Origin of the sequence: Blautia sp. Marseille-P3201T (genome assembly GCF_900120295.1) — a bacterium.
GTDB lineage: Bacteria > Bacillota > Clostridia > Lachnospirales > Lachnospiraceae > Blautia.
The window spans coordinates 288,357-346,027 of sequence record NZ_LT635468.1 but is presented as its reverse complement, the minus strand read 5'-3'; the positions used below and the strand labels follow the sequence as shown (position 1 = coordinate 346,027).

The window sequence follows — 57,671 nt, the reverse complement described above, 5'->3', positions numbered from 1 at the left end:
GATGAACTGACGGAAAAAATAGAAATGATGCTGGAACAGAAACAAGAGAAATTACTTGCGGCAGTAGAAGCTGCCGGATACCGTTTTGTAAAAGAAGAAAGCAATTCCCAACATCTGCAGTTTATTCCGGACGGCACGCATAGGATGCAGGGACATTTATTTGCAAAATCCTGGAATGAAGTGGAACGATGGGTAGAAGCAATCATAGAAAAAGGAGATCCGATCCAGAAAGAACGTGTAGAACGAGTAATATATCCGGAACGGTTTGAACAAAGTTTTGAAGAAATGATGTTTACAAGAAAAGAATGCAGGCTCTCTATCTATCATTTGGATGAAAATGGACCTGGAAGAGATCAATTATTTGTGGGAATGGAAGACTTGCAGAAAAAAGGGATCATGGTAACTGCTGATCAGTATCGATGTGTTTATTCCAGCCAGTATCTGCCAAATGAAGATATGAATGCGATTTACAGTATTTTTAATGATGATCCACCGGCGGATTATAAGGCACACTCTCTGTCTGTCAGTGATGTTGTGATCATGAATCAGAATGGGGATATGAAAGCATTTTTTGTGGATCGCTTTGGATTTCAGGAACTTTCGGATTTTGTAGAAGAGAGAAAAAAGATACTTGGAATGGAAAGTGACATTCAGAAAAAGGATATCTTAGAGCAAACGAGCTGTATCAGCTTCTATGCGGCAGAATGTTCAGAGTTTCCGGTATTAGGAGAAGTTCATCATGATCTTACTTTGCCGGAAGCTTTAGAAGCGTATGAGAAGATACCTGCAGAACGGATGAATGGGATCAAGTCTGTTGGATTTAACCTGCAGGAAGGAAGCGATTATGACGGAATGATGGATCTGATGGTCGGCGGAAGATCACAAAGAGAGATCTTAGATTCCATCCCATTTTATAAGGAAAATAAATTGGTACAGACTGCACTCAAATGTGTGGAACAATATATCGAAGAGAAGTCTCTGAATGCAGAGAAAACCGAACCAAAAGAAGAAAAAAGTCAGGTACAGAAAACCAAATCTCAAAAGAGAAGGGAGGAGATGAGCTTATGAGTAAAGTGAAATTTGAAGAAGATGAATTAGCGGTTGTGGCACTTTTTCGGGCGAATACAAGAAAAGATACAATCGATATTTTGAAAGATACCTTAGAAGTGTTGGAAGAAATGAAAGAAGATCCATTGGAAGACGATCTGATGGAAACCATTGCATCCGCGATCAGTAAGTTACAGATGATCGAAGATAAATATTATTATTCCCTGGATCTGAATGCTTATCTGAATAATTTGGAGGAGGATTCTTATGAAGGATAATCAATTTGCAGTTTACCGGGTAAACCGTAATTCGGAGGGGAGAGAACTCTGGCATCTTTCTTATCAAGAAGCGGTAAGCAGAAAATTACCAATACGGATTGAGTATTATCGGCAGATGGATATCAGACCGTTATTGCCGGGAGAAACCGCGATTGCGTTATGGAAACGTATGAAAGAGTCCTGTGAAGTCAGCGATGTGCTTGTCCTGAACCAGAATGGGGAAGTCTACTGCTATTATGTTAATGAAGACTATCTACAGCTTTTATCCGGATTTATCCGATTAAATCCATCGGGTACATTGGTCACGTTGGATACGGAAAATTACCGCATTAGTGGAAAATCGGGAAACTGGATGGCTACGGATGATATCATCATTGATGGAAAGCAGTTTTATCTCATGGAACATCAGGAATATCACAGGCAGGTTGCCTATATCATCTTAGACAGTTATGGAAAGATGATCATGGAGGAGTGTCAGAATGGATTCGATGAAAAAACCAGGCAGCAACTTCATGAAGTTGTAAAGGGAACGGAACAGGCGAAAGAAGAGACGAAAAAAAGTAGTGTTCGATTGGAGCATTACCAGAAGTTTTTTGAAAATGGGACTTATGAGAGATGCTGGGAATCCGGAACAGAAGGAAATTATAATATGGTGGATGGACAGGTAAACAATCTGAAAAGTGCAGAAGAGAAAAGTGAGGAAAGAAAGCCTGCACAGAAGCCATACCAATCCTCAAAAAAGAAACCAAAGAAAAGAGAGTCGGTAATCAAGAGATTACGGGAAAAACAGATTGCAATCGCTGTGAAATCAGGAAAACCGGTACCGAGATATTTGGAGCAGGATATGGAAAGGAGGAGAGGATAAATGCTATGAAAATGTCAAAGTATGAAAACGAAACGATTATCCTGACAAATGAAGAAGATTCGTATGATTGTGTTTATGCATTTAATCTTTCTCCTAGAGGAGTATATACCTTGAGTGGGTAAACAACATATCTGATTTATATGAAGGAGAATATTGGAATATCAATTTTGTTCACTAGCTAGAATGGGTATGATGAATATGGTAACCTTAATAAAATAAGAAGTAGTGTTATGAAAAAATTGATAGTATTTGCTAGTGACTTGTTATTAGCTACACCGTTTTTATAGAAAAACCAACATATCAAGCGTAGGTGCCTGATTTTAGAGTGGATTGTGTCTACCGGATGTTCATTCTATAAAGATTGGTAGGAAATGCTGGATTGCTATCATTTTACTTTATTTTAAAAAGGAAATTTATCTATGACTCTGACTAGATGACAGATAAAATATTATTGGTTACTGAAGATAGTTGGCTGAGATTTTGATTTATGGAATGAAATATTTGCTTAATCTGTGAAAAAATTTTTATAAATAAATCTTGATAATATAATTAGTGTCTGCTGAGCAAACTGAAAACACTTGATTTTACTGACTTTTGCCACATTTTCTGGTATAATGATTGCAAGGATTTTGACAAAAACAAATCGTTTTTCTTGCAGTTTTCTTACAGATTTTAAGTATAAAGGGGCTAAAACAATGTACAAACCGATCGACAAGTTACAACATTCATTCCTCGATTTCAACCAACCTATGGGACTCCACATGAATCCGGATAACCGCTGGGTCAGACTGGCTGACCGAATCCCATGGGATGAATTCGAAGTAAAATATGCCAAGCTGTTTCCAAGTGATACGGGTAATGTTGCCAAGCCTCTTCGCATGGCATTAGGAGCCCTGATCATCCAGACCAAGTTCCAATTTTCCGACCGTGAGCTTGTGGAACAGATCGCTGAGAATCCGTATCTGCAATACTTTATCGGGCTTCCCGGTTTTCGGGAAGAAGCTCCGTTTGATGCAAGTACACTGGTTCTTTTCCGTAAACGCATTTCAGCAGATATGCTGATGGAAGTAAATGAGTATCTTCTTGCTCACAAGGAGGATGACAAAGATGACCATACTCCTCCATCCGTAGGAAAATCCGGTGATGATGGTACTGCAAAAGAAGATACAAACAAAGGGACTCTGACACTTGATGCAACCTGCGCACCTGCAAACATACGTTATCCGCAGGACATCTCGCTTTTGAACGAAGCAAGAGAAAAGCTGGAAAACATGATTTACTGTTTTTGTAAATGTTATGGTCTTAAGTTGCCAAGAAGATACCGCAAACGTGCCAGAAAAGAGTATCTTGCATTTGCCAAGAGCAGAAAGCACACGGCAAAGAAAATCCGCAGCGCACTCCGCAGACAGCTAGGCTACGTGAAAAGAGATCTTGGCTATCTGGAACAGTTCATGAGTGATGGATACGCCATGACAGGTAAGGATATCGGCCTATATCTTACCATCATCAGGCTGTATGAACAGCAACAGTATATGTATGATAACAGAATCCATTCTGTAGAGCATCGCATTGTAAGCATTTCGCAGCCATGGCTTCGGCCGATTGTCAGAGGGAAGGTCAAAGCACCTGTTGAATTTGGCGCAAAATTTGATCTCAGTCTTGACAGCGAAGGTTATGGGCGCCTCGAAAAAATATCTTTCGAGGCATACAACGAGAGCACCTGCCTGATTGAAGCAATAGAACGCTTCAAAGAGCGTACCGGTTATTATCCAGAACGTGTCCTGGCAGATCAGATATACCGGACCAGGGAAAACAGGAGTTATTGCAAAGAGCATGGGATCCGGTTATCAGGTCCAAAGCTGGGCAGACCAAGCGCCACAGCAAAAGTTGATAAAAAACAAGAGTATCAGGATAATACCGATAGAATCGAAGTGGAGCGCACCTTCAGCCTGAGCAAACGCTGTTATGGTATGAGCTGCATTACCACAAAACTGGAAGAAACGCAGTTGACATCTATCGCATTATCTGTATTCGTGACGAATCTGTTCAGGATTCAGAGGCGAATACTTTGTGCTCTTTTGCATCTGTTCCGATTCTGGCATGACCGGAACAGATGTAAGAGTTGGAAGTTACAGATAGCTGCTTAATCAGCAGACACTAATTAAAGAGACTATACTTAATTTGTGGAAAAAGTGGAGTTGGTAAATCGACTATAATTAATCTAATTTTGGGATTTTGGGATCCTAATTACGGAAAGGTATTACTCAATGGAATAGATATAAAAGAGTATAATATTGAACAAGTACGCGATAGTTTTTCTATTGTGTCACAAAAAACATTTTTTTCACATGATACAATATATAATAATCTTACAAATGGAAATCAGAATTTTGAGGAAGAATTAATCTATAAAATACTTAAAGAAGTTGAGATGTATGATGAAATAAATAAATTACCAGAAAAAATGAATACTATAATCGGTGATGACGGAATGACATTATCAGGCGGACAAAGACAGAGATTGGCTATAGGAAGAGCATTGTTAAAAGAATCAAATGTGTTTATTTTTGATGAACCAACATCGGCATTAGATTTAAAAACAGAACGAGTTATTGCCAAGACGATTGAAAATATTAAAAATAAAATTGTGATTATAGTTTCGCACAGTAATGTTTTTGATAGTATTGTTGATACTATATATGAAGTAAAAAAGAATGAGATTATAATAAAAAGAGGTAAATAATATGGCGATTAAGACAGTGGATTTGTGTAAGATTTACGAATCAGGCGAAAAGGAGATAAAAGCATTAAATAATGTTAACGTTGAAATAAAAAAGGGTGAACTTGTCGCAATAATTGGAAAATCAGGAAGTGGAAAGACTACATTATTAAATATGATTGGGGGGTTGGATACACCAACATCTGGGGAAATTTATATTGGAGAAAAAGAAATCTCTAGATTATCAGACGACGAGTTAACGGAAAGTAGAAGAAATAGAATAGGCTTTATTTTTCAAAATTATAATTTAATCCCGGTTCTTAACGTATATGAAAATATTACTTTTCCAGTTCAATTAGATGGAAGAAAACCAGATGATAATTATATTGAGGATATGTTAAAAGTTTTAGAAATATCTTCAAAAAAGACTGCATTACCGTCTAGTCTTTCAGGAGGACAACAACAAAGAGTTGCTATTGCACGTGCTTTAGTTAATCATCCAGAAATTGTATTAGCGGATGAACCAACAGGAAATTTAGATATGGCAATGGGAAATGAAGTGATAAAATTTCTGAAAAAGATGAATGAATTATACAATCAGACTATAGTTATTGTCACGCATGATCAAGATATTGCGGCACAAATGGATAGAATAATTACGATTGCAGATGGGAGCGTTATAAATGATAAGGAAGTTTGCATTAAAAACAGTAGTAAAAAATAAAACAAAAAGTATTTGTGCGGTAATAGCTATGCTCCTTACAACAATTATGTTTTGTACGTTGTACACAACGGTTATGGGAATACATAATGCCCAGGAATACAGCAATATAAAATCAATAGGTACTACAGGACAAGTTGTACTCAAAGATTGTAATGAAGAAACAGAAAATGCTTTTAAGAAAATTAAAGAAAATGACATGGTTGAATCGGTAGGATATAGGCAATATCTTGCTGATGTTATTAATGAAGAATTAAAATATGAAGTTGAATTTTCTTATGAGGATGCTAGCTATGCGGAACATTGTTTTCAACAATTGACAGGTGGACATATGCCTTCTGCAATGAATGAAGTTGCAATGGATAGAGAAACCATGAAAGCATTGGATATAAAAGCTAAAGTGGGGGAACCTGTTCTATTAGACTTAAAAATTGGAACGGAGCATTTCAAAAAAAAGTTTATATTGTCAGGATGGTTTAATGAAAATAGCGCAACAGAAATTAAAACAGGTCAAATTATTGTGTCGAAAGCTTATGATAAATATTGGAATGAAAATTATCAAAAAGAAGATTTTTATGGTCAGACAACGATAGATATTCTTTTAAAGGATAACAAAAATATTGAAAAACAGATAAGTATGTTGCTGTCAGATGTTGGAATCAATGATAAGGTGGATTACTCTATTAACCCGGGATATACGGACCAGAGTATTTTAATGGAAACGGATAATTTGATCATTTCTATTGCAGGTATAGCGATTATTATAATAATCGGATTTTTAATAATACATAATATTTTTTATATTGCCGCACTGAAGGAAGAAAAGGAATATGGTCGTTTGAAAGCGTTAGGAATGAATAAAAAACAGATTGGTAAATTTGTAAAATGGCAAGCGGCATATTTACTTATGATAGCAGTTCCAAGCGGTGTGGTTTCAGGATATTTTATTGGTAAAAAACTGATACCAATACTTTTATCACAGACTAATTTACGGGGAGTTGAAGGAGTAAACTTAATTCAGATAAAAGATTTTTTAATAGTTCTAATATTAACGATAATTTTTGTAGTGTTTACTACAATTATTAGCATATACGGACCGTTAAGAAAAGTAAAATCTTTATCTCCGGTAGAATCAGAAAAAATAGAATTAAAGTTAAAAAAAAATACCAGAACTGCATCAGATGGAAATAAATTATACAAATTTGCTTATCAAAATATAAAAAGGAATAAAAAGAATGTAGTGCTTGTAGTCATGAGTATTACATTTACAATTATTTTCATCGGTATTTCATATTCTTTAATTGGCAGTTTTGATATTAATAAATATTTATCAAAAATGTTATATTCTGATTATAGAGTGGGTACCGAAAATTTCTTTACGAGTAACTATCTGTTGTCTGATGGAACAGTAGCAAACATTCCTAAGAAGGTTATAAATGAAATAAAAAAAGAAAATATTGTAAAAAAAGATGGAATTGTTTATGGAAGTTGTGATGATGCTTCGTTTTCCATTAATGGCTTCGATATGAAAAGAGAGGATTATGTTCTCAATATTTATGGTATTGACAAGTTTAATATCCGTAAAAATATGTTTGTTGAAGACAATGTGGAGCTTGCTTCATTTTATAAAGGAGAGGGGATTTTCGAGGGCGTATGGTTGAATGAAGATGGAAGTATTATGCAGACTAATGAGGTACACAAAGTAGGAGAGTCTATAACAATACAAACTTCTGATGGAAAACAAAGGAAATATACTGTTTTGGGGCATGTGAAATTAGGGGAAGGTGTTATAAATTCTGGCATATATGGAGATGATACATTTGAATTATATTTATCTTCCGATTCATATAAGGATCTTATAGAAGATCCCAAAATCATGGTATATTCTTTTAATGTAAAAAAAGGAGAAGAAAGTCATGCAAAGGATATAATGAATGCACTTTCAGAAAACTATTCAGAAATTGATTATCGTTCAAAAGAGAGTTATACCGCAGAATTTCAAACGCTGAAAACAATCGTTGAAATGGTGAGTGTCATATTATGTATTGTTTTTTCAATCATTGCTGTTGTAAATCTAATAAATATATTTTTAACAAGTGTTGTAATGAGGAAAAATGAGTTTGCAACGTTAAGAAGTATTGGTATGACACGAAGGCAAATGCGAAAGGTACTTTTGTATGAAATTTTATATTATACAAGTGTTTCCGTGATTTTTGCAGTCTGCTTATCGTTTACGGTATCAATGACTATAATTAAAAATATATGCAACAGTATGGACTTTTTGTCATATTCTTATAAAAGTGATATTTTTGTAGGAATATATGTCATTATATTTATTATAGATTTATGTATGGTTTGTATTATAGAAAAATATATGAATAGGGATGCGATAGCGGTTCAATTAAAGAATTAGACTTCATAGTTTTTGCATTTACTGAGAATCGTTTGCATCATGAATAAATAATGATGAATCGTTCGAGGAAATCATCATTATTATCTTACCCCATATAATCACAGTTGTTTTCTTAATTATTAGGCAGTATGGATTACGAGGATAAATACTATGAAATTATCAAAATATGAAAAAGAAACCAACCGATTATTCTGACAAATGAAGAAGAGAGACAAATATAAATGTAATGTAAAACAGTCCATAGTGAAAGTTTTTTGAAGAACCTAATTTTTTAGAAAGATTTTTTTCGATTTTTTGTATATTATTAGATGAAGCTACCCTATCTCTACAACGTCAATTAAGTGTTCTTTCACAAAAAGGAACATAGTTTATTATTGCCTAACACTCCTATTCAAACTCCTTTATGTATGATAGATTTGGACGCTAATCATTGTAGTGTTTCCTTTCTGTTCATTATTCTGAGTGTGTGAGGTGTCGAATCATAAATTATTCGGCACCTCTGATTTTGAAGGGAAGATTATTCACCGGTACTTCCAAATGCACCGGTATCTCTTGCCTCTCCAAGACCAAGAACAAAGTCAGCGATTAGAACAGGCGTGATAACCAGTTGTCCTACACGGGTATCTTTGAGGAGTGTCTGGGATTCTGAACTAACATTGCTGATGATGGCATGAATTTCTCCACGATATCCAGAATCAATCGGTGGAAGTTCGCAGACCAGTCCTTTTGCAGCCATACTGCTTCTTGGAAAGACATACCCGGCGTATCCATCCGGAATCACAAGACCAAATCCTAAAGGGATTCTTGCAATTTCTCCAGGCTTTAATATACAGTTATAAGGCATATATACATCAGCCCCTGCATCGTTTTCATGAGGTCGGAAGGGATAATGATCTTTTTCTAACCCAAAGTCGATCAATTTAATCTTCATAAACAGCTTTCCTCCCTTCTACGAGCAGAGGATAATCTGCTCTCATTATTTCTAATGGAGACCAGTCTTTTGGGATGGGGATTCCACAGGACATAGCACCTTCTTCACAACATCCCCTCTGGCAGAAAGGACCGGTCAGCTTCGGTGAAAATAACACCGGATCAAATTCATATAGTTTCTGCCAGATGTCCAACATTACAATTCTTGTTTCGTCGGTATTTCTTCTGCAGATCCGCTGACTGATCATATGTTTCCACTCATAAGGTGTAGCACAGATGATCAGAATATTTCTCAAAGCATGAGGGAGGGCATATCCGGCAGAATCATGATGAAATCCCACAGAACATAATTCCCGATAACATCTGAGATCCGATAAACAGCTTTGCAGATAGAGATCAATGTATCTCTGCTCGGAAAAAAGGATTTCATATGGGATTGCAAATGCAGCTTTTTCTGAATAGTTGCTATATTGCAGAGATGCACTCATGAATTTTACTTCGTTTTGATGACGAGTGATCTGTGCAAGAAAACGTCTGCTTGCACCTACAATCGCAACGGTGATCACCGTAAATTTCTGTACGGTTGGATGGGGAAGACTGGCAATCCGGTCTACGGTTTTATCCGTAAAAGATTTTTGATAAAGAGCCATAAGATCATCCATGTTTTGAATGGAATGCCCCTGTTGGGTAAGCCTTGCTGCGAATACCATGTTTTGAGCTGCTTCCTGAATGGTATAACTATTTAAAATCTTTGTCTCAATGTGATCCATAGGCTTGTTCCTCCTTTATCAATGCTTTCAGCAGAATGAGATAGTTGATGCAGTCTGTGATCTTCTCATCCCATTGTTCTAACTCAAACTGGAGCAGAGAAGAGTAACACATGTCATAGAGAGATACGACATGCTTCGACATCATTCCGGCCAGAGCAGCCTTAGGTGTACATCCCTGTAATGAGGCGGCGATTTTAAATGCACTCAGGCGGTCAATGCGGTCTCCTGTGTATTCTTTTTTCTTGTGTGCCAGCACATCGGCACATTTTCGATATTGTTGTTCCAGGACAACATTAAATTCATTTTGTGTCATATTGTAATTCCTCCTTCGTAAAATGATTTATAATTCGGGTTCCTGTGTCTTTTGTTTTTTTGGAACCTGGTTGTGTAGAATTGCTTCCACATTCTTGTCTACGGTTCTTAAATCTTGTGTCAGATCCTTTAGAGATCGGATGGATGATTTTTGCTGGTCGATCTGTTCCTGTAAGCTGGCTTTTTGCTCCTTCAATGTTTTGATAGGAAGTATCTTTCCGTTTGGATAAAAAGATTTCAGCCAGTCACGGGCTTCTTCATATGCCTGAATTTCAGCGGTGTGTTCCTTTCGGAATCTGCCTTTGTTTTTTGCTTTTAAAAAATCGGTATAGATTGCTTTATGCGCAAAATATTGTCCGGTGTAATGGATCTGACGGTTGATGCTTTTCAAATCTGTATTCATTTCCATAAGCCGATCTGTTGCCTGATCTAACTGTTTTTGAGATTTGGAAAAGGCATCTTTTAATTCGGTTTGGGTATTGTATCCATGTTCTTGCACGTAGATAATGGTATTTGCCATTTCCTGAAGATTGGATATTTTTACCCGATGCGCATATGCAGGACTTTGCATTGCTTTCACATTTTTCTGAAGATCTAGCACCAACCGTAAATGCGATCTGACATAAAGAATGGTTATTGGATCTTTTTGTGAGAAGAGCTGTTCTAAATGTTCTTTGCCGTATTGAGTTCCCAAAGCCTTCTCAGTAATTCGTTTGTCCCGATCCGGATGGAGATAACGATATCTTCCTCTTTCTTCAATGACGGAAATCTGATATTTTTCAAAAAGCAGAGATTGGAATTCCTGAAAGCTTTTAGAATGCGAGCTGCATTCTTCGATGGCATTCCTAAGTTCTTGCTTCTGTGTCTGAAATGTAGTGGCAGTTGGTTTCAACCCATCTGCAATGATTTTTTTGTTTGTCTCTTCTAATTTTTTCTGTCCGGATTTTTGCGCCATATATTCAGCCTGTGTGATTTTTGTTTCAGCCGGAGAGAGAAGATCAACCTGATGAAGTCCCTCCTGGATGCACATATCCATAATTTCCTTTTTGAAATAATTCAGGAATTTATTTGTGGATCGGTGCTTGTATCCGGCAATTTCTTCATGGGGCTTATCCATGTAAGGTAGCCTTTTGACAGCTTCCTTACGGACGCTGTTGATTACAATGTGCGTATGGATATTGCCAGAACCATTGTGACCATCGGTATGTGTCACGATAAGAGCCTGATATCCCGGAAAAATTTTCTTTGCAAGTTCTAAAGACAGAGCCTGTGCTTTTTCTCCCGTCAGATCACATTCAATAGCATCGGCAGGATCATAACTGATGATATAGTGATGACTTTTGATTTCAGATCTGTTTCGGTTCTTTTTAAAATGTTCATTACATTCGTAGCATTCAACATCAAAAGTATCGGGATTACAGTTTAGACCATCCACATATAATTCATCTCTTCGCAGTGGCCGATTAAATTCATCGAGAATCATTTTTCCGGTTGATTCATCATGCTGGAAGATGAGATAATTCAGAGCATCTGAATAGTTTGCATTCCGACTTTTAATATGTTTCACTATTGCCACGATAATCACCTATCATTTTTAGCAGTTCCTTTTTTAACCTATATAGGTCGTAAAGGCATTGCTGGATTTCGTTTGTTACAGATTTAGAGTACGCTCCTCCTGTATTGAAATATTTTGCGATCTGATTGAGATTAGAGCCGATTTTTCCATACTCTGCTAAAAGCATTTTTATTGTCTTACTTTCAATTACAACCTCATAGCGTATTGCTATTTTGTGATCTAAAATCAAGTTCCTCAGATAATCAGAACGGGATAATTTCGCCTGAGAAGCGGCATGATTGACTAACTCTAATTCAATGTCACTTAGTCTTAAACAAATGATATTAGAGTGTTTCATTTCATTTCTTTTTTTCTTCGGTGCCATGTTCCTCCTCCCTTAATTGAGTGCTTCCAACTTCATGGCTCTCCACTAGAAATATCAGCTGTCCCTTCTGATACTTCTAGTGTTGCGCACACATTTTATGTGGAAGCCAATCTGACATTTTGCAAATGTCAGTATCGAGGGTATGGGGAGCGAAATCCACATCAAGATAAAACTCAAAGTAATGGGAAAGCCAAAATGGCGATACCGTATTACTGGGTGGATCTTGCTCTTGAAAGATTAACCCTCTCATATAACGAAAGGCTCAGGGCAGAAAATACAGGGTGAGATAGAAAAAAAGTAAAAAAACTGCTATACTACAATTCAGAACAAAGCAAAAAAAACGATTTTGAGAATAGAGGTATGAAGAAAATGGTAAAACCAATTATGAAAGATATATTTTTTCTGGGACAAAAATCTGAACCGGCAACAAAAGCCGATCTTCAAGTTGGAAAAGATTTAATGGATACGTTAGCTGCGAACCGTGAGGGATGTGTTGGAATGGCAGCGAATATGATCGGTGTGAAAAAAAGTGTCATTATTGTAAATATGGGATTCGTAGATGTGGTAATGTTTAATCCTGTATTGGTAAGAAAAGAATCACCTTATGAAACTGAAGAAGGATGCTTATCTCTTACAGGAGTGCGTAAGACAACGAGATATCAGATGATAGAAGTTGAATATCTGGATATGAATTGGAAGAAACAGAAATTGAAACTTGACGGTTGGACCGCACAGATTTGTCAGCATGAGCTGGATCATTTGGAGGGCATACTGATTTAAGCCGAGAGAAATTTACAGGAGTGATACTTTATGGGAACGGAAAGAACAGATGAATTATATAAGGTTTTACTTACCAAAGGATATCCGAAAGAACTTTGTGCAGAAATAGCCTATAAGAATCTGAATACAGATTATACAGCGACCAGGATGTTGGGATACTTGTATCGTTACACAGAGCCTAGACTGGAAGATGTGATAGATGAAATGATTGCAATCCTAAGTGACCGGGAAGAAATCATAAAGAAAAAAGAAATGGAGCAGGCGCAGGCTGTTATAAATGAGATTTATAGAAATGGATTATAAATTTTTTTATTAGTACCCTGTAAAAATCCTCTTTTTCCTTTCGTTATATAGAAGGATCTTTTCCTTCCTATATGAAAGAAGAAAGAGGGTTTTTTATATGTCAGAAAAAAGATGTTATACCGTAAAAGAGATTCAGGAGATTTTAGATGTAAGCCGCCCGACGGTCTATGCATTATTAAAGAAAAAAGAATTCCGATGGATCCAGTTGGATGGAGGAAAGTATAGAATTTCAAAAAAGAGTTTTGATGACTGGCTTGATAAACAGCCGGAGTAAAAAATCTGGGATGTTGGTTGAGAGAAAAAGTCGCAATCGACATCCTAATTTTTTATTTGAAAATGATGTATGATGCAGAAAAGAAAGGAGAGTCGATCAGATGAATCAAATTGTTATAGAAGAAACCGCGTTTGAAGAAGTGCTTTCTGAAATAGAGGAAAACAGTAAATACAAGAGGCTTCCTCCGAAGGAAAAAACGTGGATGACAGTTCCGGAGATGGGAAATCTTTTGGGACTAAAGAAGACAGGCAGATACTGGCTGGTTCAGAAAAATTATTTTGAATGCAGAGAAATCGCAGGACAAATGAGAGTGAATATTGCCAGCTTTGAAAAGTGGTACGCAAACCAGGTGAAGTATCAGAAAGTGAATGGGGAAGAACCGGGAAAAAATCTGAAAAAATGGTCTTATTCCATATCAGAAGTTGCCAAAATGTTGGGGATTAGTGAAACTACGGTTTATGATCTGATTAAACGTGACGGTATAAAAACAGTTACTGTTGATTACTGGATCAGGATTCCGAAAAAATCTTTTCAGGAATGGTATGAGAAGCAATCAAAATATCGCACACAGAAAGATAGGGAAAAGGACAAGGAGCTGGAGGGAGCAACAATTACCATGCCGGAAATGGCAAGGCTTTTGGGAATTCCAAGACGTCAGGTATATGAGATTTTGAAAAATTCCAAGTACAGTCATTTTTTTGAAACGGTTGTAATCGCAGAAAAGAAAAGAATTACAAAAGAGAGTTTTCAAAAATTTTTAGAAGGACAGGATCATTATAAATTGGATCCAGCCAACGATTATGAAGAGCTGTCAATGGAACAAAATTTTAGTCTGGCAAATTACAGGCGAAAGAAATTAGCCAAAACCGGAGATCGTAGTAAGAATGGAAATCTGAGTTATCTGACATTTGATGAGGCAGCGTTTCTTGCAAAGGTCAGTAGAGGGATGATTTACAAATGGATGGATGATGGGAAATTTTCAGCAGTGAAGATTGGAAACATATCCAGAGTAAAAAGAGATGAATTTGAAGCTTGGTTGGAAGAAAGGAAAGGGAATTAGCATGGCATCGATCAGAGAACGAAACGGAAAATTTAATGTGATCTATAACTATAAGGATGATTCCGGTAAACGGAGACAGAAGTGGGAAACATATGATACAAAAGCAGAAGCAAAGAAGCGAAAAAGAGAAATCGAATATAAACAGGAAATGGGCGCACTTGTTGTGAGAAAGTGCAATACATTGTCGGATCTGCTCACGGAATACGTTTCTTTGTATGGAAAAGAAAAATGGGCATTATCCACTTATGAAGGGAATGTAGGGCTGATCAGAAATTATATTGAGCCTATGATTGGCTCTGTAAAACTTTCGGAGATCAACACCCGCTTTATGGAAAGATATTATCAGGGGTTGCTGCAGACAAAAGCAGTCGGAAATCCGGTGAAAGGGAATAAGAAAAATGAATTTGTTTCTGCGAGTACCGTCAGAGAAATCCACAAGCTGCTTCGCAATTGTTTTGAGCAGGCAATCAAATGGGAGATGATAGAAAAAAATCCTTGTACCTATGCAACGGTGCCGAAACATAAATCGCAGAAACGGGAAATCTGGACAGCAGAAACTTTAATGTATGCAATGGATGTCTGTGAAGATGAACGGTTGAAGCTGGCAATTAATCTGTCATTTTCCTGTTCCCTACGATTAGGGGAATTGCTTGGTTTGACCTGGGACTGTGTAGATATTTCTCCGGAAGCAATCGAAGAGAATCGAGCTTATGTTTATATCAATAAGGAAACACAACGGGTAACAAAGGAAACTCTGAAAAATCTGGAAGGGAAAGATGTGTTGCTGGTTTTTCCTTCGCAGCATAAAACCAACAAAACTGTTCAGATTTTGAAAACACCAAAGACAGAGAGCAGTATCCGTAAGGTATTTCTTCCAAAGAGTGTTGCAAATATGTTGGTTGAATGGAAAGCGGAGCAGGACGAAGTAAAAGAAGTCTTAGGCGAGGAATATATAGATTATAATCTGGTGATGGCAACAACCTTTGGAAATCCCATTGGTACTGGGGCAATCAGGGGGCAATTAAATAAACTGATTGAAGAGTATAATCTTCCACCGGTTGTCTTTCACAGTTTGAGACACAGTAGCGTGACATATAAATTAAAACTGAATGGCGGAGATATCAAAGCGGTTCAAGGGGATTCCGGGCATTCACAGGTAGATATGGTAACAGATGTATATTCCCATATTATTGATGAGGATCGAAGACGAAATGCAGAATTATTCGAGGAAGCGTTCTATGAGAAGAAAAATCTGGATCCAAAGATGCGAGAGGAAACCACAACTCAGACAGTAGATGTGCCGGATGATGTGGATGCAGAGCTGCTTGCAAAAGTATTGGCAAATCCGGAAATGAAAGCACTATTGGCTTCGTTAGCGAAGACGATGAAGTAATACCGGCGTTTATTTTTCTATTTCTATCATGTATAATGGTAGAAGAGAAAATTGATTTTGGGCTCTCTCATGAAAAATTTAAAGTAAATCAGCGGAATATTGATGGATATGAGAACAAAGAATATAATATGATAATACATATAAAAAGGAAGGGATTTTTATGCTGAATATTTATTATGGTGATATGAAAGAAGCTGTATATAATACATCGGCTTATTTTAAATATGATTATGAAGACAGTTGGATTGTAGATCCTTTTGTGAAAGAAATGATTCAGGATGTAGATAAGTCAACAGTTTTGGATAGTGGAGTAATAGACAGTCCGGTGTTGGGAAAGATTCCTCCAACCGGGTTATCCGGAGGAGTGAAAACGTTAATCCTTTTTAAATTTAATAAAGATAAAATTTTCAATGCATCAACCTGTGGAGATAACTGTGCGAAATGGCTACTTAAAATTGCAGAGTCGGAAGACAGGACTGTAAATCTGCGGCATTTGATGGATTTTGGTAAGGAACCTTTTACGATCCGTATTTTGAATACCAACGAAATTGTTCACTCTATGAAAGAACTGGTACCGATTGCGGGAGAATTTGTCTAATGGAGGGGTGGTACGATGAGAGGGAAACATAGAGTTATTGTATCAACAAAACGCTTAAAATATGATTTTGAAATTCGGAGAAATTTGACGATCATTCGCGGGGACAGCGCTACAGGAAAAACTACTCTTGTAGACATGATTCAGGAATATGTGAACAATCCGACAGGAAGTCCGGTAGATCTGATATGCGATAAAAAATGTTATGTGCTGGAAGGTGCTTTGTGGAAAGGACAGCTGGCGGAGATTACTGACAGTATCGTATTTATTGATGAGGGAAATGATTTTATTAAGACCGAGGAGTTTGCCGGAGAAATTCAGAAAACAGATAATTATTATGTGATTGTAACGAGGGAATCACTGCCGACTTTACCTTATAGTGTGGAAGAGATTTATGGAATCAGAACATCTGGAAAGTATGGAACATTGAAGCAGAGCTACCATGAATTTTATCGGATATATGGGACGTTTACTCATGAGAAAGACGTAACACCTGAATTGGTAATAACAGAAGACAGTAATTCTGGATACCAGTTTTTCGATTATGTGTGTCGGGAAAATCATTTGCGATGTGAAGCTATGAATGGGAAATCCAATGTATTTCATTATTTGAGAGAGCATAAAAGTGAGAGAATGCTTGTCATTGCGGATGGCGCTGCTTTTGGATCAGAAATTGACCGGGTATTAAGGTTAATAGAAGGATGCGAAAATGTGGCATTGTATTTACCGGAGTCTTTTGAGTGGCTGATTTTATCTGCCGGAATTCTGAAAAACAATTATGTGCTGGAAATATTGGACGCTCCATATGATTATGTGGATAGTGAAGAGTTTTTCAGTTGGGAAAGATTTTTCACATCAGTTTTAATTGATGAAACGAAAGATACATATCTTGCGTATATGAAAAAGAGACTGAATCCGGCATACCTACAGGATGTGATTAAGGAGATAATCCTTAATAAAATGGAAAAGATCAGACTGACATGGAAAAAATAAAAATGGCTGCAATTATAATTTAGTAGTCAAAACACCGTAGACAACCAGTCTAAAGTACGGTATTATATTTATAGAAATCAATTCAATTTCATATTGTTTATCATTCTCGAATGCTTGAATGATGGTAGCCATATTTTTCATAATGGTGGTGACACGAAGGTATCCCCCAGGTGTTAGCTGATGCAAAGAATCTGCTAATAAACAGGTCTTATCTAAGACATATATGTGGGGTACAGGAATTGACTTGATTTGACTCGGAAGTAGAAAAAAGCCTTGACTTTCAAGGGCTTATAATGATAGTTCTTGTCCGGAATTGACAGCACCTGTTCGCTCTCCTAAGACTCAATTATAGGTTCGATTCCTATACGGGACGGTTAGCAAAAAGCGTTTGATTATTAGCAGAAATGCAAATAATGGGGCGCTTTTTTGCTTGAAAGAAAAAAGATGACAGAAGAGATGTATTTGTTAAAAGCTTTACTCTCTCGTACAACAAAAGGTATCAGAAATGGAATGTAGGGTATAATAAGAAAAGTACAGGCAAATATATTGAAAATTACAGAGCTCAGTGTTACGATGAAAGAAATAAAAGAAAAGAGGGGATAAATTATGAAAAGAGTAAATTATGGGCCGGACTATTTTTCTATAAACCCTATATTACCGTGTTGTGAATTTGTACCAGATGGAGAACCGCATATTTTCGGAGAAAAAATATATGTGTATGGCTCACATGATTTATATGATAGTGGAGAAATGTGTCAGGGAGATTATGTATGTTATTCTGCAGATGTACATCGTCCTGTCAAGTGGAAGTATGAGGGTGTTATTTATAAACGTATACAAGATCCATATATAAAAAAACAACTTGATACCGGGAAAGCAAATATGATGAATGCTAATTTATTTGCTCCTGATGTTGTAGAAATTGAAGAAAAATACTATTTATATTATGGTGTAGGATTGAGTAATTCAGGTTTTGGCGTAGCTGTTGCAGATTCTCCAACAGGGCCATTTACATATATAGGAAGAGTGAGATATCCCGAGTCAGAGAAACCGGCAGGCTGGAAAGATTGTCATGATGGAATTGATGATGGAGATATGGCATTTGGTTATGGAATTCCTGCATTTAGTCCGAAACTAGGGAATGGTAAATGCACCGTCTATCCGTAAGATTGATGGGAAGTTTTGTCTTACATATTATGCAATGGGACCACATCATGCCAATGCAATGTGTTATGCTTTAGCCGATAGTCCTTTCGGGCCATTTTCATATAGCGGTACACTGATTTCATTAGGAAATGCATTATATAAAGAACAAACAGAACCAACTGATTATGTAGGAAATACACATGGCGGCATGGTAAACGTAGCAGGTGTTTGGTATACTATTTATCACAGACAGACAGGAAACCGTTCTTGTGGAAGACAGATTTGTGCGACAGCATTGAAAAGAACGGGAAATGGTGGATTTGAACACGCAGAATATACGTCGTTGGGATTTAACGAACAACAATTACCAGCTTTCTATTGCTGGCCAGCTTATATGGCTTGTTATCTTACTGATGCAAAGGGAAAAACAAAGAAAAATTCAAAGTCCCCTTACATAGCATTAAAAGAATTTGAAGGTGGAGAATTAGATATACATAGCAACAAGGAAATGTTACAAGTGGTAACAAACTTAACACCAGAAAGTGTAGTCGGATTTAAGTATTTTGATTTTGGAGAAGAAACGAATGCAAATGCTACAATTACTCTTACAGTTTTGGCAAAATGCAAGGGAACTGTTGAAATATGCGTAGATACTCCAAATCCAGATAATCGTGTAGCTATGGTTGAAATTGATGGAAATAATCATTGGGAAGAATACAGTGCATCTATGAAGCATTTAACTGGGTGTCATGCGATTTATTTTATAATACACTGTGATGGAAAATGTTTAGGGGATATTGCATTCTTCGAGATGAACAAAGGAGAGTAACAGAATTTCTGCCTGAGAATTAGACATTATTTTGTTATTGTTGTAGTTAGGAAGTCGGCAGAATATTGATAAAGGGTATAATTTAATTAGGTATAGAAGAGAATTGTGCGAAATGAATTCTGTCTATAGCAAGGAAAAAGGACTTAACAATAAATCTGAGGCATATTATGGATTTTGGTAAGGATCCTTTTAGGATTCGTATTTTGAATACCAATGAAATTGTTCACTTTATGAAAGAACTGGTACCAATTGTGGGAGAATTTGTCTAATGGAGGAGTGGTACGATGAGAGGGAAACATAAAGTTATTGTATCTACAAAACGTTTATGACAAAAATTCGATGTGCGGAATTTTAGGTGAGGCACAAATACAAAAATAGAATTTAAAGAAACGAATAAAAAATTCGAAAATAGAGAAAAATATTGAAGAAATCAATGCTTTGTGGTATCGTTATAGTCATAGCATATAGTGTGGAATGATGGTTGTAAGGAGAAGAAGAAAGATGAAAAGACCGATTGTTCGTTTGTCATCATTACAATTGACAAATATTAAAAATGTAAAAAAGGGCACTATATATATGCCGAATACTGTAAACAAAATTTTATCGGCAGATAAAGCAGAAATACTTGGGATTTACGGCCAAAATGGTTCAGGAAAAACAGCGATTGTTGATGCATTGTATTTTTTACAAAAAGTAATGATAGGAGCTGATCTTGATCAGTCATTAGAAGATTATATGGACATGGATTCCGATACCGCAGAGATCTTTGCAGATTTCAATCTTTTTATGAATGGAATTGTGTTTGAAATAGGATACAGACTAAGTCTGAGCAGAGAAGAAAAAGTGGCCGTTATCAGTCGAGAAACATTGAGTGGTGCAAAGAATGAAAATGGAATCAGAACAAATAAGACTGTATTTATGGATTACCAAAGAGATCAGAGGAATACTATTTTTAAACCACAGAAAAGACTGGATGAAATCCTGGAAGAGAATAAAGACATAAAAACAGATTTGATTGTAGCGCGTAAAATGGCAGAAAAAAGCAACTGCTCCTATATTTTTGGTGAAAGCAGTCGGGATATATTCTGCAGAGAATACAAAAATGGATTTCAACAATTTTCAGTTATTATTTCTTCTTTGTTTGAATTTGCTTTGAAAGATTTATTTGTTATTCGGAATACTCATTCAGGAGTGATTTCCGCTAATTTTGTCTTGCCGATGGCATTTCGGATTGAAAATGATAACATGGGAGCAAAAGGGGATTTTACAGTATCTTTGACAGAACCGATCTTGGTGGACGAGGAAAGAAAAAATCTGTTAGAGACAATTGTTGAACAGATTAATATTGTTTTATACACAATCATCCCAGGATTGCAGGTAACGATTAAAAATTACGGAAAACAATCATTGGATGATGGAGAAGAAGGATGGAAACTGGAATTAATGTCAAAGCGAGAGGGTATGAAAGAGATTCCAATCAGAATGGAATCAGAGGGAATTATTAAAATCATTTCCATTCTGAATGCACTTATACAGGCATTTGGAAATCCTTCGATTTGTCTTGTAATTGACGAACTTGATTCTGGAATTTTTGAATACATGTTGGGAGAATTGCTTGATATTTTCAAAAAGAGCGCAAAAGGACAATTGATTTTCACATCACATAATCTTCGTGCACTTGAAATGATTGATAAGGAAAGCATTATGTTCTCTACTACGAATCCAGATAATCGTTATATCCATATGAAGAATGTAAGAGAAAGTAACAATCTTCGTAATATGTATATTAGAAGCATTACATTGGGTGGACAATCAGAAGAAATTTATGAAGAAACCGATAGTTTGAAAATTGCCAGAGCATTTAGAAAAGCAGGGCGGGGTGTTCGTGGTGAATGAGAAAAAAGTAATTGCGGTCATTGTAGAAGGACCGAGTGATGAAGCTGCATTGGGTTCCATTTTAAAAGAATATTTTTCAAGTGCGGAAATTCAGTTTGTAGTAGTTCATGGAGATATCACGACAAAGGATTATACATCAACAGATAATATACTATCCAAGATTAACAATTTAATTGAATCAGTAAAACAAAAATACGGGTACAAGGTAGAGGACTTTTTAAAAATTATACACATTGTTGATATGGATGGAGCTTTTTGCAATGATGTAATCGTGGAAAAAGATGTTGAGGGAGTCCGGTATTATTTGGAACGTATAGAGACGAAATATCCAGATTATTTAGTCCGAAAGCATACTCAAAAAGCAGAAATATTATCAAAATTATATTCTTCCGGAAAAATCAATGGTGTCAGTTATAGAATCTATTTTAATTCTTGTAATTTGGAGCATGTTCTTTTTAATGAATTGAAAGATTTTACAGATGATGAAAAGGCAGATATGGCTGATGATTTTGCAGAAGAGTATGAAGGTAAAGTAGAAGACTTTATTGAATTTATTTCTCAGGAAGATTTAATTGCTCCGGGTACTTTTAAACAAACCTGGCGATTTATTGAAAAGGGAAAACATTCATTAGAAAGATTCACAAATATGCATTTGATTTTTAAGTGATAAATTACTAATCTAGCACAACGAGTTAATTTAGGTTTATATATTTGAAACAACAGTTTTTATCCAACTATTGAAAGTTTCATCCAAAATAGGGGGTAATATGGACGAAAGAATAAAGGAATGGATGATAAACCTTTAAAAGAACTGGTATCGATTGCCGGAGAATTTGTCTAACGGAGGAGATTACTATGTTAAAAATATATTTAGGGAATATGGAGAATGCGATTTATCATCCTCCGACGTATTTCGATAATCGATATGAGGATGAATGGATTACAAATGAATTATCAATCAGAATGATTAAAGCTGTAGATAAGTCAGATGTGATAAGCTCTCATCTGATATAAAGTCCAGTATTAGAGCCAATTTCTACGAAAGAACTATCAGGTTCTGCAAAGACATTGATGCTGATGGCTTTTGGCCAATCTTGTAAAGTATTTAATGCTTCTGTATGTGGAAATGATTGTGCGAAATGGATTTTATCTATAGCAAAGACAAAAGATTTAACGATAAATTTGAGACATATTATGGATTTTGGAGAAGATGATTTTGAAATAGAAATTCTAAATACAGGTAATATTGTTCATAATATGTTGGAATATGTTGATATTGCAGGAGAGTATGTTTTAGATTAGGTAAATACCCGAAAAGTTTTAGTGAAAATCACAATATACGTAAAAAAGGAAGGGATTTTTATGCTGAATATCTATTATGGAGATATGAAAGAAGCGATATATAATACGTCGGCGTATTTTAAATATGATTATGAAGACAGTTGGATTGTAGATCCTTTTGTGAAAGAAATGATTCAGGATGTAGATAAGTCAACGGTTTTGGACAGTGGAGTGATAGACAGTCCGGTTTTGGGAAAGATTCCGCCAACCGGATTATCAGGAGGAGTGAAAACGTTAATCCTTTTTAAGTTTAATAAAGATAAAATTTTCAATGCATCGACCTGTGGAGATAACTGTGCGAAATGGTTGCTTAAAATTGCAGAATCGGAAGACAGAACAGTAAATCTGCGGCATTTGATGGATTTTGGTAAGGAGCCTTTTACGATTCGTATTTTGAATACCAACGAAATTGTTCACTCTATGAAAGAACTGGTACCAATTGCCGGAGAATTTGTCTAATGGAGGAGTGGTACGATGAAAGGGAAACATAGAGTTATTGTATCTACAAAACGTTTAAAATATGATTTTGAACTTCGGCGAAATTTGACGATCATTCGCGGGGACAGCGCTACAGGAAAAACCACTCTTGTAGACATGATTCAGGAATATGTGAATAATCCAACCGGAAGTCCGGTGGAACTGATATGTGATAAGAAATGTTATGTGTTGGAAGGCGCTTTGTGGAAAGGACAACTGGCAGAGATTATTGATAGTATCGTATTTATTGATGAGGGAAATGATTTTATTAAGACTGAAGAGTTTGCGGGAGAAATTCAGAAAACAGATAATTATTATGTGATTGTAACAAGAGAATCCTTGCCGACTTTACCATATAGTGTGGAAGAAATTTACGGAATTCGGACATCAGGAAAGTATGGAACATTGAAGCAGAGTTATCATGAATTTTATCGGATATATGGTACTGTCACCTATGAAAAAGAAGTAAATCCAGAATTAATAATTACCGAGGACAGTAATTCGGGATATCAGTTTTTCGACCATGTTTGCCGGGAAAGTCATTTACAATGCGAAACTATGAATGGGAAATCCAATGTATTCCATTACTTGAGAGAGCATAAGAATGAGAGAATACTTGTTATTGCAGATGGTGCAGCTTTTGGATCGGAAATTGACAGGGTATTGCGGTTAATAGAAGGATGCGAAAATGTGGCGTTGTATTTACCAGAATCTTTTGAGTGGTTGATTTTATCTGCCGGAATTCTAAAAAATAAATACGTGGATGAAATATTGGATGCTCCATATGATTATGTAGATAGTAAAAAATTTTTCAGTTGGGAAAGATTTTTTACAACAGTTTTAGTTGATGAAACAAAAGATACATATCTTGCATATATGAAAAAGAAATTGAATTCGGCATATTTACAAGATGTGATTAAGGAGGCAATTCTCGGGAAAATGGAAAAAATCAGTTTGACATGGAAAAAATAAAAATGACTGTAGTTATAATTTAGTAGCCAAAACACCGTAGACAACCAGTCTAAAATTCGGCATTCTATATGTAGAAATCAGTTCAATTTCATATTGTTTATTATTTTCGAATGCTTGAAGAATGGGAGCCATATTTTTCATAATGATAGTAACAACAAGGTATTGTCCTATTATTAGTTGGTGCTAATAATCCGCTAATAAACAGGTCTTATCTAAGGCATATATGTGGGGTACAGAAATTGAAATGGATTGTCTTTTCAGGGAGTTTCCCTATGATAAAGAAGTTCTGGAAACCATCTGTACGATCTCCGGTGTCAAAAGTTTTTCCGGTTCTTTTTTATAATCAAATAACCGCATGGTATCTACCTCATTTTATCCTAAAATGACGGAGATAAACTCTCTCCTGTTCTTTATTATGGGACAGTATCAGAGAAAATACTCCCATTATGTAAGACAGTCCGAAGGCTGTCCCACCGGTTCTGGTTATACCGGCTCGTTGTTATCCTGCAATGGTTACTTGATATAGATCAGGAAGGATAAACCTCGATATACAGTCATTTTTACGAAATATTTCAACGAGAATGTGGGGTTCTTTCCGGTATGATTAGAAAAGTGCATAAACATAATGTCTGGATTTGATAGAGAAGTATACAATGTGTCGTGTTTGCGGTAGTGTTTCTTCTCTCTTTTTATTGTATGGTAGTATACAGAAAGAGACGATACAAACAAAAAAGAGGAGGAAATTATGAAAGCAATTGGAAAAAATGCCGATATTATTCCTCTTGGAATGTCTTCTGTAGTATCTGCAACAATGCTTACAAATACGATTGAGTATGCAGAATGGAAGTTTGGAAACCGTCAGGAAGGTTTAATCAGTTCTACACAGACTCTGACTGCGAAAATTGGTATGGCATTGAGCGCCGGTGTAACAGGCGCTGTTTTGGAAATTGCTGATTACGTTCCAAACCACGTAACAGATGAAACACAGATGATGATCCATGGTGCGTTTACTCTGTTCTGTGCAGTAATTGGTGTGCTTGCAATTATTCCAATGTTATTTAATAAATTTACAGATAAAGAACACGAAAGAATTGTAGAAGAATTAAGAATTCGTAAACAACAGGAAGCAAATAAATAAAAGGAGAGGCAGTACATGAGAACAAAACAAAATTTTGATAAAAACTGGATGTATATCATTGACGAAGTAGGACCACTCCCAAAAACCTATGCAAAAAGTGGTATTGTAGCTGGTATTACAAATGCAGTAGACGGAGAATTATTTGAACCTTTTGCAGGGGCAGGAAATATGCTCAGAGCTCTGCAGGATATTCTTCCGGCAGGAGATGATGCAAAGGGAGATGTAGATGCTGCCAATATGCTGATGGGAAATCTTCCGGAAAAAGCAAAATCCGCAAAAGACTGGAAGAGAGTAGATTTACCTCATGATTTCCGTGTGGAAATTGGTGTGACAGAAGAGGCGGAAAACTGAGCTCAGGGATATATTCCGGATGGGATTGCCTATTACCGAAAAGCTTTTAAAGTACCGAAAAGTACTTTGGGAAAACGCGTAGTTTTAGAGTTTGACGGTGTTATGCGAAATGCTTCTTTCTGGTATAACGGATGCTTTATCGGAGATCATTATTCTGGATATACAGGATTTCAGTTTGATGTAACAGAGCTTACAAAATACGGTGATGATGAAGGTGATAACGTAATTCTGGTACGCTGTGATACAACAAACGGAAGTGAAGGCTGGTGGTATGAAGGCGGTGGTATTTATCGCCATACATGGCTGACAACTTATGGAAACACACATGTAGACCGCTGGGGTGTTTTCGTAAAACCTACAGTAAAAGGCAAAGAAGCTGTTTTAGACATTGAAACAACAGTGTGTAATGAAACATTTGAAGAAAAAGCATACAGAGCGTGTACAACGATTGTAGACCCTATGGGTGAGGAAATCGGTCAGGTTGAGGTTCAGGGAAATCTTCCGATATATGGAAAAGATACAAAAAAGACAAGCAATTAAAGCAAACTAGTACAACAGAAACTTAGTTTTCGTTGTACTGGAGAAAAAAAGAGGTTATCACTTTAAATATTCAGGATATATATTTAAAGCGACGACCTCGTCAGAGACAGAGATGCTGGAAAAGCTTGAAAAATCCAGAAAATCTGCAGAACAGGGAAATTACAGATCTGCTGACGCTGTTATTATGGATATGAGGGAAAAGTATGGATTATAGCATTAATGATATAATATAGAAAGGAGCTATCGCATTAAGTATATGTTTAATGCGATAGCTCCTTTCTCATTTCATTGATACATTATGACATAGAGTTATCTATTTGTTTTTTTATTTTTATTTTATCCTGATACATTTTTTTGTCAGCGCGTTTTTGTGTGTCTGTCAGATTTTTATCCAGTTTTCGGTCAAACTGTGCATAGCCAATAGCCAGGGCTACCGGAACTTTTAATTCAGAGCCGTATTTCTGGAATTCTGTACTGGCTTTTTCAAGAAGCGTTTGAGGATTTGTCTGGTCTTCCATAAGTATGATAAATTCATCTCCGCCATATCGGTATGCAGTAATCTTGTTGTTTTCCATTTTATGCAGTATTTTTCCTGCATTTATAATACAGGCATCACCGATGTCATGTCCCAGACGGTCATTTGCCAATTTTAAGTTATTCAAGTCTATAACCGCGACAGTTAAATGGTCCAAAGCATTTCGTGCGTTCCAGTTATCCCGGTCTGTTTCATAAGCATTTCGATTTTTCAGCTTTGTCATAAAATCTGTATTTGCCATATCCCGATATAAGGGATTAGAAATTCTTCTGAAAATAAAAAGGGAAGATAAAAATGCAACTCCACAGAAAAACAAACAGGAAATACAAATAGCCTTTGACAGATTTTTTGCTGCTGCGGCTTCTGTATCTGCGCCAATTTCAAGGCCAAGAGCCCCTACTACAACGCCATTTTCATCATGCAGGGGATAATAGGCGATAAAAATATTTCCCCAGTCCGTATTCAAAATTTTATCCGGTAATACAATTTCCCCTTTCAATGCACGGGATAACTCGTTTTGTATTTCCGGTTCAATTAAATCTCCGGGATAACGAAAATCCTCTGCATTATCGGGAAGCCCGTCTACGACATATACAAGCTCGCCATCTTCGTTGCGCTTGGCAGTGTATAAATATCTCAAATCACCTAGATCCCTGATTTCCTCTAAAATCTGTTTTAAAGTCTGATAACTTTCTTTTGACATATCCTTTGCTGTATTGATTTCACGAAAATCTTCAGGGGTCAGCTGGTGCTCAATATAATTATGTATGTTTTCCACACGATGTATAAGACTTTTCAATATAGACTGATAATAAACCCTTGTACTTACAAAGTATAGAAATGTTCCGAACAGGATTAATATGATACTTAATAATATCGTAACCTGTCGGTCCACACGTGAAAATTTCTTTTGCTTCATTTGCAGTTCTCCTACTGATATCCTTAATTGCATATTTTTCGTTTGCAGAATACAACTATATACTATATCCGTAGGAAATATTTGGCAAGATAATTCTTTTTTAGATTAGATAAAAGGTTTGTTTTTTTACACGAAATAATGGTAGAATAGAATTAAACATTGAAATGAAGGGAGAAGTCCATGAAAAATAAAGAAAAGAAAAAGTATATTTTTATTTTGAGCTTTTTGGCAGTGACAGTAATTTTTATTAGTTGGACTTTGTTCAAGTTTTATTCTGTGACGCATAAGCGTATATACGATATGAAGATTGAGGAAATGAAAAACTTTTCTATGCAGGGAAGTGCAGTTGTAGAAAAGAGGTTGGAGGGGTTTGTAAATCTCTTATATGGTTTAGCGGAATATATAGAGGAAGAAGATATTACAGACAGCGCCAATATGGAAAAATTGCAGCATCTTCTGGAGAAAAGAGATGTAGGTTTTCAGAGAATGGGAATTGCAGATGCAAAAGGAAATGCACGAATTACAAATGGAAAAACTTTAAAAATTGATAACAGAAATTATTTTCGGACGTGCATGAAAGAGAAAAAAGCCACTACGGAAATTCGATATTCCGATATGGTGGATAAGCAGATTTGTATTATTGCAGTGCCTATTTTAGATGACAGTAAAGAAGCCGTGGGTGTGCTTTATGGATTAAGTGAACTGGATTTCTTCCGGATTTATGATAATACCATTCTGGAAGATAAGAATACTTACATACAGGTTGTAGACTTAACAGGAAATTATATCAGGAAAAAACAATCCAGCCTTATTGGAAAAAAAGAGAATATCTTTGACGGAATTGGAAGCATAGAAAGTACAGTGAGTGTGGAGGAAATCCGTAAGAAAATTCAGCAGGACGAGCAGGTATATACGGAAGTTACAAATGGAAAATCCAAAGAAATCGTATATTTTACTCCATTGCAGCTAAATGACTGGTGCGTAGTCAGTGTAATTGATTTTTCTGAAGTGACAGAGTCTGTAGATTATATGCTAAGCCGCAATGCATATGGCATGGTATCGAAGATAATTGTAGTTCTTTTATCCCTGTTTTTGGTGATTTTATATTATTCTCGGCAGGAGAGAAAGCAAATTAAGCAATTTAATGAAAGATTATTGTTTGACGAAGAAATTATGCTGACGGCGGCAGAAAAATCAGGTTTTGTAATTATGAGCTATATAATGGAGTCAAAAGAACTTCGATTTATTAACAGAACGCTGGGAGAGATGGAATTTCCTGAAGTGGCATATAACCTTCCTGTAGTATTTATGAAATATTTTCCTGAAAATCAGGAGCTTCACCAACAGCTAAAACAGATTTTTGAAAATATGCAGCGAGGGAAGGGAAAACGTGATTTCTTAGTATCTTTCAGCAATGAGGGCAAAATGACGTATCTGCGTATTCAGCTGATTACACCGGTAGATGAAAAAGGAAATACCAGACAATGTATCGGTATGATAGAAGATTATACAGAAAGACAGATAATTCGGGAAAACGCAGAAAAAGACCCGCTGACAAAGCTGTATAACAGAAACAGCAGCAGGGAAAAGATTGAAGCTTTTCAGAAGAATTCTCAGTTAAGTCCGGGAGTTGTCCATGCCTATGTGATTTTGGATATTGATAATTTTAAAGTTTTAAACGATACATTGGGACATCAGATAGGAGATCAGGCGCTTCAGGATGTGGCGGAGATTTTACTTCGACATTTTAGAAGTTACGACATTGTAGGACGATTAGGAGGAGATGAATTTATTGTATTCTTAAAAAATATTCCACAGGAGGCAGTTTGCCGGAATATTTCCAGCCTGTTGAGGAAATTAAGCAGAACTTATGAAAAGGGTGGAAAATCTGTACAGATTACTGCATCCGCAGGAATTGCATTAATTTCCAATCCGCAGACAGAATTTTCTGAAATGTATCGAATGGCGGATGAAGCGCTCTATCAGGTGAAAAAAGAGAGAAAAAATGGTTTTAGAATATACGAAGAGAAGTAAAAGAAGGGGATAGTCAGATGAATTTAGATAAAGAACTAAAGATATATATGCAGACAATTCGATTTTTGGACGATAGTACAGATGATTATTTCTATCTGTATGACATGGCAAATGACAGGCTTTATTTTACGGAAAAAATCTGTGAAAAATATCCCATTACTTTAGAAAAAGAAGGAATTCCGTTTTCTGAATGGATGAAAATTGTGTATGCAAAAGATAGAAACAGATTACAACAGGAAATCCAGTCTGTTGCTAATGGAAACCGTGAAACCCATTATATGGAATATCGTCTTATTGACAAAGGGGGAAACAGAGTCTGGGTATATTGCCGTGGAACTGTATTAAGAGAGAGTAACGAAGACTCCGGCTTTCTCATAGGAAGTGTGTCGGAAGTGATTATGAGAAGGGTGGTAGACAGCCTGACAGGTCTTTGGAACGGAGAAAAGTTTAAAGAGGATATGGACAGGTACCTGAAAGAAGATAAGGGATATCTTATGATTTTAGGCGTTGATAATTTTAAGAATATTAACGTAAAGAACGGAAGAGATTTCGGAAATAATCTTCTTAAAATGGTGTCTATGATTTTAGAGGAACAGACAGACAGTTATACAAGATTATACAGAATGGACGGAGACTGTTTTGCGGTAAATTTCCCGCATAAAACAAGAAAAAATGTGGAGGACTTTTATAATTCTGTGAAAAAAGAACTGGAGAATTATTGTACCGCATCAGCAGGAGCTGTGGCATATGCTGATGGAGAAGACACAGGCTTTTTATATCAGTATGCAGAGAATGCTTTAGACCGGGCAAAACGTGAGGGAAAGAATATGCTGGTTTTCTTTTCATCGGAAGATTACCAGAAGAGTCTGGATTGGATTGAGTTACAGGATGAGTTAAAGGAGTCTGTGCGAAATCATTTTGAGGGATTTTCTCTTCGTTATCAGCCGCAGATTGAAGGAAAAAATTTTCAGATTTATGGAGCAGAAGCTTTGTTGCGCTATCAGTCGCCTACAAAAGGTCTTATCAGTCCTATGAAATTTATCCCTATTCTGGAGCAGAATGGTTTGATTTGTGAAGTGGGGAACTGGGTATTGAAAACTGCGGTAGAACAGTGTGTGAAATGGCGAAAGGTTCTGAAAGATTTTCATATTAACGTGAATATTTCCTATGTACAGCTTTGCCAGAGTAATATTACAGAGAAGGTTCTTGATATTTTAAAAGAAGCGGGAATACCGGGAGATGCATTGACACTGGAAGTGACAGAGAGTATGGAGCTTCAGGATTATACATATTTTAATAAGATTTTTTATGAATGGAAACGGCATGGAATTCGGATTGCAATTGATGATTTCGGAACAGGATATTCCAGTTTAGGATATTTAAAGAGTATTGATGTAGATGAAACCAAGATTGATCGTTGCTTTGTAAGCAGAATTTACTGTAATAATTATAATTATCGTTTGTTGAGCAATATTATTAAACTGGCACATTCTGCACAGATACAGGTGTGTTGTGAGGGTGTGGAAACGGAAGAGGAATTGATTGCTCTTCAGAAGTTAAATCCGGATTTACTGCAGGGATTTCTCTTTGCAAAGCCATATACCAAAGAAGAATTTGAAAAAGTGTATATTTATAAGGAATGTGCAGAATATCAGGCAAGGGTGGAAAGAGAAAAGAATTTCCATCAGATGAAAGCCATAGAAAATCCGTATTTTACAGATGAGAATGAAAAAGATGAAATTGTAAATATTGTAGAATGCATGGATGAAGTCATCTATGTAAGTGATATAGATACATATGAGCTTTATTATATGAACCCTGCCGGAAGGAAGCTGACAGGTGTATATAACTACAAGGAGTGTAAATGTTATGAGGTGCTTCATGGCAAAAATAAGCCTTGTGAATACTGTAATAATGGAAAACTGAAGAGTGAAAAAATCCATACATGGGAACTGGATAATTTGTTTCTGAAAAGGCATTTTGTTATCAGAGATAAGCTGATACCGTGGCATGGAAAAATGGCCCGGCTGGAAATTGCTATGGATATCAGTTCTACAAAGGGGATATAAGTTTCATGAATGATAATTTTGATTTACAGTTTTTTTATAAAATTTTGAATAAAATCAGTTCCAACATTCGTGTGATGAATGTGGAGACAAATGAAATTTTGTATATGAATGACTGCTGTAAGGAAACATTTCATACTGAAAATCCGGAAGGCAAAAAGTGCTGGGAAGTGCTTCAAAAAGACCAAAAACAGCAGTGTGAATTTTGTAAAATCGCTCAGCTGAAGGAAAAGGGCGTGGGGAAATCCTATTTCTGGAAAGAGTGTAATACCATTACAGGAAGGACATACCTGACAGAAGACAGTCTGGAAAGTATGGGAGGAAATGTATACCATGTACAGAGCGCTGTGGATATCACGGAGTATATTAAGATTTGTGAGGAAGCTGCAACAGATGAATTAACAGGAATTTTAAATCGAAAGGCAGGAAAGGAAAAGCTGGCACAGGTTTTGAAGAACCTGAAAAAAGATGAAAAATTTACTGCGGTTCTCTATGATATTAACGGTTTGAAATGGGTCAATGACACGTATGGCCATCTGGAAGGGGACAGACTTCTTGCTTATGTGGCAAAAAAGATTGGAGAAGAGCTGTCAAAGCCTGACTTTGTCTTTCGTTTAAGCGGTGATGAGTTTATTATTATTTTCATGAATAAAGATGCAGAAGAGGCAGATGTCTGGATGAAGCGGATATTGAAAATACTGGAAGAGGGACGCAGGGAAGTTGGAATTAATTATGACGTTACGTTCAGCTATGGCCTTGCTACTATTCAGGAGAGGGAAAGGCTCAATGTCTCAGATGTGCTTTCTCTTGTAGATACGCAGATGTATATCCAGAAAAGGGATTATCATATTCTGAAAGCACAGAGGCAGCTTGAGGAAAGACATCAGGAAGTAAACGCAGGAACACCATTTCAATATAATAAGGAATATTTATTTGATACGTTAGATGAAAGTATTGATGATTATGTATTTGTAGGAAATCTGAAAACAGGAAAGTTTAAATATTCTTATAAGATGATGTTGGATTTTGGTCTTCCGTCTCAGATTTTAGATAATGCAGCGGCATTTTGGAGCAAGATTATACATCCGGAAGATGCTGAAATGTTTTTACGCAGTAATCAGGAAATTGCAGATGGAAGAATAGACAGACATGTAATTGTATATCGTGCCAGAAATGTGAAGGGAGAATGGGTACATCTCATGTGCAGAGGGCGTATGATGCGCGATGCAGAGGGAGTACCTGATTTATTCAGTGGAATTATTAAAAATCTGGATAAAAAAGAAGAGGATATTAATGAAGAAATACGTGTAATCAGTGACAGCAGCAGTGATGGTATTTTTAAAGCGGCTATGACAAAGGGATTTCCGATACTATATGCCAATGACGGCTATTATGAATTACACGGATATACCAAGAAGCAAATGGCAGAAGAATTAAATAACTGTGCAGAAACGCTTGTTTATGAAGAAGACCGGGAGAGGATTAATCAGGAGATTGCAGAGGGAATTGCCCAAAAGGAAAAGCGCATGGTGCTTGAATACAGAGTTACGAAGCGTGACGGAAGTATTGCCTGGGTGCATGTAAATGCAGGTATTCTCACAGACTCTGACGGAACGGCTTTAATGCTGGGAATGATTATGGATATTACAGAGCGCCGTGAACTGGAAGAAAAACTTACGCGTACTGAGCAGTTATTTAAAATTGCCAGAAAAAATACCCGTTTGAATATGTGGGAACTGGATATTCCCCAAAAGAGGATTATTCAGACAGAAGAGTCTCAGAGGGTGCATGGACATGGAGCAATTATAGAAAATATTCCGGAAACGTTAATTGAAGATGGCCATGTTCATCCTGATGATGTAGAGACTGTAAGGGAATTTTATAAGAAAGTAGAAAATGGTAATCCTGTGACCAGCCGCACGGTGCGGGTAAGGTCAGAGGAAAATCCGGATGAATACTGGTGGGAGAAAGTAACTTATACCATTGTGCAGAGGTCAGAAGGAAAACCTGTCTGGGCGATTGGAATTTCAGAAGATGTGACAGCGCAAAAAGAGGCTGAAATCCATGCTTTTGAGGAAGAACGATTAAGAAAGATGTTATCTGAAGATATGATTTGCAGTTTTCAGGTTAATTTAAGTCGAAATCATCTGGAAAATTTCTGGGATTGTTTAAATGGAAAAGAGGATATTGAAAATCCGGAACAGGGATATGAGGAAGTTTATCACAGAATTTATCGCACCATAGCAAATGAGGATGACAGAAAACGGTTTTCGCAGCTGTGTGCGCCGGAAAATATGCAGCCCGCAGAACAGAAAAGTTTTAATCTGGAGTTTCGCCAGAAGCAAAAGAGTGGTCTGATTTTATGGGTGGGACTGAATATCCGCATTATGCTTTCACCGGAGTCGAGAGAGTTCTTTTTATTTGGATATTTGAAAAACATTGACTCTCTGAAAAGAAGAGAATTATCCTTAAAACAGAAAGCGGAGATGGATGAATTAAGTGGATTTTATAACTTTAAGACAGCCAAGCTTTTGATTGATGAAAGTCTTGCGAAATCACAAAAGGATAAATGTGCATTAGTGCTTTTCGATGTGGATAACTTCAGAAAAATTAATCAGGATGGTGGATTTTTATCAGGAGATGAAATTTTAAAAGAACTTAGCAGCCAGATTGCCAAAAATATATTGTTTTCCTGTATTAAAGCCCGCGTGAGCGGAGATACTTTTTTATTGTTCTGCTATGATTTAAATGAACAAAGTCGTATACGTGAAACAATTGAAAATATTCGAAAAAATGTCAGCCAGAAATATACTGCTGAGGGACAGGAGTTTCAGGTTACAATTTCAGCGGGTATGTCTTTGAATTTTATTGAAGAGATGTCTTATGAGCAAATGTACCAATGTGCCAGTTATGCATTGCAGGTGGCAAAGCGGGAAGGAAAGAACAAGCTGAAAATGTTCCGCGAGGTGGAAACGATAGAGCAGGGAAAAGATGGAGAAAGAAAGTTTATAGAAGATGCAGAAACGGAAAGTATGTTTGTGCTGAATTTGTTAAGGGAAAGCTACAAACAGCTTGAGCGTGGAGAAAGCCGCTTTTCTGTAGTCCTTACTTTTATGAATTATATAGCAGCTGCTTTTCAGGCAGACCATGTAGCTTTGTATGAAAGGGAAAAGTCCAGGGGCAGGCTGCGATTGGAGCAGGACTGGAAAGAGAAGAATTATTCAGGTCAGGAACATTTGGAGTTGGATGTTCATAAAGTAGAAGCTGCTTTTCAGACGGTTTTTCCTAAAGAAACGATTTTTGTTGAAGATGAAAACAGTGTGGGATATTTGCAGGTGAAGGAAATTTACGGAGAGAGGGGAGTGCCTCTTCCACTAATTTTAAACGGAAATTATAAATCCGGAAGATTGATTTCTCTGGTTGTGCTGGAACATGTGAAGGAACAACAGACTTCTTTTAAAATATTGGAAGCAGTTGCAGAATTTATGCATCATACAGCTCGTGTTTTTGAATTGCGTAAAAAGTATAAAGATGCCATGCAGTATGACCAGAAGACAGGAATTTTGAATTATCAAAGTTATATGGAATATTTGGAGCAAATAAATGAGGATAACTATTCTACCTTTGGAATTTTCGGAATTCATATTGTTGCATTAAAAGATTATAATAGACGATATGGAACAAGTGCGGGAGATGACTTGCTGAAAACAGTGGCAGATGTTCTGGCAGAGTTTTTTGGCAGAGATAATTCTTTCCGTGTAAGCGGTGCGCGCTTTTTCGCAGTGTATCCTAATATTACTTATGAGAATTTTCAGCAGCGATGTGAGCGGGTAAAAGAATGTCTGGAAAATAAATATAACGGAATGTTTGCTGATGCCAGAGTATGGGGAGAACAGGTGATTTCTGTGGAAAAGCTCCAGCAGCAGGTAGAAGAAAAGCTTCAGATTGCCCTTGCAAAACAGCGTATGGTAAGGATGGAAAATAATCAGGATACAATTTCGGATAACCTGCGTAAATTAAAAGAAGTGATACAGCAGGGAAAATTCTGTACCTTTTTCCAGCCGAAGGCAAATGTCAGAACAGGAGAAATCTGTGGTGCGGAAGCTTTAATACGATATTATGATGAGGAAAACGGAGCGATATCTCCGGCACGTTTTCTTCCTCAGATTGAAAAAGCGGGTTTTATTCGCCTTATTGATTTATTTGTGCTAAAAGATGTGTGCAGAATTTTGAAAGGCTGGATAAAATCCGGCTGGACACCTTTCCCTATATCTTTGAATTTTTCAAGGGCAACCATTCTGGAACCGGGAATTTTAGAAGAAACCAATGAAATTGTAGAAGGCGCCGGAGTGCCGAAAGAACTGATACAGATTGAAGTAACAGAAACAATTGGCTGTATTGATACCAGCAGTCTGAAAGAAATTGTAGAGCAATTTACAGAAGCAGGATATAAAATTGCGTTGGACGATTTTGGAGCAGAATACAGCAATATTTATGTTTTATATTCTTTGAATTTAAGCGCTTTAAAATTAGACAGACGTATTGTCAGCGATATTTACCACGATAAGCGCGCACGATTTGTAGTAGAAAACATTATTCATATCTGCAAAGAACTGCAGATTGAGAGCGTGGCAGAAGGGGTGGAAACAGAAGAACATCTGGGTGTTTTAAAAGAAATGGACTGTGATGTGATACAGGGATACCTTTTAAATAAGCCGCTGACAGAAGAAGAATTTGAGAAACAGTATATAAAAGTTGAGTAAATATTCGTGCAAAACATTGTTTTCTTCGTGCAAATGGCATATACTATAATTGCCAGCAGAAAGGAGTTGATCGTATGGCTGGAAATACCACAAACATCAGTATCCGTATGGATGCAGATTTGAAAGCACAGGCGGACGCACTGTTTACTGAGCTTGGCATGAACCTGACTACGGCGTTTAACATCTTTGTACGCCAGTCGCTTCGCGAGGGTGGCATTCCCTTTGAAGTAAGGCTGGAACAGCCTAATAAAGCAACGGCTGCTGCCATGCTGGAAGCGGAAAGGATTGCATATAATAATCACGAAAGGAAGTGTATACCATGAGCAACAGAGATTTAGCCAAAAGTCTTATAGACCAAATTCCGGAAAGCCGTTTATTTTATGTAGTCTCCTACTTGCAAGGGGCGGCAGTTCCAGACGAAACACCGAATGCTGATACAATAGAAGCTTTTGAAGAGCTGGAAAACGGTGGCGGTCATAAATTTAATGGAACGACAGACCAGCTTTTTTCTGAACTTATGGAGGGATAAAATAGAACGGGGAGAATATCTCCTGAAATTGTTGTTTTCTCCCCGGAAATCCTCGAAAATATTAATTGGTTCACTTTAAAATCATAATTTTTTACTTAACATATCTACATTTGACGCATAAGTAAGCGCCGTTTCTTTTGTAATCTGTCCTGCCCGATAGAGATTTAAAAGGCTGGAGTCCATAGAAATCATAGTAGGGCTGTTAGAGGTATAGAGAATACCGTCAATTTGCGGTGTTTTATTGTCACGGATCATATTGCGGATGGCAGGTGTCACAGTCATAATTTCAAAGGCAGCTACCATTTTGCCATCGGCAGAAGGGATGAGCTGCTGGGAAACGACTGCCTGCAGCACCATAGAAAGCTGAATAGCAATCTGCTTTTGCTGGTTCGGAGGAAATACATCAATAATCCTGTCAATGGTATTTGCAGCTCCAATGGTATGCAGTGTGGAAAAGATGAGATGCCCTGTTTCAGCGGCAGTCATAGCCACGTTTGTTGTTTCATAATCGCGCATTTCTCCAAGGAGGATAACGTCAGGACTTTGGCGCAGAGCAGCTCTGAGGGCAACTACATAGCTTTCCGTATCCAGATTAACCTCACGCTGGCTTACAATACTTTTTTTATGTGGGTGGAGAAATTCCAGAGGGTCTTCCAGCGTAATAATATGTTTTTCCTGATTAGAATTAATCTGGTCCACAATACATGCCAGTGTTGTAGATTTTCCGTTTCCGGCAGGGCCGGTTACCAGAACAAGTCCTTTATTCAGATTGCCAAAACGGATAACGGAGTCGGGAATTCCTAAATCCTGTGGCTGTGGCAGAGTGAAGGTGATAACACGGATAACAGCGGCAATAGAACCTCGTTGTTTAAAGGCATTGACACGAAAACGGGAAACACCCCGCAGTGCAAAGGAAAAGTCATCATCTCCGGTAGTTAATAATCGCTCTGTACTTCTGTTATTGGCCAGTTCATAAATTTGATTAACAAGGTCCAGAGTGTCATTTGGAAGCAGTTTGTCTTCGTTTACCCGCTTAATACTGCCGTGTATACGGTAGGAAAGAGGAAGTCCGGCAACCAGAAAAATATCAGAAGCGCCGGATTGTGAAGCGGATTGAAGCATTTCTTTTACGTTCATATAGAATATCTCCTTTGTAAAGTATATGTGTTACATAAGATTTAAAGGCTTATCATTTTCCCAGGTGTCTGTAGAAATCTCTTTCCAGGAAGTAATTTTATAAAAACCATCTCCGGGGGCATTTGGGGTCTGAAGGGTGAGAGAAACAGCCAATGCCTGTGTATCGTTTATGGGGACTGTGAAAGATAAAACAGGAAAGTCGGAAACGTCTACAGGATAGGTAAGCTTTTTCATTGCTTCGCTATCTAAGGCTGTTATTCCCTGTTCTGAATAAGCTTTTGTAAGCAGTTCATCAATTTTTGCAAGCTGTTCTTCTGCCTTATTAGAGGCATCATAATAGTCAGAAGTTCGTTTGGCAATATTTTGGGCATAGGTTCTGTCATTGTTGGTACTTGCCACGGAGAGTACGGAAAAGGTTACAAGACATAAAATAATAAAGATGACAAGCATAGATGCAGAGCCGATATTAACGGCAGGATATTTTTTCTTTTCCATTTCTTTCTCCTTTCTTAGTATGTATATGGTACGTGTACCTGTACCGGAAGTTTATACACAGAAGAATTGTCCTCTGAAAGCAGAACCTCAATAACGGCAGAAACAAGCTCTGGTGTTTCTTTTTTAGTAAGTGTTACGGTGTATACAGCATCTGATTTTTGGCAGGATACCCCATTTTCATCATAAAATTCCGTATAAGAATTTATATCCCCATAACTTTGGCGGAAAATTTCTGCAGCAGAAGAGGCAAGATTGATGCCGGTATTCAGCTGGGTTGTTTCCTGACTGAGAAGATGGGATTTTACAAATAACTGCAAACAAATCGCGCTTGCCAGAGAAAAAAAGGCAATAGCCAAAATCAGTTCAATGAGGAACAGACTTGATTTATGTGTACGATAATTTTTCATAGTCACATTCTCCTTCTGCTAATTGCTTTTTACACCTACTACCACAGAGTGCGTCTTATTTTTCTCTGTGGTAATGGTAAAGCGGAATAAATTGTGGGAAAGAGCTTCTGCCTGAAAGCTGTCTGTTTCCAGAATGAATTCTCCGGCAGAAGGTGAGGGGGGTGTGCCCTCTTTTACAGAAAGCTCTTTCAATGCTCCATCATGTTCATAAATATAAGTCGTGTATGTTGTATCATTTATATTGGATGTCAGCATAAGACAGCTTGTCCCATCTAATTCCCCAATAGAAACGGAGCCGGACGCATCATTTTGCCGTACTTTTTCACTGATATAAGACAGCGCAGTGCGAGAAGTATAGTGTTCCTGAGACTCTTCTGTGGTTGATTTGTAAATACGGGTTGCCAGAAGTACAACAATGAGAGCAGATACCGCAAATACAAAGAACAATGCCATGGGAAAAATAAAATCAATCACATGACGTTTCTGTGTCTGTAATTTCATAAAAATCAATCCTTTCTGGAAATGATTGTAATATCCGGCATAATATTTTCGCCCAGCGCTTCATATCCGATAAAATATTTTTCTTTATCGTAGCGGAGCGGGTAATGCTTTTCCAGATATTCCAGACTTTCCGGATAACGCCCCTCTGCGGCATAGCACTGCACTACGTTTCTTCTGACTGCCTGTTCGAGAGTTTCCATTTCCGTTTTGTCTGCTGTACGGGATACAGCCTGAATTCCATAAAAAAAGCAGAATATCAATAAGAAAAATACGAAGACAGATAAAACAATGTTTCGTGAAACAGAAGGTTGTCTGTCCGTTTGAAATCGCTTCATACATATTCCTCCTTACAGACTGGACATAATTCCCATGAGGGGAAGCATGACAGAAAGCAAAATAATACCTACAATAACAGATAAAATAATGACAAGTGTCGGTTCCAGTATAGAAATCATGGAAGTAAGACGGTTATCGATTTCTTCTTCGTACTTATCGGCAATTTCTCTCATAACAGTATCCAGACCTCCGGTACGGGAAGCCAGATTTGTCATGCGTCCGTAGACACCGGAGAAGATGCCTGTGCGGGTAAGTGCGGCAGAAAGTTCGCTGCCTTCGCTTAACATTTGACGACAGGTATCAATCTTTTGACGGAACTGTTCGTCTTCAATGAGATTTTGTGCAAGTTCTGTACAGTAATCAGGATTGAGTCCGCTGCTCAGAGTCAGCGCCATACAATCTGCAAAGCGGCAGGAAGAAGTTTTATCATAGAGCCGGCGTACAGCAGGGATATGATTGGCAAAAGAAGCAAATGCTTTCCGTCCGCCGGTTGTCTTGGCAAAATAAATTCCAAGTATAAGAAAGACCATAAGTACTGCAATGAGAACGGCAGAATACCGGTTAACGGCAGTCCCGATGGATAAAAGAGCTTTGGAAAAGCCGGTCATTTCCTGTCCCAGCTGTGCAAATACCTGATTGAAAATAGGCATAACCTTTGTAATTAATATGAGAATGACAGTAGTCATCATGGAAATCATAATCAAAGGGTAGGTGACTGCGCTTCGGATGGAATAGGAAATATTGTCTTCTCTTTCATAGTGGAGGGCAAGAGATTTCATTACATCATCCAGACGTCCTGTCTGTTCTCCGATTTCCACCATATGAAGGAGATAAGAAGGAAATACCCCGGAGACCTCAAGCGCCTTAAATAAGTTTCCTGTTTCCAGTAAAGTATCATAAATGGTCTGCAAAATTACTTTTTCTGAGGTGTTTTCGGACTCTTCCAACATAATTGAAATGCCCTCAATGGAAGAAATACCGGATTTTAAGATAAGCGCCATCTGATTACAGAAAGAAGCAAGCTCTGTATTAGACAACTGCTTTTGTGAGGTACTGCGTTTCATAAAGTTCGCCTCCTGTGATAAATTTTTAATAGGAATACTGCAAGGTGTAATTGCTTCCATCCCCGATATATTTGCCGACAGATTTTCGGCTGTTGTTGGCTGCAAGCGTAGGGTCCATTAAAGTCCACGAAGAACCGTCAAATTCAATGATGTCATCAACCCAGCCTACTTCATCAATATATGCACTGATCCAGGCATGTTTGACATCCTTGGAATAACCGATTTCAAGCTTTGTAGGAATTCGCTGGGTACGCATCATTGCTGTCATCAGTGCGGCATAGTCAAAACAGATGCCTGTGCCTGAAGAAAGGGTGTCATCTACATTGGGGAGATATCCGTCTACAACTTCAGAAGCCTTTTTCTCATCGTAGGTAATGTTTTTAATAACATAAGTATAAATATTCTGAATTACGTCTAAATCTGAAGAAGTTCCTTTTGCAAGCTCTGCTCCCTTTTGTACAGCCTGGCTTTCTTCTGTAAAGTGTACATATTGGTTGGGATAGAGGAAGGGAGAAAATTCATCGGACAGAGTTACTTCAATGGTTTCTGAAAGAAGGACAGCATATTTATCGCCGGTTGTATTTTCTAAAATATTAATCTGATAGCTTCCGTTGCCCCCTGAAAAGGGGAATACCTGATAACCTCCGTCTATGGAAAGGAGAGGCTGATTTTTTGTGCCGTCCGGAGCAATGGTCTGTACCCGGACTTTGGGAATATCTCCGGTATATTTCACCATAAAGTAACCGGAAGAAGCATTGGAAACATCAACAACCACATTTTCAGCCTGCCAGACTGACGTACCCGCCGCCTGGGGAGTCAGAACTGTTGGAGTGTAATCTCTGGGCTCGTTTTCCTGCGTGTTTTTGGAAGATTTCGATTTACTGCAGGAAGTAAGGAGGGATACACATATCAAAAAGCAGAACAGAAGAAAAAATACAGATTGTTTTTTCATTATGTACACCTCCTGATTTGTCATGATATAGTTATTATCTAATGTTGTATTTGCTTTGTCAATCCAAAAGGAAAAATGTCGAAATATAAGCTTGTAGAGATGTTTCGTTCATGTTAAGCTACTAGTATTGAATGTTATGGAAAAAGGGGATGAAAGGGAAAACTATGAGAGTAGAACATACAGTATCAACACTTCGAATATGTATTGATGGAATGCAGACAGATGAAAAGGATATGAAAGGGAGAATTTGCGGAATTGCAGTGAAAAATGAGACTGCATTTTCAGGTGTTTCAGAACTTCTTGTTTTAGTAGACAGACTGTTGGATACCATCGGCAAACCACAGCCTTCCCGGAAGTCCAGAAGTTTCCGCAAAGAGGAAGAAAGTCAGGTGACTTCTTATTGCCATCAGCCGGAACTGTACCATGATCAGGAGGAAATTCAAAAGGAAAAGGGAAAGGTGGTTACAAGGGACGTGACCTTTATTTCCAGATTGAGAAGTTCCTGGCAGGGAATTGTAAAAGACGAAGAGGGAAGAACGCTGGGCACGTTTGAAAGTGATTTGGAATTTCTTCATATTTTGTATGACTGTGGTGTGACTGCTTAGACTTAAAATAGAAATAATAGACTGAGATATAAGGAGGGTATAAAATGTCACTGCCACATAAAAAGGGACTGAATACGGGAGAAACATTTATCATAAACATGAAATGCAGACAAAATCATACATGGCAGGGGACTGTGAAATGGATAGAAGGACAGAAGGAAATTCCTTTTCGCAGCGCTCTTGAGCTGATTAAACTGATGGACTCTGCAATGGAAATGGCAGATGAAGAAGAGAATATGGGATATGCAGATTGGAACAATAGATAGAAGTGCGTTATCCGTGGAACCATCCGAAAAGGGGATGGACTTTTGTAAGATGTGGGGCTTATCGGGGGAAAACATTTGAGTCAGGGGTGAGAATAGAGGGATTTCACAAAGATGCAACTGACCAGATGGAAAGAGAAGTTCGTGAAGATGATAAGCATGAAATTATCGACTTGAAAAAATTAAAAATATATTCTTCCTACCTTGTTGAAATGTGTGAAGAAGCTTTTGAGATTGATATTGACAGTTTGCAAGTGAAACCTATATTTTACAGAAAAGACAAATATTTGAGGCTGGAGGAAGGATTGGATATTTTTTCAGTTGCACACAGAATTGTGCATCCTGAAGATAGGAAGAAGTTCACAGCTGTTTTTTCTAAAGAAGAATGTCTGGGTAGAAGCAAAGATATTTTATGTAGATGCAGGAGAACGAAAAACACTGTTATTTGTTACTTATGATATTGACTCTAAGAAAAGAGTATCTTTGCTGGAAAAAGAGAGAGATGATATTTTAGATGCCTTTCTTAATTTATACAAAGCCATTGTAGAAGTGGACTTGCATACAAAACAGGTATATGTTTTAAAGACGCTGGAAGAAGATCAAGAAGAAATCTGCCGGATAGAGGATATGATTTCTGTGCTTTTTCACAGACTTACCGTAGAGTCGGAAAAGGAAGAAGTGAGAAAGCTCTTAGATATAAATTATTTAAAACAGCTGGCTCTGGAAAAAACAGAGAAATCTTTAGAATTGCGTTTTCAAAGAGCGAACAAACCTTTCCAGTGGATTGAAATGAAGTTATTATATCTTCCTAAAAAAGACGATAAAATATACATCGTGTTTGGAAATACAGACAGGGAACATATCTTAAATTCTATTGCTGAGAAATTCGTATATAAAAACAGCGATTACTTTTATTATCTGGATTTAAAGAATGATTATTATATCCGATATTCAGGAAAAGAAGATGATGATACACTGCCATCACAGGAAGGCTGGGGATATTGCGCTGAAATGATAGCCTATGCAAAGAAGTACGTGGTTTCGGAAGATCTGGAAAAAGTCATAAAGTGTATGAACCCACAATATGCAATGGAGCGTCTGGACAGAGAGGGAGAGTATTGTATTTCTTTTGGAATGTTAAATGGCGACAAAGAATATAGAAGAAAAGAAATCATATTCCGCTATTGCGATGAAGAAAATAAAATTGCATTAATTCAAAGAAACGATATTACAAAAGAATATACTTATAAGAAAAAACAGCAGGAACGATTTGCACTTGCGAAAAAGGAAGCAAATAATGACGGACTCACGGGAGTATATAACCGCACAGGTGGTATACGCCTGATAGAAAGACAGCTGCGTGAGCATCAGGACGGAGCATTGCTGCTAATTGATTTAGATAATTTTAAAATGATTAATGACCGCATGGGACATTTAAGAGGCGATGAAGTTCTGAAAAACTGCAGTCTTGTTTTAAAAGAAAACCTTCGTGCTTCGGATATTATTGTGCGAATTGGAGGGGATGAATTTGTAGTCTTTTTAAAGGATGCGAATAACAGAGGAAACGTACAGCAATGTGCGTCAAATCTGGCAAGAAAAATGCAGAAGACTTATATATATGAAGAAAAAGAGGTGGCAGTCAGTGCATCCATTGGGATTGCGCTTGCGCCTTATGAAGGAAATAGCTTTGAGGAACTTTACGAAAAGGCGGATAAAGCCCTGTATGCGGTAAAAATGGATGGAAAAAAAGGATATTCTTTCTACGAAGACAGGAAAGACTGGATAAATGTATAATTAGGTATTGCAAAATGGCAAAAACTATATAAAATAATAGGTATATTATGTGATTTATATAAAATAAGTCCAGATTTATGGGAAGAGTAGAGGATTATGAATAAAGTTAAAGGTGGAGAATATCCCAGACTGAACGTACAGACATTTGGTAAATTCCAGATGGCAAATGAAAATGGGATACTGACTGCAGAAAACATCCGTTCCGATATGTTAATCCGATTACTGACTTATATGGTATACCACAGAGATAAAAGTTTAACAGTGCAGGAACTGATTGAGATGTTATGGTCGGAGGATGGAAGTGATAATCCGGCAGGAGCTTTGAAAAATCTTATGTATCGTCTGCGTAATCTGCTGAAGAAAACATGGGGCGATTATGATTTTATTATAACGGGTCGGGGAACTTATCAATGGAACCCCAGAGTCGTACTGGAGGTAGATGCAGAGAAATTTCATCAGTATTGTAAAGAGATGACTTGCGAAAGCAGTATTGAGGCACAGATTGAAAAGGGAGAAAAGGCAATTGAATTGTATCAGGGTACGTTCTTGCCGGAGCTTTCAGGAGAATATTGGGTTATTTCAACAGCTACTTACCAGAATTCTGTTTACCTGGCAACGGTGAAAAAACTGGCAGAAATGCTGGAACAGGAACAGAGGTATCAGGAGCTGGAACAGCTTTGTACAAAAGCCTTGTGCTTTGAGTCTTTAGATGAAGAAATTCATTGTTATTTGATGCGCGCATTGGTTGCAGATAATAAGCAGCAAATGGCAGCAGAACATTATACAAGAACTGTGAAATATATGTATGATACTTTAGGTGTCAGGCCTTCTGAGGAAATGCAGGAAATTTATGAAGAGATGCAGAAACGTCAGCATGAGCATGAAAGCAACATTGATATTATACAGGAACAGCTCAAAGAGAAGGAGCTTCCCACAGGCGCATTTCTTTGTGAATATGGAGTTTTTCGGAAGATTTATGCGTTGGAGGCAAGGAGCAGCAGGCGAATGGGCATTTCCATTCATCTGGCTCTGGTAAGTATGTATCTTGATTTGCGTCCCTATGAGAAACAGAACAAATATCAGAGTGTCCTCAGGGAAGGCATGGATATTTTAGAAAAGACTTTGCTTCATGGATTGCGTAACAGCGATATTGTCTGCAGATACAGTGCAAATCAATTTCTGATTATGCTTCCTGCCTGTCAGTACGAAGATGCAAAAATGGTAGTTAATCGTCTGAAAGACAGGTTTTACCAGTCAGGAAAAACGAAAAAAGTAATTCTACAATATAATATTGATGAAATCAATGTGATGTAGTCTGAAAAAGGCGTAGCTTTGTAAAGTGAATTTACGGAGTTACGTCTTTTTTGATTTCATAGGAAATTGCGCTGTTACACAATCTTTTTTATCATAATTCCGAACAAGCTGCATATATTTTTTTAGATTGGTTAAATTTGAAAAAAATGTGAATAATTTTTATCTAAATAGTGTATTTGTGACTGATGTGTGACTGAGGGTAACTATACTAGGGGTAGAAATTGCGAAGACAGGCACTTTTACAAGTGATAAAATAAATCGACAATAGAGAAATGTGAATGGGAGGAGATAGACCATGAAAAGTAACCGAAAGAAAAGAATATTAGCAGCCATACTTTGCATGGTAATGGTGTTGACAAATAATTTTTCTATATTAGCAGAAACAACAGGGGCTGTAGATAATACAGCAGAAATAGAGACTCCTGAAACTGAAGTTTCGGAGGAAGTGATACCGGAAGAAGCAGAGCCGGAGGAGTCGGCCAAGACACCGGAAATACCGGAGGAAGTAGTGCAGGAAGAGCCGACCAAGACACCGGAAGTACCGGAGGAAGTAGTGCAGGAAGAGCCGGCTAAGACACCGGAAGTACCGGAGGAAGTGGTACCAGAAGAGCCGGCTAAGACACCGGAAGAACCGGAGGAAGTGGTACCGGAAGAGCCGGCTAAGACACCGGAAGAAGAAAAATTGCCTGTAAAATTTGAAAAAGAAATTGACGGACTGAAAGTAACTGTTACAGCAGAAAAAGATACAGTACTTCCGGAAGAGGCGATTTTGAGTGTTGAAAAGATTGAAGACGCAAAGGAAGTTGAAGAAATCAAAGAAGCTATTGCACCGGAACTTATAAAAGAAAAAAGTACAATTAAGGACATGATAGCTCTTGATATTAAATTCCTTGTACAGGACGGCAAAGAATTGAATGAAATTCAGCCAAATGGTGAAGTTCAGGTGGAAATTCAGAACATGAACCTGAAAGAGGAAAAAGGTCTTTCTGTATATCATGTTGATGAAAAGAAAAAAGAAGCGACAGATATGCAGGCAGTAGAAAATAAAACAGCAGAAGATGTTGTTTTTGATACGACACATTTTTCCAAATATGTGGTAATCAATAAAGGAGAAAAGGAAGTAGACCTTACTATTAAGCATTATCTTGAAGGAGAGTCTACCCCATTATATAGAGATGATGAAGTAACACTTCCAGTTTATGAAGACGTAGATGAAACAAAATTAAAGAACTTTACAGCGGAAGATGAACAGTTTGAGTTGGCAAAGATTGTAAAGTGGATTGGAACAGACGTTGAAGAATTTGTACCGGGTGACAAAAAAGAAGAAATTACAGTTGGAACAGTAGTAGATACAGAAGCGATTATTATCTGTTATTACAGACCGACAAAAGGAACAACTATAAATGAAACTACTTTCTTTGATTATGACAGAAGAGGTTATGCAGAAGACAATAAGACAGTAGAGGAAGAACTCATAGACGGAAAAGAGTATACCCTCAAAGATGGAAAAGTTAAAGTTCAATATGATGGTGAGAAAGAGGCTTTCAAGAATTTGGCTTCTGGTCAGATACAGAAGCAGCTTAAAGCGGATACACAATTTGAAATAATGGTGAATGACAAACATTCACACACTTGTACTTATAAAGGCGATGGAAAATATTCATATAAACAGGCAACCTGGGAAGCGGGAATTAATGCAGAGTCTAATTATCCGGCAAATTCATCAGCCTATGACAGGATTGAGGTAGGACAAGGTAATAACATAGGTTATGAATATAATGTGGAAGTGAAAGATAAAGATGGACAATATAGAAAAGGAGTGAATATTAATAAGAATAGTTGGCAACATGCCAGTGTACCGATTACACAAGGAATTGTAAAAGGATTGTCCGGTAATAACTATGAAGATGTTCAGTTTGCTCCAAAAGAACCTGGTTTATTTTCATCAGAAGAGAAAAAGGGAAAGAGGATTTTAGAAGGATATGATCTTGAGTTTTCTCGTGTTGGAAATACTTATAAGTTGAAGAGAGTGCTTGATCCGAATGGAAAGGAAACTACGAAAGCGGGTTCTGGCTTTTACCCACTTAAAGGTAATCTTGGTACAGATGGAGACAAGAATGGCGGTAACAATAACTGGTATTTTGGAATGCGCTATGACTTCAAATTTAAACTGGGAGATTACGTAGGACAGCTTCAGTATAAGTTTAATGGTGATGATGATCTCTGGGTATTTCTTGACGGAGAGTTGATTTTGGATTTGGGAGGTATGCACCCGGGGTATCCAAAGAATAATGATAGTGCTGATTTTACTGATTGGTTAAAGGTATATCCGAATACAGTGGATTTATGGGAGAAGCTGTTAGATAAGACGACATATACGTTGGAAGATAAGGTTTCATATCTGAATACACATGCTGATGATGAGCATACAGTTACCGTTCTTTATATGGAACGAGGTGGACATAATTCAAATTGTGATATGGAATTTGTAATGCCAAACGTCACACCGCGTGAGCCGGTTATTTCCATAACACCAAAGACAGACCTTATATTCACAAAAAGAGATACAGATACAAAGGAACTGCTTAAAGGTGTAGAGTTTACATTGTATAGTGATAAAGACTGTCAAGAGTCAATGAATAAAGTTGCAGTGTCAGATGAAAATGGTACAGTGACATTTAATAGTTTAAGAGCCGGAACTTACTATATGAAAGAAACAAAAGCTCTGGAAGGATATAAGCCAAATAAGACCATTTATAAAATCACTGTAACAGAAAATCCGGCAGGAACAAGTGCAAACGTTGTTTTGACGAAGGTAGATGATGCTCAGCCGATAAGAGAAATTTTCAATCAGAAAAAGAAACAAGTATCGCTTGAAATAACAAAGAAACTGAAAAGGCTTGATAAGGGCTCAAAAATCCCCTCTGATGCTGTATTTAAAATCTATGTGGAGATAAACGGACAGCCATATCAGGGTAAATATACTGTTGCAGATACTCCAAAAGAAACAACGACAGGAGTAATTGAATTAGAGCATAATGAGACAGCAAGAATTCCTGTGTTTGAGAGTGATAAGTTCCTGGTGAGAGAATATATAGAAGGAAATTATCATCCAACATATATAGTCACCGGTGCAGAAGATGTAAAAATTCCTGGCGAAGAAACAGATGTTTTAGGAGCTACAGGTACAGTTACAGGTGAGGAATGTAAAGTCAGAGTAGTAAATGAGGAACTTCAAGTTGGCCATGGAACAACAACTGTAACGGTAAACAAAAAATGGGTTGACCAAGATAAGTATAGTGAATATATACCGGAAAGCATTGAAGTGACTTTATATGAAGATGTAGATCATAGCGGAAAATATGAAGAAGGTATTGATAGAAAAGTAAAGTATGATAATGATGGAAGTGTTCTTGATTCCGTACATTTAACAGCAGATAATAAGTGGACATATACCTGGATAAACTTGCCGGGTGATGTGGACTATGTGGTAAAAGAAGAATGTCCGGAAGGGTTTAAATGGGACATTACGGAAACCACAAATGTCATAGAAAAGTTTACCGGTTGGAAGCGAGAAACACCTTGCTCTCAGATGGAATTTCCGTTAGGGAAAAATAATGCCATAGTAGTAAAAGCTGGTGGCCAGTATTATTTATGGACAAAATATAATCTTCAGATTGAAGTCGATGAGAATTCAAAAGTTCTTGATAAAACGCTTATAGGTGAAATTGATAAAATTGTTGAGGGAAATGTAAAAGACTTATGTTATCAATATGGTAAAGATGCAGAAGTACTTAAAAAAGCTGGAATTAGCATAACGGAAGCTGCTGATGGAGCCTGGAAATTAAAATTTGGTGCTACGAGTGCTCGGTCATGGTTTTATATGCTACAATATACCCGTTCAGAAAGTATTGCTCTGGAAAATAGGATTGACTTGGAAGACAGGACAGAAGTGGCAGTGAATAAACAATGGCTTGGCGGACAGGAAAAGTACGTTACTGTTCAGCTTTATATTAATGGGAAACCTTCCGGTAAACCAGAGCATACAGTAAGACTGGACGAGAGTAAGCAATGGACACATACTTTTACGGATCTTGAGTATTTCACAAAGGAAAACGGCATATATAAAAAAAATGAGTACACGGTTGTAGAAAAAACAATTATCAATCATGAGGTTATAAACGGATATGAACCTAATACAGGTTATCAGTCCAGTGTGTCAGGTAATCAGGAAGAAGGATTTACAATTACAAACACCAAAGGTTGGAAGATTGTTAAAGTAAGTGAAAATGGTAATAATCAAGTTCAGCTGTCAGGGGCGATTTTCAAGCTGGAAAAGAATGAAGATAATGGTAAAGGAAGTACACCAAATATTCTTTATGGTTGGTCCGGAAATACAAAAGGAGAAGGTGCGGTTAAGTGGTATACAGAGTATGAGGAAACCACAGGCACTGTTTCCAATGAATATCAAGGTGCAATCACAGACGGTGTTTATAGATTATCTGAAATTAAAGCACCTTCCGGATACTCACTAAGTAAAGAAAACTGGATTATTTCTGTTAAACAAGGAGTTCCGACAGTAACATCGTCAGATTTTAATGGTAAAGTTGATCAAGATATAGAGAAAGATGGAAGTATTGTTTTCTATTACAAAAATACTCCCGTTTATAACCTTCCGTCAGCTGGTGGTCCTGGAATTTTTGTATATACGATTGGCGGTACACTGCTTTTAATGGCAGCAGCGCTTCTCTTATATAAAATGAAACGTGAGGAGGTGCTGAAAAGTTAAATGATAAAACTTTTCGGCGGCCTCTGGTCGCAGAAACAATGCAAATTAAATATATGGGGAGAACCTCAAAGAAAAGGAGAAAAATTATGAAAAAAATTAAAAAAGTATTAGCATTGTTAGTCGCAATGGTAATGGTTATGGGAATGACAGTAACAACAATGGCAGCTCCAACAGGAACTATTAAAGTAACAGTACCGGAAGGAACTAACGTAAAATATGCGCAGATTGTTGAAGAAGACAGAGGGTCTGTATACGGATGGAAATTCGTTGACAGTGTAAAAGATGATTTTGTGAAGGCGTTTTTAAATAAAGATGTTATTGACGCAGGTGATGCAGACCAAGTAATTGCAGCGTTAATTAAAGCAGGTAAACTAGAAAAGATAACAAATAACAATATTGAAAATAGTTTAACTACTGATAATGTTGCTTACAGTAGAGCATTAGAAGCTGTTCGTGTTGCGGCAACAAATCTGGCTGGAAATGGAGAATTTACACCGGGAAAAATTGGTTTATACTTAATTACAGCAGAAAAAGAGGGTTATACATTTGTACCTATGGCTGCTTATGTTGGAACAGAATTTAATGGTTTAGAGGTTGAGGCCAAAGGCTCAGAAGACCAGATTAAGAAAGAAGTTGGTGAAGACGGACAGTCTGTATCAAAAGGAGATTTAGTATCCTATACGGTAACAGTTGAATATCCATATTACCCTGCAAATGCAACAAGTAGGAAATTTATAGTGAAAGATACTTTAACAAATGCTACATTTGAAAAAGCAACAATGGATTTACATGTTAAAGTGGATGGCCAAGACCTTGATGCTAACAAATATACAGCTACTGTAAGTGAGAATAAGACAGTTCTTACAATTGATTTTGGCAAAACTTATGATGCAAGTTTGGCAGGTAAAACTGTAACAATTACATATAAGGCTACAGTAGGCGATGTGATTTCTGAAAATCATTTAAAGAACACAGTAACATCTGAAACAGAAAAAGGTCTTACAACTGATGAAATTGAGTCTGATACAGTGAAGGTTAAAGTTATTAAAGAAGATGAAAAAGACACAAACATAAAACTTCCAGGAGCAGAGTTCACTCTTTATGTAGCAGATGTAAAGGGAACAGAGGAAATTACTTATAATGGTGAGAAGATTAAAGTTAATGTAGTGGGTACTAAAGTGACAAATGCTAAGGGAGGAGCAATATTCGATGGTTTAGATGCTCAGAAGACATATTATGTAAAAGAAACAAAAGCACCAGAAGGTTATTCATTGAATGAAACAGTTTATAAACTTGAAGGAGCAACATTAGTAGAGCAGACAGAATATGATTTTACAGATTTTACAGATATTCATGTGCCAGATACTAAACTTTCCTCCCTTCCATCTACAGGTGGTATTGGTACAACAATCTTCACAATCGGTGGTTGTGTAATCATGATTGTAGCAGCAGGTTTATTCTTTGCCAGCCGCAGAAAAGAAAATAAATAATTAGAACTTTTAACAAACCATAAGCTGGGGCGGTAACCCGCCCCGGCTCTTATAAAAAATACAACAATAAGGAGAACCCGGATGAAGAAAAAAGTAACTACTATAACAATTTGCATAATGTTTTTAGCCGGTTTGTCCTTGCTGCTGTATCCGTTTATTTCAAATCAGTGGAATACCTACAGACAGGAAAGACTGATTAGCAGCTATGATGAACAGGTCGCCAGGAAAGAAGAAGCAGGAGAGATTGACTATAAGAAAGAATGGACAGAAGCTGCAGCTTATAATGAAGCGCTTTTGCCCAGTATCTTGCCTGACTCTTTTGCTGTAGCGGAAGCTGCAGAAGAAGAGGATGAGGAATATATGTCCAGCCTGAATTTAAATGGTGACGGCATGATGGGATATGTGGAAATTCCTAAGATTGATGTGAAAGTTCCGGTTTACCATACCACGGAAAAAGAGGTACTGGAAAAGGCCGCAGGACATTTGGAGGGAAGTTCTCTTCCTATAGGTGGAGAGAGTACACATTCTGTAATTTCAGCTCATCGTGGACTTCCAAGTGCAAAACTGTTTACAGATTTGGATAAACTGGAAAAGGGAGACCATTTCTTGATTTCAGTGTTGGATGATACACTCTGCTATGAGGTGGATAGAATTGAGGTTGTAGAGCCTACAGAAACAGAGGGACTTGCGGTGGAGGAAGGACAGGATCTTGTAACCTTGCTTACCTGTACTCCTTATGGAGTGAACAGCCACAGACTTCTTGTGCGAGGTCACAGAGTGCCTTATGAAGAAGTGCAGATGGAAGAAGCGCCGAAAGGGCTGATTGGAGGAACCAGCCTTTACACCAGTTATCTGTTATGGGTTATTGTAGGACTTGCAGTAACAGGACTTTTTATAGCCGGTCTTTATATTTATAATAAGAAAAAAAATTCAGATAAACCGAAAGAGGACTGATTATGAAGCGAAAGATTTCAAATATTCTGTTCGGTCTGATGTTTTTGATAGGATTTGGGGTACTGGTCTATCCAACGGTATCGGATCAATGGAATACATATCGCCAAAACCGACTGATTTCTAATTATAAGTCCACTGTGGAAGAAATGACAGAAGTGGATTTTTCAGAGGAATGGGAGAAGGCAGAGGCTTTTGATGCAGCATTAGTACAGAACAATTTGTACGGAGATGTGTTTGGCGAAGATGATGGAGAGTTGGAAAATACAGAATACTGGCAAGTGTTAAATGTGGCAGATGATGGGATTATGGGGTATCTTTCCATACCGAAGATTAATGTAAAAAATGCCATTTACCACGGAACAGGCGATAAAGTGTTACAGACAGGTATCGGACACTTAAATGGAACGAAGCTTCCCATAGGCGGTGAAAGTACACACAGTGTGCTGGCTGCTCACAGAGGGCTTCCTACAGCCAGATTGTTTACAGATATTGACCAGCTGAAAAAGGGTGATATGTTTTATATTCATGTGTTAGATAAAACCTTTGCTTATCAGGTGGATCAAATTCTCGATATGGTAGATAAAGATGACCATGAAACTCTTGAGAATGCTCTTCAGATTGAGGAAGGCAAGGATCAGGTAACTTTATTTACATGTACTCCATACGGAGTAAATTCTCACAGGCTTCTTGTTCGTGGGACGAGAGTTCCATATAATGGAGAAGAAGAGGCAGAAACGTCCGTTGCAGAAACCATGTTGAAGACAATACAGAATTATTATATGATATATTTAATATTGGGATTGTCTATCACATTTTTAATTATACTTTTCATGAGATTTCTGTTTAAGAAGAAGGACAGAAAACAGAAATGATTTTTGGAGGAGGGTAAGCGTTGAAGATAATCAAAAAAATGAAGAAAAGCAGTGTTTGGATCCTTATATTGTCACTGGCGCTTTCAGGGGCAGTATTGTCAGAAGTAAAAGCAGCCCGCGGGGTTGAAACAGATCGTAAATGCTCCATTACATTAGAAGTGGGCGGTGACCTGGCCGGAGATTTTGCAGAGCTTTCGCAATTATCTATTCCGGTAAATCTGTATAAAGTGGCGGACATCAGTGAAACGGGTTCTTATACAGCGGTAAAAGGTTATGAGTCTCTTGATTTTGCGTCAGTGTCATCGGAAACTACAGCGGCTCAGTGGGAGCAGAAAGCACAGATGGCACAGAAAATTATAGAAGATGAGAAGAAGACACCTACAGATAAGGGTACAATCCAGAATGGAAAAGGGAAAATCAGTGATTTGTCAGTGGGAATGTATCTGGTAGCAGCAGAAACCACACTTTCTGAGGAATATGAATATAAGTTTACACCATATTTGTTATCCTTGCCGAATAATTATCATGGTACAACAGGAAATGACGACTGGGTGTATGATGTGACAACAGATTTAAAGCCAGGTAAGGAAGAACGTCTGGGAAGTCTGATTATTGATAAGACGGTAACATCTTTTAATGAAACGTTGGGCAGTGCAACATTTGTCTTTCAGATTGAAGGTGTAAAAGATGGAGAGCAGGTATACAGTGATGTGGTTTCAGCAGTATTTGATACAGCGGGAACGAAGAGTATCCGTATAGATGGAATTCCGGCAGGAACGGAAGTGACTGTAACGGAGATTTACAGCGGTGCAAGTTATGATTTGGCAAGTGCGCCTTCTAAGACCGTTGTAATTAAAGCTTCTGATGAGGAAGAAGCAGTGCATGTAACTTTTACAAATACTTATAATAATAAGCTTAACGGCGGTGCCAGTGTGGTAAACCATTTTGCCAATGAAGAAGGTGTCTGGACGGTAGAACAGCAGTCTGACAGCACAAAAGCAGGAGAGTAAGGGAGGTACAGGACAATGAAAAAGAATTTGAATAAGAAATCTCTTTGTCTGGCAGCGGCAGCCTTTACTTTAGCAGCGGGTGTATCTGTAGGCGGAACCATGGCGTATTTTACAACTTACACAACGGCTTCCGGCGGAGCAGAAATTAAGCTTGGCACGAGTACCATTGTGCCGGACGAAGAAGTAGTAAACATGGAAAAGCAGATTGCAGTAAAAAATACAGGGGATTTTGACTGTTTTGTCCGCGTGAAGGTATTTGCAGGAGATAAGTATCAGCCGGGATTGAAATTTACTCCTGATGCAGAGGGAACATGGAGTCAGGGAGATGATGGGTATTATTACTGCAGTCAGGTTGTTCCGAAAGGTGGAGTTTCAAATACATTTACTGTGAAGATTGATGATATGGATAGTGAAGATGATTTCAATGTTATTGTTGTACAGGAGTGTACGGCAGTGCTTTATGATGAAAACGGAAAGCCGTATGCCGATTGGAACAGGATTGCGGATTTTAGTGAAAATACTTACAATGGAAACGGGGAGGTTGATGAATAATGAAAAAGAAAAGAAAATTTTTATCAGCCGGATCTGTAATTCTGCTTTCGGCATCAGCGCTTTTATTGGTTGGCAGTACTGTAGGGAGTACGAGAGCAGCTTTGACATATTATAGTGATAATTATACCGCAGATATGTCAGTTTCCAGTATCGGTGTCAGTCTTACGGAAAATGGAAAAACTATTTCTTCCAGAGATTATAGTCACGGCGATAATCAGTGGGATGAGACAAAAGGGGAGCTTTTCAAAGATTTGCAGGGAGATACAACTGTTGTACCGGGAAAGGCTTATGAGGAAAAGCTCAGTGTTTTGAATAGTGGTTCTATTGACAGTTATGTGAGAGTTATTCTGACAAAAAGCTGGACAGATAAAAAGGGAAATAAAGATACCACACTTTCACCGGATTTGATTAAATTGAATTTCCTGGAGGATAATGGCTGGATTGTGGATGAGAAATCATCTACAACAGAGCGTACCGTTCTTTATTATACAGGAATTGTTCCGGCAGGAAAGAGTACCCCGAATTTTACAGATACGTTGAAAATTGATAATAAGATTGCTGAAAAGGTAAAGGTTGAAACCGGCAAAGATGAAAATGGCAATGAAGTTATTCGCCATGTATATAAATATGATGGATATCAGTTTCATGTAGATGCAGAAGTTAATGCGGTACAGACACATAACGCGCAGGATGCAATTAAGAGTGCATGGGGTGTGGATGTGACTGTTTCCGAAAATGGAATACTTAGTTTACAGTAGGAGGTACAGAAAATGGGAAAGAAAATTTTGTGCCTTGTTATGGCGGCGTTCATGACTGTAGGCACTTCCATAAACGTATTTGCAGAGAATATTCAGGGAAGTAAAGACTGGACGGTTGAATTTGACGGGAAGAAGATGAACAGTAGTTTTGATACTTCTGATGTAAATGCAGCAGTTTATAAGCTCCTTCCGGGAGACAGCATGGAGCTTCAGGTAGGGATTAAGAATGCAAGTGATGGAAAAACAGACTGGTATATGACGAATGAAATTCTTCAGAGTCTGGAAGAAAGCCAGAATGCAGCGGAAGGCGGAGCTTATACATATCGTCTGACTTATGTAAATCATAAGAATGAAGAAACGGTATTGTACAGTAGTGATAAAGTAGGCGGTGAAGGTTCTGGAGCGGCAGGTGAAGGTCTGGAACAGGCGACAAGCGCTATGGGTGATTATTTTTATCTGGACCGTCTGGATGCGGGAGAAACAGGAAAAGTACACCTGACTGTTGCATTGGATGGTGAAACTCAGGGAAATGGTTATCAGGATACACTGGCAAAGCTTCAGATTAATTTTGCAGTGGAAAAGGTAACGGCAGAGGTGAAATATGAGCCGGGTGATCCGGTGAAAATCACAGAGATAAAGAAGATTATCCGGTCAGGACCTAAAACAGGAGATGAAACAAGAGTTCTTGCTGTATGTGCGGTGGCGCTTGTCAGTGGATTAATTCTTTTGTTCTTTGGTATCAGAGCAGTGCGTAAAAACCGCAGGGACAAGAAAGGGGAGCAGTAGTCATGAAGAAAATTAGAAAGCTTTTAGCGGCTGTGTTGACTGCAGGATTGCTCCTTAGTCTTTCAGCAGTAAATGTATTTGCAGAGGAATATACTTACAGGGTAACCATTGATGGCGGTAATCAGGGTGTACTGGCAGGAATGGCAGGAATGGAAGTGAAAAGTGCTTCTGCAAATGTTTCACTGGAAGATGGCAAGATTGTAATTCGCAATTTAAAAGCCAATGATGTGGTTTCTTTTGATGCACAAAGGGGCGCTGTAAGCATGAATGATGACAGTAAGTATTATATTCAGGGTATTCGCCGGAGCGGACGGGATACAGAGGAGATGGCATCATCTTCTTTCCGTGTTACGGAGGACTCTGATTATGTGGTTGCCTATGGAATTAAGGGAAATCTGGTAAGTTATACAGTCAGATATCAGGATGGAAATGGAAATGAGCTTGCGCCCAGTCAGACTTATTATGGTAATATCGGTGACAAGCCTGTTGTAGCGAATATTTATATTTCCGGGTATTCTCCTAAGGCATTGGCTCTGACAAAGACATTGTCAGCAAATGAGGCGGAGAATGTGTTTACTTTTGAATATAGGAAGGGCGAAACACAGGTGATAGAAACGCCGGGAGAAACGACCACAGAAACAGTTGTTCAGTATATTGACGGAG

The 57,671-nt window shown here is 37.6% G+C and carries 55 protein-coding genes and 2 pseudogenes (2 of these 57 cut by a window edge); 44 read left to right on the top strand and 13 right to left on the bottom strand.

What is annotated here, in order from left to right:
• The 7 genes from BQ7352_RS04595 to BQ7352_RS04565 form a co-directional block, all read left to right on the top strand.
• Positions 1–1,068: the 3' portion of a YodL domain-containing protein gene (locus tag BQ7352_RS04595; RefSeq protein WP_242948523.1), read on the top strand. The gene continues 228 nt to the left of window position 1, outside the view; 1,068 of the gene's 1,296 nt are visible here — the last part of the coding sequence; its start codon lies beyond the left edge, outside the window; it ends in the stop codon at positions 1,066–1,068.
• Positions 1,065–1,325: a hypothetical protein gene (locus BQ7352_RS04590; RefSeq protein ID WP_072447353.1), complete on the top strand. Its 261-nt coding sequence runs from the start codon at positions 1,065–1,067 to the stop codon at positions 1,323–1,325. The genes BQ7352_RS04595 and BQ7352_RS04590 overlap by 4 nt, the downstream gene beginning before the upstream one ends.
• Positions 1,315–2,190: a DUF4316 domain-containing protein gene (locus BQ7352_RS04585; RefSeq protein ID WP_072447350.1), complete on the top strand. Its 876-nt coding sequence runs from the start codon at positions 1,315–1,317 to the stop codon at positions 2,188–2,190. The genes BQ7352_RS04590 and BQ7352_RS04585 overlap by 11 nt, the downstream gene beginning before the upstream one ends.
• Positions 2,191–2,885: 695 nt before the next feature.
• The gene (locus BQ7352_RS04580) at positions 2,886–4,337 is read left to right on the top strand and encodes an IS5 family transposase (RefSeq protein ID WP_024853381.1); all 1,452 of its coding nucleotides are present in this window, start codon (positions 2,886–2,888) and stop codon (positions 4,335–4,337) included.
• A 32-nt stretch (positions 4,338–4,369) separates the two neighbouring features.
• Positions 4,370–4,933, top strand: coding sequence for an ATP-binding cassette domain-containing protein (locus tag BQ7352_RS04575; protein WP_083429847.1), 564 nt, complete (start codon positions 4,370–4,372; stop codon positions 4,931–4,933).
• Between the two features lies 1 nt (position 4,934).
• Positions 4,935–5,633, top strand: coding sequence for an ABC transporter ATP-binding protein (locus tag BQ7352_RS04570; protein ID WP_072447346.1), 699 nt, complete (start codon positions 4,935–4,937; stop codon positions 5,631–5,633).
• Positions 5,593–8,043 (top strand): ABC transporter permease, encoded by a 2,451-nt coding sequence (locus BQ7352_RS04565; RefSeq protein WP_072447344.1) that lies wholly within the window; start codon positions 5,593–5,595, stop codon positions 8,041–8,043. The genes BQ7352_RS04570 and BQ7352_RS04565 overlap by 41 nt, the downstream gene beginning before the upstream one ends.
• Before the next feature lie 517 nt (positions 8,044–8,560).
• On the opposite strand, the gene BQ7352_RS04560 is transcribed toward BQ7352_RS04565, so the two are convergent.
• Genes BQ7352_RS04560 through BQ7352_RS04540 form a run of 5 tightly spaced genes read right to left on the bottom strand, consistent with a single transcriptional unit; the run spans position 8,561 to position 11,995 of the window.
• Positions 8,561–8,974, bottom strand: a complete 414-nt coding sequence (locus BQ7352_RS04560) for a dUTP diphosphatase (protein WP_072447342.1) — start codon at positions 8,972–8,974, stop codon at positions 8,561–8,563.
• Complete coding sequence (locus tag BQ7352_RS04555; protein WP_072447341.1) at positions 8,964–9,743, bottom strand: FAD-dependent thymidylate synthase; 780 nt, start codon at positions 9,741–9,743, stop codon at positions 8,964–8,966. The genes BQ7352_RS04560 and BQ7352_RS04555 overlap by 11 nt, the downstream gene beginning before the upstream one ends.
• Complete coding sequence (locus tag BQ7352_RS04550) at positions 9,730–10,056, bottom strand: hypothetical protein (RefSeq protein WP_072447339.1); 327 nt, start codon at positions 10,054–10,056, stop codon at positions 9,730–9,732. The genes BQ7352_RS04555 and BQ7352_RS04550 overlap by 14 nt, the downstream gene beginning before the upstream one ends.
• A gap of 27 nt (positions 10,057–10,083) precedes the next feature.
• Positions 10,084–11,631, bottom strand: coding sequence for a relaxase/mobilization nuclease domain-containing protein (locus tag BQ7352_RS04545; protein WP_072447337.1), 1,548 nt, complete (start codon positions 11,629–11,631; stop codon positions 10,084–10,086).
• Positions 11,609–11,995, bottom strand: coding sequence for a plasmid mobilization protein (locus BQ7352_RS04540; protein WP_072447335.1), 387 nt, complete (start codon positions 11,993–11,995; stop codon positions 11,609–11,611). Before BQ7352_RS04540 ends, BQ7352_RS04545 begins: the two co-directional genes overlap by 23 nt.
• 369 nt (positions 11,996–12,364) lie before the next feature.
• Between BQ7352_RS04540 and BQ7352_RS04535 the strand changes: the two genes are divergently transcribed.
• The 18 genes and pseudogenes from BQ7352_RS04535 (at position 12,365) to BQ7352_RS04450 (ending at position 26,083) form a co-directional block, all read left to right on the top strand.
• Entirely contained in the window at positions 12,365–12,775 is a 411-nt protein-coding gene (locus tag BQ7352_RS04535) for a peptide deformylase (RefSeq protein WP_009247020.1), read from the top strand.
• 30 nt (positions 12,776–12,805) lie between these two features.
• Positions 12,806–13,078: a hypothetical protein gene (locus BQ7352_RS04530; RefSeq protein ID WP_072447333.1), complete on the top strand. Its 273-nt coding sequence runs from the start codon at positions 12,806–12,808 to the stop codon at positions 13,076–13,078.
• 97 nt (positions 13,079–13,175) lie between these two features.
• Positions 13,176–13,352, top strand: coding sequence for a helix-turn-helix domain-containing protein (locus tag BQ7352_RS04525; RefSeq protein WP_009247018.1), 177 nt, complete (start codon positions 13,176–13,178; stop codon positions 13,350–13,352).
• Positions 13,353–13,452: 100 nt separating this feature from the next.
• Complete coding sequence (locus BQ7352_RS04520) at positions 13,453–14,412, top strand: helix-turn-helix domain-containing protein (RefSeq protein WP_072447330.1); 960 nt, start codon at positions 13,453–13,455, stop codon at positions 14,410–14,412.
• A 1-nt stretch (position 14,413) separates the two neighbouring features.
• Positions 14,414–15,805 carry a site-specific integrase gene (locus tag BQ7352_RS04515; protein WP_200791363.1) on the top strand — a complete coding sequence of 464 codons (1,392 nt, stop codon included), beginning with the start codon at positions 14,414–14,416 and terminating at the stop codon, positions 15,803–15,805.
• Positions 15,806–15,965: 160 nt separating this feature from the next.
• A complete protein-coding gene (locus tag BQ7352_RS04510) occupies positions 15,966–16,403 on the top strand; it encodes a DUF4869 domain-containing protein (RefSeq protein WP_022238954.1) in 438 nt (145 codons plus the stop codon).
• Between the two features lie 15 nt (positions 16,404–16,418).
• The gene (locus tag BQ7352_RS04505) at positions 16,419–17,393 is read left to right on the top strand and encodes a translation initiation factor 2 (protein ID WP_072447325.1); all 975 of its coding nucleotides are present in this window, start codon (positions 16,419–16,421) and stop codon (positions 17,391–17,393) included.
• Between the two features lie 606 nt (positions 17,394–17,999).
• Positions 18,000–18,560: a family 43 glycosylhydrolase gene (locus BQ7352_RS04500; protein WP_072447323.1), complete on the top strand. Its 561-nt coding sequence runs from the start codon at positions 18,000–18,002 to the stop codon at positions 18,558–18,560.
• Positions 18,535–19,368 (top strand): hypothetical protein, encoded by an 834-nt coding sequence (locus tag BQ7352_RS04495; protein WP_072447321.1) that lies wholly within the window; start codon positions 18,535–18,537, stop codon positions 19,366–19,368. The genes BQ7352_RS04500 and BQ7352_RS04495 overlap by 26 nt, the downstream gene beginning before the upstream one ends.
• Positions 19,369–19,466: 98 nt before the next feature.
• Positions 19,467–19,637: pseudogene (locus tag BQ7352_RS04490) on the top strand (DUF4869 domain-containing protein); the annotation flags it as partial.
• A 232-nt stretch (positions 19,638–19,869) separates the two neighbouring features.
• A complete protein-coding gene (locus BQ7352_RS04485) occupies positions 19,870–21,264 on the top strand; it encodes an AAA family ATPase (RefSeq protein ID WP_072447319.1) in 1,395 nt (464 codons plus the stop codon).
• Entirely contained in the window at positions 21,254–21,931 is a 678-nt protein-coding gene (locus tag BQ7352_RS04480; RefSeq protein WP_330390372.1) for a hypothetical protein, read from the top strand. Before BQ7352_RS04485 ends, BQ7352_RS04480 begins: the two co-directional genes overlap by 11 nt.
• A 188-nt stretch (positions 21,932–22,119) precedes the next feature.
• Positions 22,120–22,566: pseudogene (locus BQ7352_RS04475) on the top strand (DUF4869 domain-containing protein).
• Between the two features lie 60 nt (positions 22,567–22,626).
• Complete coding sequence (locus BQ7352_RS04470) at positions 22,627–23,064, top strand: DUF4869 domain-containing protein (RefSeq protein ID WP_072447315.1); 438 nt, start codon at positions 22,627–22,629, stop codon at positions 23,062–23,064.
• 15 nt (positions 23,065–23,079) lie between these two features.
• The gene (locus BQ7352_RS04465) at positions 23,080–24,054 is read left to right on the top strand and encodes a translation initiation factor 2 (RefSeq protein ID WP_072447313.1); all 975 of its coding nucleotides are present in this window, start codon (positions 23,080–23,082) and stop codon (positions 24,052–24,054) included.
• 745 nt (positions 24,055–24,799) lie between these two features.
• Positions 24,800–25,192: an MFS transporter gene (locus BQ7352_RS04460; protein WP_072447311.1), complete on the top strand. Its 393-nt coding sequence runs from the start codon at positions 24,800–24,802 to the stop codon at positions 25,190–25,192.
• 15 nt (positions 25,193–25,207) lie between these two features.
• The gene (locus BQ7352_RS04455; protein ID WP_072447309.1) at positions 25,208–25,543 is read left to right on the top strand and encodes a hypothetical protein; all 336 of its coding nucleotides are present in this window, start codon (positions 25,208–25,210) and stop codon (positions 25,541–25,543) included.
• A 12-nt stretch (positions 25,544–25,555) separates the two neighbouring features.
• Positions 25,556–26,083 (top strand): sugar-binding domain-containing protein, encoded by a 528-nt coding sequence (locus BQ7352_RS04450; RefSeq protein ID WP_083429846.1) that lies wholly within the window; start codon positions 25,556–25,558, stop codon positions 26,081–26,083.
• Positions 26,084–26,379: 296 nt separating this feature from the next.
• Here BQ7352_RS04450 and BQ7352_RS14755 read toward each other — a convergent pair whose 3' ends face one another.
• Positions 26,380–27,537: a GGDEF domain-containing protein gene (locus BQ7352_RS14755; RefSeq protein WP_072447304.1), complete on the bottom strand. Its 1,158-nt coding sequence runs from the start codon at positions 27,535–27,537 to the stop codon at positions 26,380–26,382.
• 180 nt (positions 27,538–27,717) lie between these two features.
• On the opposite strand from BQ7352_RS14755, the gene BQ7352_RS14270 reads away from it, so the two are divergent.
• The 5 genes from BQ7352_RS14270 (at position 27,718) to BQ7352_RS04415 (ending at position 36,929) form a co-directional block, all read left to right on the top strand.
• Positions 27,718–29,571 (top strand): sensor domain-containing diguanylate cyclase, encoded by a 1,854-nt coding sequence (locus BQ7352_RS14270; RefSeq protein WP_083429844.1) that lies wholly within the window; start codon positions 27,718–27,720, stop codon positions 29,569–29,571.
• A 17-nt stretch (positions 29,572–29,588) separates the two neighbouring features.
• Positions 29,589–31,640, top strand: coding sequence for a bifunctional diguanylate cyclase/phosphodiesterase (locus tag BQ7352_RS04430; RefSeq protein ID WP_072447302.1), 2,052 nt, complete (start codon positions 29,589–29,591; stop codon positions 31,638–31,640).
• 5 nt (positions 31,641–31,645) lie between these two features.
• Positions 31,646–36,400 carry a diguanylate cyclase domain-containing protein gene (locus BQ7352_RS04425; RefSeq protein WP_072447300.1) on the top strand — a complete coding sequence of 1,585 codons (4,755 nt, stop codon included), beginning with the start codon at positions 31,646–31,648 and terminating at the stop codon, positions 36,398–36,400.
• A gap of 74 nt (positions 36,401–36,474) precedes the next feature.
• The gene (locus tag BQ7352_RS04420) at positions 36,475–36,723 is read left to right on the top strand and encodes a type II toxin-antitoxin system RelB/DinJ family antitoxin (protein WP_072447298.1); all 249 of its coding nucleotides are present in this window, start codon (positions 36,475–36,477) and stop codon (positions 36,721–36,723) included.
• Positions 36,720–36,929: a hypothetical protein gene (locus BQ7352_RS04415; protein ID WP_072447295.1), complete on the top strand. Its 210-nt coding sequence runs from the start codon at positions 36,720–36,722 to the stop codon at positions 36,927–36,929. Before BQ7352_RS04420 ends, BQ7352_RS04415 begins: the two co-directional genes overlap by 4 nt.
• An 81-nt stretch (positions 36,930–37,010) precedes the next feature.
• Here the strand turns inward: BQ7352_RS04415 and BQ7352_RS04410 are convergent, their stop codons facing one another.
• The 7 genes from BQ7352_RS04410 to BQ7352_RS04380 are packed head-to-tail and all read right to left on the bottom strand — an operon-like array spanning position 37,011 to position 41,821.
• Positions 37,011–38,066, bottom strand: coding sequence for a type IV pilus twitching motility protein PilT (locus tag BQ7352_RS04410; protein WP_072447293.1), 1,056 nt, complete (start codon positions 38,064–38,066; stop codon positions 37,011–37,013).
• A gap of 30 nt (positions 38,067–38,096) precedes the next feature.
• Complete coding sequence (locus BQ7352_RS04405; protein ID WP_072447291.1) at positions 38,097–38,561, bottom strand: hypothetical protein; 465 nt, start codon at positions 38,559–38,561, stop codon at positions 38,097–38,099.
• A gap of 14 nt (positions 38,562–38,575) precedes the next feature.
• Entirely contained in the window at positions 38,576–38,968 is a 393-nt protein-coding gene (locus tag BQ7352_RS04400; RefSeq protein ID WP_072447289.1) for a hypothetical protein, read from the bottom strand.
• An 18-nt stretch (positions 38,969–38,986) separates the two neighbouring features.
• Positions 38,987–39,469 (bottom strand): DUF4860 domain-containing protein, encoded by a 483-nt coding sequence (locus BQ7352_RS04395; RefSeq protein ID WP_072447287.1) that lies wholly within the window; start codon positions 39,467–39,469, stop codon positions 38,987–38,989.
• A 5-nt stretch (positions 39,470–39,474) separates the two neighbouring features.
• Positions 39,475–39,804 (bottom strand): hypothetical protein, encoded by a 330-nt coding sequence (locus tag BQ7352_RS04390; RefSeq protein WP_072447286.1) that lies wholly within the window; start codon positions 39,802–39,804, stop codon positions 39,475–39,477.
• A gap of 12 nt (positions 39,805–39,816) precedes the next feature.
• Positions 39,817–40,869, bottom strand: coding sequence for a type II secretion system F family protein (locus BQ7352_RS04385; protein ID WP_072447285.1), 1,053 nt, complete (start codon positions 40,867–40,869; stop codon positions 39,817–39,819).
• 25 nt (positions 40,870–40,894) lie between these two features.
• Complete coding sequence (locus BQ7352_RS04380) at positions 40,895–41,821, bottom strand: transglutaminase-like domain-containing protein (RefSeq protein WP_072447283.1); 927 nt, start codon at positions 41,819–41,821, stop codon at positions 40,895–40,897.
• A 164-nt stretch (positions 41,822–41,985) separates the two neighbouring features.
• Between BQ7352_RS04380 and BQ7352_RS04375 the strand changes: the two genes are divergently transcribed.
• The 14 genes from BQ7352_RS04375 to BQ7352_RS04310 form a co-directional block, all read left to right on the top strand.
• Entirely contained in the window at positions 41,986–42,426 is a 441-nt protein-coding gene (locus BQ7352_RS04375) for a hypothetical protein (protein WP_143143372.1), read from the top strand.
• A 44-nt stretch (positions 42,427–42,470) separates the two neighbouring features.
• The gene (locus tag BQ7352_RS04370; RefSeq protein ID WP_072447279.1) at positions 42,471–42,692 is read left to right on the top strand and encodes a hypothetical protein; all 222 of its coding nucleotides are present in this window, start codon (positions 42,471–42,473) and stop codon (positions 42,690–42,692) included.
• 2 nt (positions 42,693–42,694) lie between these two features.
• A complete protein-coding gene (locus BQ7352_RS04365; RefSeq protein WP_072447277.1) occupies positions 42,695–43,147 on the top strand; it encodes a hypothetical protein in 453 nt (150 codons plus the stop codon).
• Between the two features lie 25 nt (positions 43,148–43,172).
• Positions 43,173–44,483: a GGDEF domain-containing protein gene (locus BQ7352_RS04360; protein WP_072447274.1), complete on the top strand. Its 1,311-nt coding sequence runs from the start codon at positions 43,173–43,175 to the stop codon at positions 44,481–44,483.
• 96 nt (positions 44,484–44,579) lie between these two features.
• The gene (locus BQ7352_RS04355) at positions 44,580–45,797 is read left to right on the top strand and encodes a BTAD domain-containing putative transcriptional regulator (protein ID WP_072447272.1); all 1,218 of its coding nucleotides are present in this window, start codon (positions 44,580–44,582) and stop codon (positions 45,795–45,797) included.
• A 295-nt stretch (positions 45,798–46,092) separates the two neighbouring features.
• Positions 46,093–50,586, top strand: coding sequence for a SpaA isopeptide-forming pilin-related protein (locus BQ7352_RS04350; protein ID WP_072447270.1), 4,494 nt, complete (start codon positions 46,093–46,095; stop codon positions 50,584–50,586).
• An 86-nt stretch (positions 50,587–50,672) separates the two neighbouring features.
• Positions 50,673–52,076 carry a SpaH/EbpB family LPXTG-anchored major pilin gene (locus BQ7352_RS04345; RefSeq protein WP_072447268.1) on the top strand — a complete coding sequence of 468 codons (1,404 nt, stop codon included), beginning with the start codon at positions 50,673–50,675 and terminating at the stop codon, positions 52,074–52,076.
• Positions 52,077–52,157: 81 nt separating this feature from the next.
• On the top strand, positions 52,158–53,030 hold the full coding sequence (locus BQ7352_RS04340) for a class C sortase (protein WP_072447266.1): 873 nt from the start codon (positions 52,158–52,160) through the stop codon (positions 53,028–53,030).
• Between the two features lie 2 nt (positions 53,031–53,032).
• A complete protein-coding gene (locus BQ7352_RS04335) occupies positions 53,033–53,902 on the top strand; it encodes a class C sortase (protein WP_072447264.1) in 870 nt (289 codons plus the stop codon).
• A 20-nt stretch (positions 53,903–53,922) separates the two neighbouring features.
• A complete protein-coding gene (locus tag BQ7352_RS04330) occupies positions 53,923–54,912 on the top strand; it encodes a DUF5979 domain-containing protein (RefSeq protein WP_072447262.1) in 990 nt (329 codons plus the stop codon).
• A 15-nt stretch (positions 54,913–54,927) separates the two neighbouring features.
• Complete coding sequence (locus BQ7352_RS04325) at positions 54,928–55,464, top strand: hypothetical protein (RefSeq protein WP_072447260.1); 537 nt, start codon at positions 54,928–54,930, stop codon at positions 55,462–55,464.
• Entirely contained in the window at positions 55,464–56,222 is a 759-nt protein-coding gene (locus BQ7352_RS04320) for a hypothetical protein (protein WP_072447258.1), read from the top strand. Before BQ7352_RS04325 ends, BQ7352_RS04320 begins: the two co-directional genes overlap by 1 nt.
• Before the next feature lie 12 nt (positions 56,223–56,234).
• Positions 56,235–57,008, top strand: coding sequence for a hypothetical protein (locus BQ7352_RS04315; protein WP_072447256.1), 774 nt, complete (start codon positions 56,235–56,237; stop codon positions 57,006–57,008).
• 2 nt (positions 57,009–57,010) lie between these two features.
• Positions 57,011–57,671, top strand: the 5' portion of a protein-coding gene (locus BQ7352_RS04310; protein WP_072447254.1) for a MucBP domain-containing protein. 323 nt of this gene lie beyond the right edge of the window; only the first 661 of its 984 coding nucleotides appear in the window; its start codon is at positions 57,011–57,013; the stop codon falls past the right edge of the window.

Excerpts from the sequence above, each read along its gene's own strand:
- BQ7352_RS04550 (WP_072447339.1), bottom strand. The coding sequence starts at position 10,056 with ATGACACAAAATGAATTTAATGTTGTCCTGGAACAACAATATCGAAAA.
- BQ7352_RS04580 (WP_024853381.1), top strand. The coding sequence starts at position 2,886 with ATGTACAAACCGATCGACAAGTTACAACATTCATTCCTCGATTTCAAC.
- BQ7352_RS04345 (WP_072447268.1), top strand. The coding sequence starts at position 50,673 with ATGAAAAAAATTAAAAAAGTATTAGCATTGTTAGTCGCAATGGTAATG.
- BQ7352_RS04525 (WP_009247018.1), top strand. The coding sequence starts at position 13,176 with ATGTCAGAAAAAAGATGTTATACCGTAAAAGAGATTCAGGAGATTTTA.
- BQ7352_RS04370 (WP_072447279.1), top strand. The coding sequence starts at position 42,471 with ATGTCACTGCCACATAAAAAGGGACTGAATACGGGAGAAACATTTATC.
- BQ7352_RS04590 (WP_072447353.1), top strand. The coding sequence starts at position 1,065 with ATGAGTAAAGTGAAATTTGAAGAAGATGAATTAGCGGTTGTGGCACTT.
- BQ7352_RS04385 (WP_072447285.1), bottom strand. The coding sequence starts at position 40,869 with ATGAAACGCAGTACCTCACAAAAGCAGTTGTCTAATACAGAGCTTGCT.
- BQ7352_RS04395 (WP_072447287.1), bottom strand. The coding sequence starts at position 39,469 with ATGAAATTACAGACACAGAAACGTCATGTGATTGATTTTATTTTTCCC.
- BQ7352_RS04390 (WP_072447286.1), bottom strand. The coding sequence starts at position 39,804 with ATGAAGCGATTTCAAACGGACAGACAACCTTCTGTTTCACGAAACATT.
- BQ7352_RS04325 (WP_072447260.1), top strand. The coding sequence starts at position 54,928 with ATGAAAAAGAATTTGAATAAGAAATCTCTTTGTCTGGCAGCGGCAGCC.
- BQ7352_RS04320 (WP_072447258.1), top strand. The coding sequence starts at position 55,464 with ATGAAAAAGAAAAGAAAATTTTTATCAGCCGGATCTGTAATTCTGCTT.
- BQ7352_RS04570 (WP_072447346.1), top strand. The coding sequence starts at position 4,935 with ATGGCGATTAAGACAGTGGATTTGTGTAAGATTTACGAATCAGGCGAA.
- BQ7352_RS04375 (WP_143143372.1), top strand. The coding sequence starts at position 41,986 with ATGAGAGTAGAACATACAGTATCAACACTTCGAATATGTATTGATGGA.
- BQ7352_RS04425 (WP_072447300.1), top strand. The coding sequence starts at position 31,646 with ATGAATGATAATTTTGATTTACAGTTTTTTTATAAAATTTTGAATAAA.
- BQ7352_RS04520 (WP_072447330.1), top strand. The coding sequence starts at position 13,453 with ATGAATCAAATTGTTATAGAAGAAACCGCGTTTGAAGAAGTGCTTTCT.
- BQ7352_RS04455 (WP_072447309.1), top strand. The coding sequence starts at position 25,208 with ATGAGAACAAAACAAAATTTTGATAAAAACTGGATGTATATCATTGAC.
- BQ7352_RS04555 (WP_072447341.1), bottom strand. The coding sequence starts at position 9,743 with ATGGATCACATTGAGACAAAGATTTTAAATAGTTATACCATTCAGGAA.
- BQ7352_RS04510 (WP_022238954.1), top strand. The coding sequence starts at position 15,966 with ATGCTGAATATTTATTATGGTGATATGAAAGAAGCTGTATATAATACA.
- BQ7352_RS04355 (WP_072447272.1), top strand. The coding sequence starts at position 44,580 with ATGAATAAAGTTAAAGGTGGAGAATATCCCAGACTGAACGTACAGACA.
- BQ7352_RS04380 (WP_072447283.1), bottom strand. The coding sequence starts at position 41,821 with ATGAAAAAACAATCTGTATTTTTTCTTCTGTTCTGCTTTTTGATATGT.
- BQ7352_RS04465 (WP_072447313.1), top strand. The coding sequence starts at position 23,080 with ATGAAAGGGAAACATAGAGTTATTGTATCTACAAAACGTTTAAAATAT.
- BQ7352_RS04530 (WP_072447333.1), top strand. The coding sequence starts at position 12,806 with ATGGGAACGGAAAGAACAGATGAATTATATAAGGTTTTACTTACCAAA.
- BQ7352_RS04585 (WP_072447350.1), top strand. The coding sequence starts at position 1,315 with ATGAAGGATAATCAATTTGCAGTTTACCGGGTAAACCGTAATTCGGAG.
- BQ7352_RS04505 (WP_072447325.1), top strand. The coding sequence starts at position 16,419 with ATGAGAGGGAAACATAGAGTTATTGTATCAACAAAACGCTTAAAATAT.
- BQ7352_RS04515 (WP_200791363.1), top strand. The coding sequence starts at position 14,414 with ATGGCATCGATCAGAGAACGAAACGGAAAATTTAATGTGATCTATAAC.
- BQ7352_RS04495 (WP_072447321.1), top strand. The coding sequence starts at position 18,535 with ATGGTAAATGCACCGTCTATCCGTAAGATTGATGGGAAGTTTTGTCTT.
- BQ7352_RS04420 (WP_072447298.1), top strand. The coding sequence starts at position 36,475 with ATGGCTGGAAATACCACAAACATCAGTATCCGTATGGATGCAGATTTG.
- BQ7352_RS04540 (WP_072447335.1), bottom strand. The coding sequence starts at position 11,995 with ATGGCACCGAAGAAAAAAAGAAATGAAATGAAACACTCTAATATCATT.
- BQ7352_RS04315 (WP_072447256.1), top strand. The coding sequence starts at position 56,235 with ATGGGAAAGAAAATTTTGTGCCTTGTTATGGCGGCGTTCATGACTGTA.
- BQ7352_RS04535 (WP_009247020.1), top strand. The coding sequence starts at position 12,365 with ATGGTAAAACCAATTATGAAAGATATATTTTTTCTGGGACAAAAATCT.
- BQ7352_RS04350 (WP_072447270.1), top strand. The coding sequence starts at position 46,093 with ATGAAAAGTAACCGAAAGAAAAGAATATTAGCAGCCATACTTTGCATG.
- BQ7352_RS14270 (WP_083429844.1), top strand. The coding sequence starts at position 27,718 with ATGAAAAATAAAGAAAAGAAAAAGTATATTTTTATTTTGAGCTTTTTG.
- BQ7352_RS04415 (WP_072447295.1), top strand. The coding sequence starts at position 36,720 with ATGAGCAACAGAGATTTAGCCAAAAGTCTTATAGACCAAATTCCGGAA.
- BQ7352_RS04485 (WP_072447319.1), top strand. The coding sequence starts at position 19,870 with ATGAAAAGACCGATTGTTCGTTTGTCATCATTACAATTGACAAATATT.
- BQ7352_RS04410 (WP_072447293.1), bottom strand. The coding sequence starts at position 38,066 with ATGAACGTAAAAGAAATGCTTCAATCCGCTTCACAATCCGGCGCTTCT.
- BQ7352_RS04400 (WP_072447289.1), bottom strand. The coding sequence starts at position 38,968 with ATGAAAAATTATCGTACACATAAATCAAGTCTGTTCCTCATTGAACTG.
- BQ7352_RS04430 (WP_072447302.1), top strand. The coding sequence starts at position 29,589 with ATGAATTTAGATAAAGAACTAAAGATATATATGCAGACAATTCGATTT.
- BQ7352_RS04565 (WP_072447344.1), top strand. The coding sequence starts at position 5,593 with ATGATAAGGAAGTTTGCATTAAAAACAGTAGTAAAAAATAAAACAAAA.
- BQ7352_RS04500 (WP_072447323.1), top strand. The coding sequence starts at position 18,000 with ATGAAAAGAGTAAATTATGGGCCGGACTATTTTTCTATAAACCCTATA.
- BQ7352_RS04340 (WP_072447266.1), top strand. The coding sequence starts at position 52,158 with ATGAAGAAAAAAGTAACTACTATAACAATTTGCATAATGTTTTTAGCC.
- BQ7352_RS04335 (WP_072447264.1), top strand. The coding sequence starts at position 53,033 with ATGAAGCGAAAGATTTCAAATATTCTGTTCGGTCTGATGTTTTTGATA.
- BQ7352_RS04405 (WP_072447291.1), bottom strand. The coding sequence starts at position 38,561 with ATGGAAAAGAAAAAATATCCTGCCGTTAATATCGGCTCTGCATCTATG.
- BQ7352_RS14755 (WP_072447304.1), bottom strand. The coding sequence starts at position 27,537 with ATGAAGCAAAAGAAATTTTCACGTGTGGACCGACAGGTTACGATATTA.
- BQ7352_RS04470 (WP_072447315.1), top strand. The coding sequence starts at position 22,627 with ATGCTGAATATCTATTATGGAGATATGAAAGAAGCGATATATAATACG.
- BQ7352_RS04460 (WP_072447311.1), top strand. The coding sequence starts at position 24,800 with ATGAAAGCAATTGGAAAAAATGCCGATATTATTCCTCTTGGAATGTCT.
- BQ7352_RS04560 (WP_072447342.1), bottom strand. The coding sequence starts at position 8,974 with ATGAAGATTAAATTGATCGACTTTGGGTTAGAAAAAGATCATTATCCC.